We start from the raw sequence: 57,671 nt of genomic DNA on the forward strand, positions 1-57,671 counted from the left end.
GATATCCATATTATTCAGTTAGATAATGGAGCTTTTCATTTTAGCCAGCATCTTCAAATACCAGAAAATATCATTTTATTATTTCAACCTCCACACACACCCCAAGTTAATCCAATTGAGCGATTATGGGAGGAAATTAAAAGGCATTTAGCTTGGGAAAGCTTTGGAACTTTAGATGAGTTAAGACAATTTATCTGGAGGCGTTTGGAAAAATTAAACACATCAATCGTTGCTTCTATTACAGGTTGGGATTTTATTCTTGATGCTTTATTTGAATCAAATTTTTCGTGAATTGGTATGACCACTGACAACTGACCACTGACCACTGACAAAACTCCATCCCGCAAGTGGCGTGGAGTTTCCCTTAATATCTATTATCTTCTCCATCCCTTTGCCTTTCTGGACGACGGCGGCGACGGCGTGGTCTTTCTTCTCGGTCTTCACGTAATCGGCGACTCACTTCATTAAAAAAATCTCTTCGTAGACAAGGATAATCATTTACCCATAAGTCATGGCTGGGTATATATACATCGCTAAATTCTTCAATAGTGCTTAAATCTGAGCGATTTGACATCACTATCATTTCGGCAATTTGACCACGAGTAATAACTTTGTGATTTTGACGAAGTGGCGCTTCAAATTCCACGCTAAAACCGGTGTCATCGCCCACTTCTAAGTTAATCCGTTTTTCCCGATTTTCAACAATTACCAAATCACCTTTGCTGTTGACGGTTTCTTGTTTGCCCATCAATCGGTCTGTAATCCACCAATCCAAAATTCTACCACGGAAAAAGCCGCTGTATTTGTAACGGCGGGTTTTTGCATTGCGGACGCTGGCCTGAAACACTGGATACCACAGCCAAAAAAAAGCACCAAAAACCCCCACCAAAAAGATGATTCCACCAAATTCCAGTTTGAAGAAAACTCTAATCAGGAAAATTACAGCTATGGTAACTACAGAAATTAATAGTCGTTGCAAAAAGTTGGCAAATTTCCCCCAGTAGTACTTATATTGCTGGCTAGTGGCTATTAATGGTACAAGTTGTTCAAATTTTTGGCGGGTCAGTGGGACTAACATAGGTGGGGAGTAGGAATTGGGGAATTTGCAGCTTAGAGGATCTTTTCTAATCCATATACTAACGACTTTAGCTGAGAGACTTTACGAATCGCCAGTAAAACTCCTGGCATATAGCAAGAGCGATCGCTTGTGTCATGTCGTAAAGTATAAATTTGACCCGGTGCGCCAAAAATTACTTCTTGATGGGCAATCAGTCCTGGTAAACGCACGCTGTGAATCCGAACACCTTCTTCTGCTACACTGCCTCTAGCTCCAGGTAATTTTTCGGTTTCTTCTACAAGAGCTTGGTTAAAAGGTTTACCTAGTTCGGCTAACAATTGCGCGGTCTGAATCGCCGTACCACTAGGGGCATCAGCTTTTTGATTGTGGTGCAGTTCAATAATTTCTACATGATCAAAATATTGGGAAGCTGCGATCGCTGCTTGTTGCAACAGCACCATTCCTATGGAAAAATTAGGAATTATTAAACAACCAGTACTAGCCTTTTCGGCGAAGTCTGCCAAATTTTGAATTTGTTCTGAACTTAAACCCGTTGTGCCGACTACAGGACGAATCCCGTAGGCGATCGCACTACGAACATTATCATAAACTGAATCAGGATGGGTAAAGTCTACAATCACCCCTGGAGGAAGTTGTCTTTCGCCAGCTACATAGCCCAGCATTGGTTCTAACTGATTAGTAATAGGAACTTCCAGAGGTTCGCTTAAACCCGCTAGTTCTCCAGCGTCTTGACCTTGATGTTCCGGGCTAGTGTCAATTGCACCCATGAGGGTTAAATCCGGCGCTTGCGTCACCGCTTTAATCACTTCGCGACCCATTTTGCCAGCAGCACCATTGATAATAACTGGGATCGGTGTTTGATTAGTCATAAATCAAGAAATGCCTTTTGAGTCAATATAAAGAACTTATAAAATTAAACAACAAAAGTGATAGTGTGTGTATAAATTAATAAACCTGTTGGAGATTAATCCCAACAAAACAAGTTAAAAATTAATATGTTTGCTCAATTTCGTCGCTCATTGAGTCAATTCTTTAATAAATCAAAGACAATCAACAACGAACCTCTAAATAAAGTTAGTCTGGTTGTCATTATTCTGATTGATATTTTCATTCTCATCAATGTTTTTACAGGCTTAGATGATATTAGCAGATGGTATCTTAGTCCTTTGCAGACTTATCCATGTTATTCCGAGTGGCAAAATTATCAGACACAAAATACTCAGGATAAAGACTATAAAATTATCCAGCTTTCATTAAGCTATAACAATACTCAACCTAGCCAACAACAAATTTATCAACAAACAGAAACAGATCATTTAGGCAAAGTCTCTACAACTTGTCTAAAGTATGCAGAATATCAAGAGAAAATTAATAATTCTAAAAATCAGCAAAATATCAATCTTATCAATCAAAAACAAACAAAAATTAATACGCTTAAACAAGCTAATAGCAGTATTCGTCAGCAATATGACTCTACACTTCTAGAAAAGATTGCAGGTCAACCTCGTGAGCAATCAATTAATCAAGTCAGTGCTGAAAAAGCAAAAATTGAATTAGAACAAAATAACCGAAATATTTCTACACTGGAAAAGGAAATCACTAATCTTAAAAATGAACTACTATCTCAACCAGAAACTTCTAGTTTCATAGCCTTTCTTAAAGATAAAGAGCAATTTGCCACACTTAAAAAAGGTTATCAACAAGCATCATTTTGGTATCCCAGTATTCAACTTGCTTTTCAATCTATTTTTCTGTTGCCGCTGATTTTTGTAGCTTTATTAGTTCATAGTTTAGCTCAACGAAAAGGATATGGACTGATCACATTGATAAGCTGGCATTTGCTTATCATCTTTTTTATCCCGCTAATTCTAAAAGTTTTTGAATTTCTGCAAATCGGCGTATTATTTGAGTTTATTATTGATATAATTAGCGTCCTTTTTGGTAGGTTACTTTTCCTCGTTAGTTATATTTATATCTTGTTAGTGCCACTGATAGGTTTTGGGATTATCAAGTTTTTTCAGAAAGTTGTTTTTAACCCTCAAGTCCAGGCAATTAGCAGAGTTCAAAAATCATCCTGTATTCAGTGTGCTAAAAAAATTCGACAGAATGATATTTATTGTCCTTACTGTGGTTATGAACAATATGTCGAATGCCAAAACTGCCATGAACTGACTTACAGAAAATTATCGCACTGTAAACATTGTGGTTATCTACAAGATTCTAATAATTTGTAATTTTTAAGTTCATATAAGTTAATTTTTTTTGTAAATCTCCATCACTTTCGGATTTTTTCCCAAACTATAAGAGGTTGTTTTAAAAATAGTTAGCTGTCAATTTAGGTATTTATTAATCCCTTAAAAAAGGGGGGAAACTTTTGAAAGTTCCCCTTTGGAAGGAGGATATAAAACGTATTGTTACCAATGATAGGACTTTTCAAACATCCTCTAATATTCAAAATCAAGAGAGATATATACAATTTCATTACCCATTCTTAAATATCTGCCTCTATTCTGAGTTGTGTCGATCATCTTAGGTGATGAAAAATGGCATTAAGAAGAATTTTTCTTGTCGGTATTGGAATTATCATGGCGATAGTATTTGGCAGTTTGACACAGATAAAGGGAATTGCCCAATCTTTCACGGATTTAGATTTAGCCGTCTATCATGCTCCAATTCACTATCAAGACACAGATAGCACTAAATACATTGGGGACTACATCACGCGGTTTGACTATGATGGAAATTGGCAAGGAACAAATAATTGGGACAACCTGCAACAATTTGCTCTTAATGCTTATGCCTACTATTCTGTAGTCGAGACTTGTACTCACTGGTTCATCACATATTCTTTTTTCCATCCTCAAGATTGGACTGATATTCCGTTCGACCAGGAACACGAAAATGATTTAGAGGGGAAGCTGGCTATAGTTCGTAAAGACGGTTCAACTTTTGGGAAACTGGAAGGTATTGTAACTGTATTTCATAAAGATTTTTACTCATACACTCCATCTGCTAGTCCTTTAGTAAATGGTGCAGAAAACATTGATGGAACGCTGACCATGAATACCTATAATGGTTCTCTGCACCCGTTGACAACTCAGGAAGCTAAAGGTCATGGTTTAAAAGCCTGGCCTTATACCAGCAATTTTAAAGGAGCCAGCAACGAGGATGGAATTATCTACTATCCTTCTAAAACTACTGCCGAACTTCCCGCTTCAGGCAACGATCGCAATGTACAATATCTCTTACTTGATGTCTTTGCTTCTAATGGAATGTGGCAGCGCCAATTAAATGAAGCCTCTTTATCAAGTTCTTCAGCATTAACTTTTGCCAGTTGGGGAACGTTTAAAGGAGACACTAGTGGCGGGTGTGGTGCTGGTACGCCAACTTGCAGCACAAATTCTGCTAATGCACCTTGGGGTTGGGATGATTCTAATGATGGCTCAGTATACAAGGGTGAAATGGCTTTAGACCCGGCTCACCTAACTGATGTTTACTTTGATGGTCTTGGAAATTTTGATACAACATATATCCGCAACCAATTTATTCAAGATTTAAAAGATAGAGGATACAACTCAGCAAATCTTCCTCAAGGCTGGCCTACCCAAATCAACCTTAATTCTCTAATTGGTAAGCTCAAAAACCAATGCTTTTAGGTAGTTGAATTTTTGTCAAAACTCAAGCTATCTAATTTCAGTTTGGGCTAGTAAAAAGTTTGAAAGGCCTCCAGTAACACCTAAAAATTTAAACAAGATTTTTAGGTGTTACGTCCTTGAGAAAGTCTTTGAATTTCTGCTTGAAGATTGGCTCTTGCAGATTGTTCTGCAACCTCAAACATTAGAGGCGTAAAATATATATACTGTCTTTGTAAAAATTTTTCTAAAACTTGCTTGCGACCCATAACATAGTCGGTTTCTGGTACCCAAGCGTATTCTTGACGAATAGCATTAGCGTACTCTTGATAATCAACTGAATCAGCAGCCAAAATCGCCAAATCTGCATCTAATAAAATGTGGCTATCAATATCATCTGCTGTAGCTTTGTGATATTTAGTGTTCAGAATAAGACGATTAACAGTAGTTATATAACTAATAGGAATTTCCAGATTATTCATTAACTTACAAGCATATTCGGCACTTTTTTCTTCATTATCTAAAGCTCTAGTGTCATAAATAGCATCGTGAAACCAAGCTGCAAGTTGTACAGCAGGCAAATTTGGGGTATTAGCTTGCAAAGTCTGAATTTTATTCAGGACGTAATGTATATGTTGCAGTGTATGGTAATAACGACCCGTGGTAGAATATGCCTCAACTAATTGGGCAAAGGTTGATTCAACTTTTAATTGGTCAACCTCAAAGTATTGGAGTGTTTGCTGCCACTGATTAAATAAAATATTTGTGAGTTTAGCTGCGGGCATATCAGTTAACCGCACCGCAATGAATGCCAATACCTCCAGCCCTGCACAATACTTTTACTGGGCAAACTGAGCAGCGATCGCATCGGTCTTGGCTGCCATAATAAAATCATTGCGATGCAATCCTTGAATCGCGTGTGTCCACCAAGTAACTGTTACTTTGCCCCATTCGGTTAATAAAGCGGGGTGATGTCCTTGTTTTTCAGCTTCTTCACCCACTTTTTGAGTGAAAGTCAGTGCTTGTTTAAAATCGGGAAACTTATAAATGCGTTGTAAACGTTTCTCCCCATTCTCCTCAATCATCTTCCAATCGGGTATCTGGGGCTGAAGTTCAGCAATTTCTGCTTCAGTTATCGGCGGTGAACCACCACTACAAGGAACACAAGTCTGTGGTAATAAGGTTTCCATTATTCCTACTCCTTTAAAAACAGTAACATTTTCCCGACGCTGACCCTTTCAGGTACAGCGCGGGACTTATAGCTTAGTCAATCGAAATTGATTGAGGGCCAGTACCCTTGCCATTATGCACTTCAGTACTGAGGCTAGGATAACTGTTAGGGCGAGTCTGTTGATCTAGCCAACTTTTAACAGGATCATCTGCCAGATTGAGTCTAAGCACACCAGAAACAAACCCGCCCAAAAATGAGACTGGGTGTTGGGTAAATTGTTTAAATATTGGTGACAATTCATCAATAAACATTTTATGAGTCTCCTGGTATTGCCGTAAAAAATTATCACTTCTTAATTGATCGTAACCTGGAAAGTGATATTGGGCATTGGACATCGGGCATTAGGAAAAGTTCTATTCCTCTACTCCCTAGCCCTTAGCCCCTAGCCCCTTATGACATTGGTTGCTGAGCTGGAAACATACATTTATCAGAGTCACAACCACTAGGGCCAGCCTCAGCCAACTCACCTAAATCATAGCGACTGAGAACTGCACAGAAATCATCTGTTTTCCGCCGTGCTTTGACATCTTGATTCAAAAGCTCGTAGGCTGTTTTATCTATTGGCTCAAATGGTAAACGTGGAAATGATTGCAAATCGTCAAAACGGGCTAAAAGAGCTGCTGAGATATATCCCTCATCATTCTTGATTGCTTCGTAGATACGTTGTCCTAAAGATTCGACTTCCTCAGATCGCAGTTCCAGTGTTGCTGATGTATTATGTGTTACATAATGTTGTTGAACTTGGAGAACAAAATCAAATTGAGCTGAGACGGAAAACTTAGAAACATCAATTTTATCTGCTCCTGGTAAATCAGCCCAAGATACAGCAACCGGAATTTCTACTAGCCATTCACTAACACGAGAATCAAAAGGATCATTTAACAAATTTCCTTGTTCATCTTTATCAGATTGGGAAGGAATGACATTGTAACCGTAGTCAATACAAGCTAAAGCTACCGGGTCATTTTTGCCAAAAGTGATCCGCCGAATAAATCTTTGTGCCTTGGGGGGATGCCATCCGGAACTAGCACCAGTTAGTAAAGCTTTAGTGCCACTAGGCTGGACTGTAGTGCAGCGATTGGGACGTTTTAGATCATGGCGATCGCAATATTCCCACACAACTCGATGTACAGCATCTCTCCAGAAACTGAGATATTTTTTTTCCTGGTGCTTAAATTCTAATCCTTGAGTAGTTGCGGGTCTTCCTTCCTCCCACCAACGCAACCAATCAACACCAAAAGCATGAACAAAGAAATCGAATAAGCCTGTGAAAGAAACACCCACAATTGGGTCTAATTCACGGCTATATTGATAGCGTGGTTCTAAAAATTTATGATTCAAAAGTGCTGCTACAGATAAAGCCCCAGCGGTGAAAGCTTCCTCTTGTTCTTTATAGTTATGTGGGTCAATTTGATTGAGGTGAACCTCAGACAAGTTACAGTGGAAGTTACTGCCGATAATTTCCATTTTTGTTACCCTAGAGGCTTTTTATCCTCTAGTTCTATGAGTTCTGAATTCCTCATAGATCCGACTATATTTTCTACTAACGAAAAATAGCATTAGTAGCCGGGGACTCGTGGAGCCGTTGTGAACAACGGAGGTAAAACCCAGATTATATTCTTTTTAAACTCCAAATTTTATTGATAATTTAAAAAGGTTCACTCTCTAGTCTGTACGGTGTCAAAGATATTTTAATTCCTTTGATTACCTCGGTATTCCCATCGCAGGGTTCACCGATTTTCCCCGGTGTTTAACGTGAGGCAAAATCACTTACCACACGGATTTAAACCGTAACGAGCTAAACGATGTTCTAGTTCTTTGGCATCCAAATCAGGGTAGCGTGCTTGTAACCACTGTTTTGCTGTTCCTTGTTCGTAAGATTTCAAGAAATCAACTTTTAAAGCTTGTGTTGGTAGCAAATCACAGTTGGAGCGAGCTACAGCTTCACCAGCCCATTGAATCGCACCTTCGCCACTGTAATACTGTTTGCGGACAGCATCAACACATTCTTCTAATGTGGGCTTACGGTGAAACACTCTGGTATGGTTTGCCATCCGTAATGCATCACGCTCAGGATCAATGCGCCAGTTGCCATTTTCATCCTGTTGCCATAGGTTATCTTTAGCAGTGGCTCCTAATTGATCGTCAGCTTTAAATTGACGCATTCCCGCGCTTCTTCTAATATTACCTGCAACAATTGTTACAGCAGCCTGATCAATTAACAAACAGCATTCAACTGAATTTAATTGTCTTCCTATGGCTTTATTGAGGATGGATACACAACACTGATAAAGTCCTGGCAACTTCACAGGATTAGCAACCCCTCCAAAGCCGTTCAGAGTTTCTCCGGCTTGACGAACATCACTTAGATCAACGACTACTTCCACTTGTGTGGAGAATCGTTCATCTGTGGAGAGTTCTAACAAGCTTTTATAGGATTCCACCCAACCTTCACGGCTATCTCCCACATGGATAGTAACATTGTTACCTTCTATACTAGTTTGGGTGTATTCACGACGTAATTCTTGGGGCGTGCTACCAATTTCTCCATTTACCGTCACATTTAAGTAATTACGGATGGCAGGTAATTGATTAATATATTGCGGTTCTATAACGGCTCCAGTACCACAACCCATCATAGCCAAATCCATCATCAACCCGAAGGCACTCCAGTCTTGCAGGTTGGTGGAGGTGCAATTATAAGCCCCAGAAAAGTTTTTGGGTTTGGTAATCCAGTCTGTACCTCCTACCCATAACCAGCGGCCGCTGGGTAAGGCTTTGAGGTTTCGTTGCATGTTCTCTAGGATGGCAATTTCTGCTGGGTTGAGTTTACCCAGTTCGATGATGCCTTGGATGGTGCGATCGCATACCTCATCCCATGTTTCTCTTAGCCCTGCCTTTGTGCGGCGGCTGTAAGTTCTAAAAAATACTGGATTAGCCGCTGGCGCAGTTTCCGGAAACTGCGTACTCTGACGTTTTCTTTCAAGCTCTCGAACCATAAATTAGGTATCTTGCGTTCTTGTTGGGTGCGGACAGATTATGACTATACGCCAAGTGGAATTAGGATTAAAGATTGCAAAATTTTCCACTTTACGCTACTCCTCCACCCGTAAGAATTGCAACAAAATTGATCATGTATAATATGTCTTTGCTATAGCTCGAAATCCCTACTGAGTTGCAATTATCAACAGTATTTTGGTGGTGGATATAGAAAATTTCATAGCCTAATTTTAGCTAAATAGGCAAGAAGTCACACACTTTAAACCAAGATGAGAGTCTATAAAAGGTGATCGGTTAATCCTGTCTCATCGGCATTTCATCCCACAGCCAGAAGTGAAAGTTTTTACGCTTATCTACTATAAAAAGGGAAATATACCTCACATAGCTCATCAGATATAACCGTCGTTGTTGAAGAGGAAAAATGAGGTCATAGCCTAGCTAGAGTTCTGGAAGTCGTCATGTATGAACTAGTTCAATCAGTCTTCAATAGTGATGAAAAAGCTGATCTGCATCAGTTAATCGATGTTTTAAGAGCTTCAGGTAAGTTTTACTTCCTCAGAAACGAAATTTTACAAGTTTTTGCCGACTATTGTCAGCAAGCTCAAAAGCCTGCCTACTTTTACTACTCTTCTGCGATTGGTAAACTAATTAACTACACCCATGAAATAATTCTAGAAGCAGAAAGTAGTTGGTTTGTCGTCCGACCGAGGATTGCTAGTCAACAGATGTGGCAATTAAGACCTGATTTTACTGGGTTTGATATAATGACACCCCAGGCATTTTTAGATGTGAGCGATCGCTTAGTCAACCGTTACCAACCTCACATCCTCGAAATCGATCTCCATCCCTTTTATCAGGGTTCACCCACAATCGACGACCCCAGAAATATTGGTCAAGGTCTAGCTTTTCTCAACCATTACTTGTGCAATCAATTATTGACTGACCCTGAGTATTGGTTAGAGGCGTTGTTTAAGGCGCTACATCAACTACATTACAATAGTATTCCTTTACTGATTAGCGATCGCATTTCTTCAGGTACTCAGTTAGCCAAACGAATTAAGCAAGGTCTTAACTTCCTCAGTCAACAACCCCCTAACGAATCCTACGAGAAGTTTCGTGTTGACCTCCAAGAACTTGGCTTTGAAGCGGGTTGGGGTAATACTGCTGCGCGAGTCAGCGAAACCTTAGAACTTTTAGAACGACTAATTAATAACCCCCAACCTGCTATCCTTGAAGCATTTGTGTCCCGTGTTCCGGCTGTTTTTCAGGTTGTTCTCATTTCTATACACGGCTGGGTTGGTCAACAAGATGTTTTAGGACGAGATGAAACACTTGGTCAGGTAATCTATGTTCTCGAACAAGCTCGTAGCTTAGAAAATAAATTGCGTGAAGAAATCAAACTTGCTGGTCTTGACCTGCTGGGTATTAAACCCCATGTGATTATTCTCACTCGGCTAATTCCTAACTGCGAAGGAACAGAATGTAACCTGCGTTTAGAAAAAGTCCAAAATACTGAAAATGCCTGGATATTACGCATTCCTTTTAGAGAATTTAATCCCGAAGTTACCAACAACTGGATTTCTAAATTTGATATTTGGCCATATTTAGAAACATTTGCTCAAGATGCAAAAACAGAACTACTAGCTCAATTTAAGGGTCGTCCTAATTTGATTATTGGTAACTATAGCGACGGCAATTTAGTAGCCTCCCTATTATCCCGCAGCCTCAAAGTTACTCAGTGCAACATTGCCCACTCCCTAGAAAAACCGAAATATTTATTTAGTAATTTATATTGGCAAGACTTAGAAGATCAATATCATTTTTCAGCTCAATATACCGCTGATTTAATCAGCATGAACGCAGCCGATTTTATTATCACCTCATCCTACCAAGAAATTGTGGGGACACCAGACTCGATAGGCCAGTACGAGTCTTATAAATGTTTTACAATGCCCCAGCTGTATCATGTAATCGATGGAATTGATTTGTTTAGTCCTAAATTCAACATGGTAACGCCGGGAGTAGATGAAAAAAACTTCTTCCCCTATACTCAAAAAGAAGATAGAGATCCTAGCCTCAGCACCGAAGTCGAAGACTTAATTTTTAATCGTGAAGACCCCGATATTTTGGGGACTTTGGATAACCCCAACAAGCGACCAATATTTGCTGTTCTACCGATTACTTCTATTAAAAATCTTACTGGATTAGCTGAATGTTTTGGCAAAAGTCAGGCTTTGCAAGAGCGTTGCAACCTAATTATTTTAACTAGTAAATTGCATCCAGATGCAGCGACAAACCTAGAAGATGCCCGCGAAATTCAAAGGCTTCATGACATTATTAATCAGTATCATCTTTACGGCAGTATTCGCTGGTTAGGAATGCGCCTCCCTATCAGTAACATTGGTGAAGCATACCGAATAATAGGCGATCGCCAAGGAATTTACATTCATTTTGCTCTTTTTGAAGCCTTCGGTCGCAGCATTTTAGAAGCCATGATCTCTGGATTACCAACTTTTGCTTCTAAATTTGGTGGTGCTTTAGAAATTATCGCTGATCGAGACAATGGATTTCATTTAAATCCTACAGACTTAGAAGGAACAGCGAAGAAAATTTTGGATTTTCTTGATCAATGCGATACTCACCCCGAACACTGGTATGAAGTTTCCGAGTGGATGAGTCAGCGAATACGTAATAGTTATAATTGGCAACTACACACCAGTCAACTGTTATCGCTAGCTAAAATGTTTAGTTTCTGGAACTTTATCGCCCCAGAAAATAACGAATCTAGAGATCGCTACATGGAAACCTTATTTCATCTTATTTATAAACCCAGAGCAGAAAAGATTTTAGAAAAACATCTTGAACGATAATCAACATAATTCTTAACATTTTCTCTGCTTTTAGCCAGATGAAAAATTATCAAGATTGAATAAAATTTTTCGGAAATTGGATCTTAGCAAAGATATTTAAAATGGATACAAAAAGTCCGGCTCGTCATTTTATCTATACAGATTGGATATTAATTGAAACCCAGTTTGATCCTGAGCAGCTGCACTCCAGGGAAACCCTGTTTACAATTGGCAATGGATTCTTAGGAACACGGGGAAGTTTTGAGGAAGGCTATATTCGTGCCTTGCCAGCCACTTTCATCCACGGGGTTTACAATGATGTTCCTGTAGTGTACACAGAACTTGCCAACTGCCCTGACTGGTTACCATTAGTGGTAATAATTAATGACGAACGCTTCCGTCTGAACCAGGGCGAAATCTTGCGGTATGATCGCCAGCTTGACCTGCGTCAGGGCCTTGTCAGTCGTTCTTTGCGTTGGCGTAGTCCCAGCGGAAATACCGTAGACATCCATTTTGAACGTTTTGCTAGTCTAGCGGATCAGCATGTGTTAGGGCAGCGCTGCCAAATAACACCCCTAAATTTTGATGGATTAATTGAAGTTCAAGCTAGCATCAATGGTTATCCCGAAAATCAGGGTTTTAATCACTGGGAAGATTTAGACCAAGGTAAGACAGACCAAGGAATCTGGTTCCACAGCCGCACTCGAAAATCTCGGATTGATATTGGCATGGCAGCTAAGATGACAATATCTGGGGTTGAAGCGTCGTTACAAGTTAACACTGCACCAGGCTATCCGACCTTGAGCGCCTCCTTTTTGGCTACATCAGAGCAGACTGTTACCATAGAAAAGCTAGTTACAGTTTTTACATCGCAAGAGATAGATGCACCAGTTTTAGCAGCTCAAGAAAAACTCGCCCATTTGCCAGATTACGCAATGCTGCTCAATGCCAACCAACAAGCATGGGATGAGGTTTGGCAAGATAGCGACATCGTGATTGAGGGAGATAGCACAGCTGCTTTTGCTGTCCGCTACAATCTTTTTCAGCTGCTAATTGCTGCCCCACGCCATGATGACAAAGTAAGTATTCCCGCTAAAACTCTTTCGGGGTTTGGCTATCGCGGCCATGTATTTTGGGATACAGAAATTTTTATTCTCCCCTTCTTTACTTTTACCCAACCAGACTTAGCCCGCAACTTACTCAGTTACCGTTATCACACCTTAGATGGAGCGCGACGCAAGGCAATTCATTCTGGGTATCAGGGGGCGATGTTTGCTTGGGAAAGTGCTGATACCGGAGATGAAGTTACACCACGGTGGTCACTTCCCAATGATTTTTATGGTGAAGATGTGCGGATTTGGTGTCGCGATCGCGAAATTCATATTAGTGCAGATATTCCCTACGCCATTTGGTATTATTGGCAAGTCACTGGTGATGATCAGTGGATGCGAGACTGTGGTGCAGAGATTGTTTTGGATACCGCCGTCTTTTGGGGTAGTCGGGTTGAGTTCAATTCTCAAAATGAACGCTATGAAATTCGGAGCGTAATTGGGGCGGATGAATATCACGAGTTAGTTCACAACAACACTTTTACTAACCGGCTGGTGCAATGGCATTTAGAAAAAGCCCTCATAGTTTATGATTGGCTGCATAATAATTTCCCCGAACGAGCTGCTGAATTAGAAAAAAAATTGCAACTCACCTTAGAGATGCGATCGCACTGGCAAGATATCATTAGCAAAATCTGGATTCCCTACGACTCCTCAACGGGACTGATTGAGCAGTATGAAGGATTTTTTCAATTAGAAGACATCAATTTAGAAGAATACGAACCTCGCGAGCGTTCAATTCAAGCCATTTTAGGCATTGAAGCAACCAACAAGCGCCAAGTACTGAAGCAACCAGATGTATTGATGCTTTTATATTTAATGCGGGAATCTGCGGATTATCCCTACAACCAAAAAGCCTTGCAGGCAAACTGGGATTACTACGCACCTCGCACTGATATTACTTATGGTTCATCTCTGGGCCCAGCAATTCATGCCATCTTAGCCTCAGATTTAGGTAAATCAAGGGAAGCTTACGAACGGTTCATGCAAGCGGTAATGGTAGATCTCGAAGATAGCCGGGGTAACACCGCTGACGGGATTCATGGGGCTAGTGCTGGTGGTATTTGGCAGGCTGTAGTTTTTGGATTTGGTGGTATCCAATTTAAAGACAGTAAACCCGTAGCAAATCCCCACCTACCTCCTGGCTGGACACGCTTGAAGTTTAAGTTGCATTGGCGCGGTCAATGGCATGAATTTGATTTGCGTTCTCAACAAATCACTCAAGAGGAAAACAATAGAGGATTTATCTTGTTTGCTCCACAGGCCAACTCTTCATCTGCCTTATCTTCTCCATCTCTACACAACCCTGACATCCGGGGAGTGATTTTCGACCTCGATGGTGTATTGACTGATACAGCAGAATACCATTATTTAGCCTGGCAGCAGCTAGCAGATGAAGAAGGTATTCCTTTTAATCGCCAAGCTAACGAACCGTTACGGGGGGTGTCCCGTCGTGCTTCACTGATGCTGATTCTTGGAGACAGGCAATATTCAGAACCAGAAATCCAAGAAATGATGGAGCGTAAAAACCACTACTACGTAGAACTAATTCAAACCATCTCGCCCAAGGATTTATTACCAGGAGCGATCGCTTTGTTGGACGAACTACGGCAAGCTGGAATTAAGATAGCCATTGGTTCAGCGAGTAAAAATGCCCGTATGGTTGTGGAAGGATTGGGTATTGCTGATAAAGTAGATGCGATCGCAGATGGTTATAGTGTAGAACGACCCAAACCAGCACCTGATCTATTTTTGTACGCCGCCAACCAACTAGGATTAGAACCGCAGCAATGTGTAGTTTTTGAAGATGCAGCAGCGGGGATTGAGGCCGCACTAGCGGCTGGGATGTGGACGGTAGGACTCGGTCCACCTGAGCGTGTCGGAGCATCTCATATTGTCCTCCCCAACCTAGCAGGTGTTAAGTGGGCAGAGTTACAAGCCAAATTGAGCGATGTTAGTAAACAAAAACGATTGAGTTAATGTTTACTTAAGAATTTTGAATTGGGTAATAAATTTTGATGTTATTCAGTTATTAGTTGTGAATTTTAGTATAAATCTTAAAATTCACAACTGATTCTGCGAGGAGTTATGCTGCTAACTGAACGTCGCGCTGATCGGGTAGTTCTTTACAACATCAGTTGGCAACAATTTGAAAACTTATTATTAGATTTAGGTGAAAGTCGTGCAGCTAGGGTGGCTTATGATGATGGCACGTTAGAGATTATGACACCATTACCAGAACATGAATATTTTAAATAAATAATTGGTGACATCATCAAAGATACGGCTGAAGTTTTAGAACTAGATTATGAGTGTTACGGCTCAACAACCTGGAAACGAGAATTAAAAAAGGCAGGGATAGAACCCGATAATTGTTTTTATTTCCAAAATGAAGCTTTAATACGAGGTAAGTTAAAGTTTGATTTAAATCAAGATCCACCACCCGATTTAGCTTTAGAAATTGATATTACTAATAAATCACCAGATTATTTGCATATTTACGGAATGAATTTTAGAATCACAAGTAACCAAAGGTAAACTCAAATAAAAAGCTGTTGCTGCAATGATACGATCTGCCATTTCTGGTACAATATTTCGGGGAATTTGCATAATTGACTGAGCAATTTCTATGGTTAATGGCATTACTAACCAACTAGTGTGACTGTCGGCTAATGCTTGGTTTAGTCGTTGCAGTGCTACCTCCGGTATTTTCCCTTTTTCTTGCAAGTAAATAATTTCTATAACAGAAATAGCAGCGAGATAAACCGAGTCAGCGTTATCAATTGCTGTTAATGCAGGAGCAGATAATTTTTTGGATTGCAAAAAATACCAAACAATAGCATGGGTATCTACCACTATTGCGTTCATAGAGGAATATCCTTCGGAAAATTCCCCCACATTTCTTGACGGGCTTCAGCAATATCTGTCTCTGTAATTTCAATACCTAAATCACTCCACAACCCGTACAAACTACGGCGAGGTTTTTTTGGCTGTGATTTGTGCTTGAGTAACTGAATGAAATCTAGAACTTCTTGCTGTTTATCTGGTGGTAGTTCGCGTAATTTTTTTATAACTGTTTGTTCAATGGTCATATTTTCACCTTTAAGAATAATTTTATTGTAGAAAATTCATTTTTTCATTTCATACAGTCTCATCAATGGCTTTGAGCAGCTTTTTGTATTATGCGATACTTTTTTCTCAACTTCTGTAAGGCTGTAAAAATTAACTTTTGCCAAAACTCTAGGTACAATACATAAGCCTCATCCTTTTTCTTCAATATTATGGGTAGCACTTTTGGGCATCTATTTAGCATCAGCACTTTTGGCGAGTCCCACGGCGGAGGTGTGGGGGTTGTAATTGATGGTTGTCCTCCGCGACTGGAAATTACGGCTGAAGAAATTCAATTAGAGTTAGACAGAAGACGGCCTGGACAAAGTAAAATAACTACCCCGCGTAAAGAAGCCGATTCCTGTGAGATTTTGTCTGGGGTGTTTGAAGGCAAAACCCTAGGGACACCCATAGCAATTTTGGTGCGGAATAAAGATACACGTTCCCAAGATTACGACGAGATGGAACAGAAGTATCGCCCTTCCCATGCAGATGCAACTTATGATGCTAAATATGGCATTCGCAATTGGCAAGGTGGTGGTAGGTCATCAGCGCGTGAGACAATAGGAAGAGTAGCCGCAGGTGCGATCGCTAAAAAAATTCTCCATCAAGTTGCGAATGTGGAAATTATTGGTTACGTCAAGCGCATCAAAGACTTAGAAGGCGCAGTTGACCCGAATACAGTCACCTTAGAACAAGTAGAAAGCAACATCGTTCGCTGTCCCGATGCTGAATGCGCGAATCGCATGATTGAATTAATTGAGCAAACAGGTAGACAAGGTGATTCTATCGGTGGCGTAGTCGAATGTGTGGCGCGCAATGTCCCAAAAGGCTTGGGCGAACCAGTATTTGATAAATTAGAAGCTGATATCGCTAAAGGTGTGATGTCTCTCCCTGCAAGTAAAGGCCTTGAAATTGGTTCCGGTTTTGCTGGGACACTATTAACTGGAATTGAACATAACGACGAATTTTATATAGATGAAAATGGTGAAATTCGCACCGTAACCAATCGTTCTGGTGGCATTCAAGGGGGAATTTCCAACGGGGAAAATATCATTTTACGAGTTGCATTTAAACCCACAGCCACTATTAGAAAAGAGCAAAAAACAGTCACCAATGAAGGGGAAGAAACTTTATTAGCCGCCAAAGGTAGACATGATCCTTGTGTATTACCCCGTGCAGTCCCAATGGTTGAGGCGATGGTAGCTTTAGTGCTGTGCGACCATTTATTACGCCATCATGGACAATGTAAGACGTTGTAAGTAACACGCAACTTTTAAAGCAAATTTCATGATTTTGGGGTGGTAATTGTGCCATCCCTATTTTTTACTCAGCATTGTTATAGTAGCAGCTAACACAAATTAATCACTGCGATCGCATCTACTTGGTCATTAAGGACAGGATCGCTCATACTAAATGGTAAATCCCGTTGAATCTGAAAACAGTCTATGTTGCCACAAGAACTAAAAGCTCAAATCTTCAAGTTGCCGCCCAGCGATCGCCTCGCACTGATCTCTGCTATTTGAGCAAGCGCGGCAAGCAGTCTTAGAAATACTGACTGCTATGATGATTTGTCCGGTTGATCGAGTTGTTCTGGAATCGGCTTTTAACTCTGGCTTAGCTGATTTTGAAGACGCTGTTCAAATTTTCAGTGCTGTCACTCAAGGATTAGACGCAATTGTGACCCGTGATGCTCAAGGTTTTTTGAGTTCACCTATACCCGCTTTATCTATTCAAGAGTTGTTGCAGCAAGTCAGGCAGCAAAATGGTGGTTAGGTTTAGTTGGAAGGCATAGGGTGAGTATTGGTTTCAAGAAGCAATCAAACGTGGGGTTAATCCTAAAGATATGGATTTTAAAATCAAGCTAGTAGTGAAAAACACCAAGGATGAAAACCAGCGTAAAAAAGTTATATAGTATTTACTAAAAAAAGATTCACAGCGGTATGCTTGGGCAAAGTCATATATCAAAAAGCAGAACAATCAAGACTGAATTAAAAATTAAAATATTATCAAAAAGCCTAGATAAACTAAAAATGATTATATCTAATTCGAGCATCACTATAGCGTTACACTTCAAATTAATTTATATAATTGCATAGCATGGATTTTATCACGCTGTTAGGATTAGCTGCTGCTATACTAACCACGATCGCCTTCTTGCCACAGATGTTTAAAACTTGGCAAACCAAATCAGCAAAAGACGTTTCTTTAGTAATGCTGATAACATTTATGAGTGGTCTTTTTTTATGGTTAATATATGGAATTTATTTACAAGCTTTGCCGATTATTCTTGCTAACAGCATGACGTTATTTTTTAACTTCATAATTCTATGGCTTAAAATTAAATATAGATAACCTGCCTAGATTAAATACCTGTGACATCATCTGTTTTTGACTCTGAACGCCTCTTATTCACTCCTGCTACCCCCGATACCAACGCTATACCGCTGATTTTTGCTTTTCCTAATGAATACAGTGTGGGTATCACCAGCCTTGGCTATCAGGTAGTATGGGCAACTTTGGCAATGCGTGATGATGTGCAGGTGAGTCGCCTGTTTACCGATATTCACGAACAACTTCCCCGAAAGCCAGAGATTATTGGATTTTCTATTTCTTGGGAACTAGATTATGTCAATATTTTAAATCTGCTGGAATTTTTAGAAATTCCCATTCGAGCAAGTTTGCGTGATGAGAATCATCCCCTAATTTTTGGTGGCGGCCCTGTCTTGACTGCTAACCCAGAACCATTCGCAGATTTTTTTGATGTCATCTTGCTAGGAGATGGCGAAAATCTGTTGGGAAATTTTATTGAAGCGTATAAAGAAGTTAGAAACGCCTCAAGAGAAACTCAATTAAAAACATTAGCACAAATACCAGGAATTTACGTTCCTAGTTTGTATGAGGTGGAATATCAAGCAATAGATGGTGCAGTTAAATCAATTAACCCAATTTCTCCAGAAATTCCCACAATAGTCCAAAAACAGACTTATCGAGGTAATACTTTATCGGCATCCACTGTTGTTACAGAAAAGGCGGCATGGGAAAGTATTTATATGGTAGAGGTAGTAAGAAGTTGTCCGGAAATGTGCCGCTTTTGTCTAGCCAGTTATCTCACATTACCTTTTAGAACAGCGAGTTTAGAAAGTTCATTAATTCCAGCTATTGAAAGAGGTTTACAAGTTACCAATCGGCTCGGATTATTAGGAGCTTCTGTTACTCAACATCCAGAGTTTGAAGCTTTATTAGATTATATTAGTCAGCCCAAATATGATGATGTCCGTCTCAGTATCGCTTCAGTCAGAACCAATACAGTCACAGTACAGCTAGTAAAAACTTTAGCGCAACGAGACACGCGATCGCTTACCATTGCTGTAGAAAGTGGTTCGGAAAAAATCCGGCAAATCATCAATAAAAAGCTGCACAATGATGAAATTATCCAAGCGGCTATAAATGCCAAAGCTGGAGGATTAAAAAGTTTGAAACTCTACGGGATGGCAGGAATTCCCGGTGAAGAACCAGAAGATTTAGAGCAAACAGTAGCCATGATGCGTAGCATCAAAAAAGCTGCACCAGGATTGCGCTTAACATTTGGATGCAGCACCTTTGTACCGAAAGCACACACACCATTTCAATGGTTTGGGGTGAATCGCCAAGCCGAAAAGCGGTTACAGTTTTTGCAAAAACAGTTAAAACCACAGGGCATAGAATTTCGCCCAGAAAGCTATAATTGGTCAATCATACAGTGTTTATTGTCGAGGGGCGATCGCAGAATCTCCCACCTTCTCGAACTTACCCGCAACTTTGGCGATTCCTTGGGTAGCTACAAACGTGCTTTCAAGCAACTCAAAGGACAAATCCCCGACTTAGATTTTTATGTTCATGCCAATTGGTCAACAGAGCAAGTATTACCCTGGAGTCACTTGCAAGGGCCTCTACCACAGACTACACTACTAAAGCATTTGGCTGAAGCTACTAGCTATAGCAAAGTGGAAATCAACCACCCGTTTGAAATGTCTAAAACCCTTGCAAAAAAGTAATTACGAATTACGAATTACGAATTACGCACAGCGGTACTAGCTATTTCAATTATTCCCCCAAAGAACTACAGCCATTGAATTCGTAGTTGGAAATTTGATGCAAACAACAGCTGAGTATTACTGCGCCTATTGTGGCGAGACAAACCTAAGCTTTATTGATTTGAGTGCTGGCTCCCAACAATCTTACGTAGAAGATTGTCAAGTTTGCTGTAACCCCAATATTCTCTATGTCCGGGTTGACGAAGACACCTTAGATATCGAGATTGATACCGAATACGAAGAGTAAATTTTAGGTTTTTCTTTCCATGCTGCACTTTACCCATTCCTCAGTGATTAATGCGCCACCAGAAGTAGTTTGGAATTTTCACGAAAGACCAGATATTTTGCAACTTTTGACTCCACCTTGGCAACCAATGCAAGTAGTCCGCCGCGAGGGAGGACTTGATGTCGGTGCCATCACAGAATTTCGCCTATTTGTAGGGCTACTACCTTTAACTTGGTTAGCGCGTCACACTGAATATGAAAAATATCGCTTGTTTACCGACGAACAAATATCTGGCCCTTTTGAATCTTGGGTACATCGACATCAATTTGCACCAGAAGCCGGTAAAACTAGGCTAACTGATGCTATTACCTTCTCTATACCAGGGGGAGGAACAGTTGAATTTATCAGTGGTTGGTTAGTGCAAGCACAATTAGAAGCAATGTTTCGTTACCGTCATTATGTAACTAAACGCGAGTGCGAATCTCGATCATAATGCCCAATCTGTAATCCCTTGTAATTAACCATGCTACTTTTTGTTCAGGTTATTGTATGTTTCATCTTGGTAATTGCTGTAGGGACATGGCTGTCAAAAAGTGCTGATATTTTGGCCGAGAAAACGGGATTAGGGCGTACCTGGATTGGGACACTGTTACTCGCAGGTGTCACATCTTTACCAGAGTTAGCAACAGGTGTAAGTGCAATTGTTGTGTTCAATGCCCCAGACTTAGCAGTAGGCGGCATTTTAGGCAGCTGTCTTTTCAATCTGCTCATTCTGGCGTTGCTTGATATTCTCAGTGGCCCTGAACCCTTACTCAAACGAGCGCAAATTAGTCATGGATTGGCAGCTAGCCTAGGTTGTGCAATGTTGGGCGTGACTGCTGCTGGAATTATCTTAGCTCGTACAGGTACTTATCTGACTGTGGGATGGTTTGGTTTGCCGAGTTTGGTACTACTTTTGTTTTACATGGCGAGCGCCCGTACAATTGCCCAATTTGAGACTAGACGACGTGCTGAAATTTTAGAAGAAGAAGCTGAGGTTTTTCAATACCAACATGTCAGACGTAAGCAGGCTTATGTAATATTTATCTTACTTTCAGTAGCAACTGTAGTTTTAGGTGTGTGGCTGGCTTCTCTGGGCGACCAAGTTGCAAGGGCGACTGGATTGGGGCAGAGTTTTGTTGGCGCACTTTTGCTAGCTGCGGCCACCTCACTACCAGAAGTAGTAGTCTCTCTAGCAGCAATCAGACTCAATGCTGTAGATATGGCAGTATCTAACATTTTTGGCTCAAATCTCTATAACTTGGCAATTCTTGGGGTATTATGATTTGGTGTACTTCCAGGATAATCTTTGGTTGCATGTCAGCCAAGTACACATTTTTACTGCTATTGTAGCGATGATCATGACTTCAGTTGCGATCGCTGGGCTAATCTATCATGCTGTCAGTCGTTCAAAAATGTACATCACTTGGGATGGATTGACTTTGATTATCCTTTATTTAGGCGGTATGTATATGATTTACTACAGCTAAGCTGTTGTTATTGTTATTGAGAATTTAGTAAGACATAATGTGAATTTGAGGTGCTCCCGCTACATTAGTTGCAATTAGCGGTGAGAGTTGTCACTTAAAGATTGATTGTCAATATTCATGGACTGCAACATTTTTTCTCGCTTTTTGCGTGCAATCTGTTGTAAATCCACGGTTCTATCAGTCTCATCTACAATTTCACCAGTTATTACCTCAAGCACGTCTTCCAAAGTAATTACACCAGCAACATTTCCATATTCATCTACCACTACTGCAAGATGTTCACGCGCTTCTATAAAGTGTTTAAGTAGTTTATCTGCTCGAATACTCTCAGGAACAAAGTAAGCTTTTCGAGCCAGAGTAGTAACTTTTTGATCACTACTTCCCTCAACCATTGCTGTTAATAAACTCTGTTTTAAAGCATATCCGATAACTTGATCAATAGAGTCATCAGTTACAAGAATTCTGGTATGTTGGGAGGTGATAATATCGGTTTTACCTTCCGCAAGTGTTAAATCACCTTTTATAGATGTGAGCATAATTCGCGGTGTCATTAGGTCAGATGATGTCACATCATTTAATCTAAATACCCGCTGAATCATTTCTGCCTCATCACTTTCAATAATTCCTTCTTGTTTACCAATATCTGCCAACAATTTGATTTCTGCCTCATTCGTTGTTGGTCGTTTCTTACCTTTAGAAAAAGGTGCAGTAACATTTTCTAAAATCCAAACCAAGGGTGTGAAAGCAATAGATAGCCCTGTAACAGGTAGAGCTACTAGTATGGCAATTTTTTCCGAATAACGCTCTCCAATCGTTTTTGGAATAATTTCACCAAAGATGATAATTAAAAAGGTCAATAACCCTGAAAATACACCAAGCCACTGATAACCTAGTACTTGAGTAGCAACACTACCTGTGAGAATACTACCAATGATATTGAAGGTATTATTGAGTATTACAATAGTAGCAATAGGCCGATTCATGTTTTCACGAATTGCCAAAAGTGCAACTGCTGAAGGATGATTTGATTGCGCTAATTGTCGGACTCTCAATGTAGAAACAGAGAATAGGGCTGTTTCTGCACCAGAACAAATAGCAGAACCTAAAAGAACAAAAGTTACGATGGTTATAAGCTGTAGCATATTATTTTACTCTAAATAGAATAAAAATTTAATACTAGCTGATAATCATCTAAATTAATACTTGAGTCACTAATAATAAGACTCTTTCTGAAGAGAGGTAAGTTACAATTTCCAAAAAATTTAAATTTCGTCAGTAGTTGCATGTATTATTCGTTACGTAAATTAATAGAGTACAAAGAAGGGAATAAAGTTTATATAATAAGCTTTTGCAACTTTTTATCCTGGATAGTTATTTCTGCCAAACTATACTAGTGAATGTAAAACCCTCATAGGGGTAATGTAGTTTTATAAAGTTTAATCGTCTAATAAACTCATCAATGCTTGCAATTCATGGTCTTGCGGCTCTGAAAGTTGACACCGTAATTCTAGCAGTTGAATCTCTAAAGCTTCTGCTACATAAACCATATTAGACTTTTGTGCGATTTTTAGCTGATTTTCTTTAATTTCGATTTGTCGAAGCAAGTGATCTTCAACATGAATTGAATCGTAATCTTGAGAAATCATAGCTTTACATCTAATTAGAATTTATGGAATTAACTAAATTTCTTGTTTATATATTATCTTGAAATTGTCTCAAATTTTAAGTAGGTAGTATCAAATTTTAGATGGATAAATAGTAAAATAGCCTCGTAGTAAGCAGATCAAGTCTTTAGGAGATGTAGCAGAGGGCTGAGAGCTACTTACGGCAAACACAAACCTTTAATTATTTATGTTACACCGATTTACTTCAATCCGTGCGCGATCGCATAAGCAGGCTTTGTTTATATATCAATATAACCGCTTTAGCAAAGCACATTAATCATCTATTAATAAACTGTAAAAATATATCTAGAGTTATATTGGAAGTTTGTAATTAAAATCAGTCCCTTAGAGGCTTTATTTTTTACTGTAAAACAGTACTTTTAAAATAAATAATTATCTACATTTAAATAATTCAATATTGGAGGTAGCTTTGTGCGTTTTGGGCAATGGATTGGCTTATTAGCTATTTTGTTATATCCATTTATATTATTTGGCAAATGAGACAAATATTTTTGGTAGTTTTTTAGGTGTACCATTAGTAATTGTTTGCCAAATTTGGATACAAGAAGTTTTGGTCAAAGATATACTTAACTACTGGCATACTTAAAATAAATCTTAAATCTTGATGTAAATTCAATAAGCAAAAATGGCAAATGGAGGGCAATTTCCTCCACGCCATTATAAAGAGCGATCGCAGGCTATATTGTAGTCAATAACTGCTTCTATGAACGGTGCTTTTAGTGTGTCATCTTTAACTACAAATGCCAACTTTTATTAAATCAATGACTGAGTGACTTAGCGGACGCGATCCCGTTTGTCAATAATTTCCACAGTATTTCCATCAGTGGTATTTCTATCGACATATCTTTCGGTATCTGCATGCATACCAGCACGACTAACATCAGAACTGGAACTAGGATTATCAGAGATATCGTATACTCTCCAACCAAGAATACCTCGATTGCTCAAAATAGAAGCAGCACGCTCAACTTCTTCTTCGTAACCTTCTATGGTCACTAAGTAGTGTCCTTGGGATACGCGATCACTATAACCTTTTGCTTCCTCTTCAGGAATGCCTAAACCAGTTAGAGCGCCTACTATACCACCTGCTGCTGCGCCAATACCAGCACCAGCCAAGGTAGTTGCTATGGTACCTGCTGCTAAAAAAGGCCCTGCACCTGGAATCAGCAAGGCTTCTAGTCCTACCAGTAAGCCACCGATACCTCCCAAGACAGTACCTGTCGTAGCCCCAATACCAGCTCCTTCCTGAGCCTCAGTGTCGCCGCGGTCTTTGACATCAGCCCCAGCAATTTGGTCATTGCGGTCTGTATCTTTAGCTAATACAGACACTTTATCCATCGAGAAACCTGAGTTTCTGAGTTCATGCAACGCTTCTTCCGCTTGCTGTCGGCTAGGAAATGTCCCAATCGCGCGTTTTTTTTGTAGAAATGCCATTTTTCCTCCTTGCATAATTACAAATGTGTTTATACATCAAGTAATTTTTGCAGTGATACTTAATATCAGTTTCTCTCTTGCAATCAAGGTATTCATCAATCTATAGGTTTAGCTTACAATCCATCAGAAGAGAGGGGTTTAATACAACTAAATTGCAACTGTCTTATTTTTCATGCGGTAGAAGCGATCGCATCATTATAAATAAAAATTCTCAACCCACTACTGGCATAGCGCTATTTGACGTTTTGTGGTGACTTTTCTGCCAAGTCTCAATCAATCTAATTAATCTTAGCGTAGACGCAAAGCAGCTTGTCGTAGACATCGCAACACATGGCCAGTTTCTCAAATTCATATCTGGCAAGTATTATTTGCATTTTTTTGATTTGTCAACCGTAATTACAATGTTATTTGTTCACTATTTATATTTAATTAATTTACATAAATGATTTAACTACACCTGCTATTAGCAGAAAATTTTGTAGCTGATAATTTGTTCGTAGGTTTTGCTTCGTCAGTAGTATGAACGAAGGATAAATACACTTTATATATATGAACGAAATTTATATTTGATTAAGTACTAGTACTTAATCAAATATAGATGAATTTCTGTAGATAGTTAATAATTTTAATGGCCAACTTTACTAATTCAAATGAAGACTGACAAGCCTTTAATAGATATAAACAGCCACAGTCAACTTGTTTAGAATCGATTTTGGACAACAACAAATACATACTTCATGTAATCAATTCTACTAAAAATTACCCGCCTTTTAAAAATGTATTTTATATTACTCAGTGTCTATTTAAGTGTATTAATTAAACTTTTATAATCACGGAGAATTACTGTTATCGTTTTTAATAAAAAAATACAACAATGATGGTACGGTTTGAGGCTTTGAACAATTAATTATACTTTGAAACAGACTAACAGTAAGGTAAGTAGAAAATGTGTACTGTATTCAATGTGATGTAATAGTAAGTTGTTGGCTTTACCACTTAAAGCTTCTTGACTATTTGGTAATTTGGTTGCTGCCTTAACCTGCATCTATTGACAAAATTTTAACCTTTGAAATAGGTTTATTAAATATGCAAGACATTTTTACAGTAATTGAAAATAAAAAGCAAGAATTTGCTCAATTACCATTGTTTCATTTCATGCAAGACAAAAGCATAGACCCCAGGCAAAGACTAGCTTGGGCACCATGTGCTGCTCCCTTTATTATGAATTTTGGAGAACTAAATAAGTATTTTTTGAGAGTCGAACCAACAAATGATCCCCTTCAAGCACTTATTAATAAGCATACTTATGAAGATGACCATCATTGGTTGTGGTTTTTGGAAGATTTGAAGAACTTGGAAATTGATAAATCAATGAAATTTAGTGATGCATTAAGATTTTTATGGAGTGCAGAAACTAAGAATGCCCGCTGGTTAAATTATCAACTTTATCAATATACATTACAAGCTACTTCTCTACAAAAACTAATAGTAATTGAAGTAACTGAAGCTACAGGCAATGTTATGTTTTCAACTGCTGCAAAAATTGGTAAAGAAATTAAAGAAATTACCCAGAAAGAATGCCGATATTTTGCGGATTTTCATCTAGATGTAGAAACTGGGCACATGACAAGTTCATTAGACATTGAGCAATTTGTTAAAGACATCACACTGCCAGAAGAAACTCAAAAAGAAGCTTTAAAATCTGTCGAGCAGCTCTTTAAAGTATTCACAAAATTTACCGATGAACTTTTGGTTTATGCCAAAAACCATAGAATTGATTATCCATTGATAATGGGATAATTCAATCATTTATTTAATTTGAAAAAATTTCTCATTCAATAATTAAGGAGTAACTTTTACTATGTCAAAGCACGTACAAAATGTTGTAATTGTTGGTGGTGGTTCTGCTGGTTGGATGACTGCTGCTTATCTCAGCAAAGCTTTAGATAAAAATGTTCAGATTACTTTGGTTGAATCATCTAACATCACAACAGTTGGAGTTGGCGAGGCAACTTTTAGTACCATCAAGGTATTCTTTGATTATCTTGGTCTACAAGAACATGAATGGATGCCAAAGTGTAATGCTACCTATAAGATGGGAATTAAGTTTGTTAATTGGAATGCTAAAAGACAACATTTTTATCATCCCTTCCAAAGATATGAAGTGATAGATGGCTTTGATATTTCTGAATGGTGGTTGAAAATCAAAAAAAATCAGGAAGCATTCGATTATGCTTGTTTTTTAATACCCTGGCTATGTGACAATCAGAAATCTCCCAGATATCTGGATGGACAAGTTTTTGATGATAAAGTTCAAAATGAATTTTCCTCGCAACAGATTGCTAAGAAAAACATTCTGAATAATTTAAAGATTCAGTACCCTTATGCCTATCATTTTGATGCTAATCTGCTGGCAAGATTCATGAAAGATTATGCAATGCGTAGGGGCGTGAAACAAATTGTTGATGATGTGATAGATGTAAAGTTAGCAGAAGACGGAAGCATAGATCACATCAATACTAAAGAGCATGATAGTATCAATGGCGACCTTTTTATAGACTGTACTGGTTTCCGTGGTTTGTTGATCAATAAAGCTCTCGGTGAGCCATTTATTTCTTATGCAGAGTCGTTACTTTGCGATAGTGCGATCGCCATGCAGCTACCGAGTGATATTCAGAAAGATGGCATTAACCCTTACACAACAGCAACTGCACTAAATAATGGTTGGGTCTGGAACATTCCATTGTATGGCAGAAGTGGCACAGGGTACGTTTACTCCAGTGCATTTGTTTCTCAAGAGGATGCTGAAAAAGAGTTTCGAGAGCATTTAGGAGAAGCTTCTGATAATTGCAAAGCATCTCATATCAAAATGAGAATTGGACGCAATCGCAACTCATGGGTGAAAAATTGTGTCGCAATTGGTCTTTCTAGTGGATTTGTGGAACCACTAGAGTCTACCGGGATATTCTTCATTCAACATGCCATCGAAGAATTAGTTAGTCATTTTCCCAATAAATCGTCCAATGAAGAACTGATTAACAGCTACAACAAAGTTATCGCCGATTGCATAGATGGTGTACGAGACTTCTTGACTCTCCATTATTGTGCCAGTGATAGAGCAGATACAGAATTTTGGAAGGCAACAAAGCATGACATCAAAGTTCCGGAAAACTTACGTGAAAAATTAAGATTATGGAAAAACAGACTCCCCAATAATAAGAGTATTAATCCGAAATTTCACGGTTTTGAATCTTACTCTTATTCAGTTATGTTGCTGGGTTTAAATTATATGCCAGAAAGCAGCTTACCTGTTCTAGAGCATATCGAAGATCAAAATGCCAGAGCCGCATTTATGGCAATTCAAGAAAAAGCTAATTATCTAAGTGCTACTTTGCCCTCACAGTATGAATATTTGACTCATGTGATAAAGTCTCAAGAACAGTCAGAGTATCTTCATGAAAATAACTTGGTTTCCTCGTATTCCAATGAAAATAACTTAACTGCCTCAAAAGAATCTCTGCCAACAGTAGTGTATTAAACCTTTACATATCGATATGAAAATTCAGCATATTTGTATCATTGGGGCTGGTATTAGTGGTTTAGTCGCAGCTAAGACCTTTACTGAAGAAGGTTACGAAGTAACTGTATTCGAGAAACAGAAAGGACTTGGTGGTGTATGGGAGAAGTCTCGAACTTACACAGGGCTGACCACTCAAAGCCCTCGTGATACTTATGCTTTTTCTGATTATCCCATGCCTGCGTCCTATCTGGAGTGGCCCACAGCGGAGCAGGTAAGAAATTACTTGGAGTCTTACGCGCAGAACTTTGGCATTTTAGAGAAGATTCAATTCCAAACAGAAGTCATTCAAGTTGAGAGGAAGACTGACATACAAGCAAAATGGGTAGTTAGCGTCAATTCCCAGGATGCCAATAGACCAAAGCAACACGAGTTTGATTTCGTCCTGGTATGCAACGGTCTATTTAATATCCCAAAAGTGCCAGTATTGCCCGGTAAGGAAGATTTTATCGCATCTGGAGGACAGGTACTACATTCCACCGAGTTGAACGACATTTCCCAATTCAAAGGTAAGCGGGTAATCGTTGTCGGCTTCGGCAGATCTGCAACTGATATAGCCACCTCTGCTGCTACTCTAGCCAAAGAATGTACTCTTGTCTTTCGTCACGCCTTATGGAAAGTTCCTAAGTTTTTCCTCGGTTTAGTCAATCTAAAGTACATTCTTTTGAGCCGCTTTGGAGAGGCTTGGTTGCCTTACCGTCAACTTCAAGGCATAGAATTAGTATTGCATACTATCGGGAAGCCCTTAGTGTGGGCTTTCTGGCAGATGAACCAAATTATATTACGCTTGCAGCTTGGTCTTGATGCTTGTGGGATGTTGCCTGATCAACCCATGTCCCAATCGGTGAATTGTTCTACAGCGATCGCACCCGATAATTTTTATCAGTACTTGAACACTGGCAAACTAAAATCTAAAAAGACAACAATTGCTCGGTTTTGCAATGACGGAGTGGAACTAGCAAGTGGTGAGCGATTGCAGGCAGATATAGTCATTTTTGGCACAGGATTTCGCCAAGACGTTCCCTTTCTTGAAGAAAAGTATCGTCAAATGCTAATCGATGATCAAGGTTACTTTCATCTCTACCGCAATCTTATTCACCCTGATATTCCTCAGCTAGGTTTTGTCGGTTATAACTCTAGTTTTTTTTCCCAGTTAACGTCTGAAGTTGGGGTCTGGTGGTTAGCGGAGTATGCTAAAGGCAATCTAGCTATACCTTCACGCTTTAAAATGATTGAGGATATGGAGACAGAATTTCACTGGTGGCAAACTCAGTGGTCTCAAGGTCGAGGTAATGGAGGATGCATATCTCCATTTAACTTTCATCACCTCGAACAGTTAATACAAGATATGAGGGTGAAAAGTCACACCAAAGGCTGGCAGAAACTTGTACAAGTTATGAAGCCAGTAAATCCATCTGCTTACAAAAATATTCGGCAACAATTGCAGGCAAAAAGGTCTTCATCTGTCAATGATTCTGAAATAGGTAGCATCTTAACAACAACTGTTGTTGATTAATACCTATTTCAAGGAATCCTTGCTTAAACACATCAGTAGCAGTCTGTCAAGCTAAAGTGGTTGTTGTATAAGATTTATAGCTTTCAAATTCTACCGCTAAATGTTATTGCCCTAGTCAAACGCAACTTATCTAAATCAATCTGATTTAGGAGTAACCAAGATTGGATGAGGTCTGGGCCATGAACATCTCCAGTTAAAGCGGCTCTGAGTGATCGCATAACTAAGCCCTTTTTAACTTTTTGCTCTTTTACCACTTGTTTAATTATGTCTTGAGCGATCGCTTCCGATAGTTGCGGCTGATTTTCTAAAGCTGTGAGAATTGCTTGCAGAGCAGCATTAGAACCTTCTTGTTTTAGTTGTTGGCTGGCTTCTTCGCTAAATTCCACTGTATCGATGAAAAACAGTTGACTCATAGCTACAGCATCTACCAAACGAGTCAAACTTTGGCTTATTAAAGTTACTAACTCCTCTAACCAAGGACGCTCTCGTCCTTTATCAAATTGATATCCAGCTGCTTCCCAATAAGGTATGAGTAAATCTGTCAGTTTATCCGTCGGCAGATTGTGGAGATACTGACTATTTAACCAATCCAGCTTTGCCCAGTCAAATTTTGCGCCTGCTTTATTGACACGCTCAAAGGTAAACTCTTTAGCTGCTGTTTCTAAAGTAAATATTTCTTGAGTAGAGTCTGGAGGCGACCAACCCAATAGAGTCATATAATTTACCAAACCTTCAGCAGTAAAGCCCATTTGCTGAAAGTCAGAAATGGAAGTGACTCCATCCCGCTTAGAAAGTTTGCGCCCTTCCATGTTCAAAATTAAGGGTGTGTGGGCAAATTCTGGTATTTTTGCCCCTAAAGCTTCATATAACAGAATTTGCTTGGCAGTATTGGCTATGTGATCTTCTCCCCGGATGACATGGGTGATTTGCATATCTATGTCATCCACCACAACCACAAAGTTGTATAGTGGTTGACCAATGCCATCTTCTGAGGCGCGAGCAATGACCATATCACCACCCAAATCACTGCCTCGCCAGCTCATACTACCCCGCACCAAATCATTCCAGACGATTTCTCGTTCATCTGCAATTTTGAAGCGAATCACGAAGCTACGTCCTGCGGCTTGATAAGCTGCTTCTTGTTCTGGGGTCAGGTCGCGGTGACGGTTATCATAACGGGGAGCTTCCCCTTTAGCTTTTTGGGTTTCTCGCAACGCTTCTAGTTCTTCAGAAGTGGTGTAGCAGCGATAGGCTAATCCTTGTTCTAGGAGTTTTTCAACTGCTGTTTTATATAAATCTAGGCGTTGAGATTGGAAAAATGGCCCTTCATCCCAGTTTAAACCTAGCCAGCGCAAACCTGTAAGGATATTTTCAGTATATTCAGGGCGCGATCGCTCTAGGTCTGTGTCTTCAATTCGCAGAATAAATGTTCCACCGTGGTGGCGGGCAAATAACCAGTTAAATACAGCAGTTCTGGCTGTACCAATATGTAAATTACCAGTTGGGCTGGGTGCAATACGGACTCTAACAGTCACAGTTGATTCTCTCTTTCGCAAAGCATGATAAATGTAGCTTATAACAAGCTTTAAATATCGAGTTAAAAAACTACGGACTCTAATAAACCTTTATTAAGTCATTAAAGTCTTAATGCTTAACTCTATTAAGACTTTGAACGGGACTGACGGGGCTCGAACCCGCAACTTCCGCCGTGACAGGGCGGTGCTCTAACCAATTGAACTACAGTCCCTTAGTTGGCAACTTTGTCATTATGCCTATTTTTTTCTTACTTGTCAAGTATTTTAAAAGTTTTTATTTTTTTCGCATACGCTAAAAAATGTAACATTTCAGGTTGAGCTTGATACTACAACGTGGGGTGTTGGTGCCAAGTACCGTAGTATCCGAGATTGCATTTGTTTATACTGCTGTTTTAATAAGTGTTTACCCAACTGGGGTTGAGAAGAAGGTGGTAGGTGTTTACTTTGTTCTAGCCAGACTTGCAACATTTGCCGCTGAGTTGGATCAACATAACTGCTGAGAACATTGGTACAAGAATGGGGTGCTTCTAGGGTAAAACAAATCAAGGGGTAGCGTTCATTTTCTGCCAATGAATGCACTAACTGATGATTTGAAGGATATTGCATATCTAAGTAACAAGGTAGCCATCTAGGGCCTAATTCTTGATTGTAGAGGACTGTTACCCACAACAGCATCGGGTGGGGGGATGTAATAAATATAAATTGGTTGTGACGCTTAGAAAGGATACGTTTTTGAATTTCTTGTTTAGGCAACATCAGCCATAGTGCTGCTACAGTTCCTTGCGGAGTGTCTATAAGCTGAGGAAAAACAATTTCTTGAATGGGTTTATTTTGAGGCCAAACAAATCGCCCACAATTTTTTTCGATTGCTAAAAGTAATCCAGAACCCAAGGGAATAGTAGGCGCAGTTCTGGAAGACAAATTTGTAGGTAAAATGGGACAATTAGACTTTTCTAAACTGTTTAATACTTGTAAGATTGCCGTCATATTTTGGGGGCGATCGCTGGGCACTTTTGCCAGACAACCCATAATTAAATCATTGATCTGTTGAGGGAGTCTGAGTTGAGAATTAACCTCTGCGATCGCTCTGGGTGCTTCAAAGTGATGTGCTTTATACCAAGCACCGAATAAATCTGTTTCTGGCTTCCAAGGTTTGACACCTGTGAGCATCTCAAACATCAGTACGCCTAAGCTGTAAATATCAGAACGACTATCTAATTCTCCCCCTTCTAATTGTTCAGGAGAAGAGTATGGTAAAGTTCCATTAAATCCTTTATTAGTACTATTTGTAGCTGCATGATTAAGAAATTTAGCAATTCCAAAATCGAGAATTTTGACTAATTGACCTAATATGGGATCGGGAACAACTAATATATTAGCTGGCTTAATATCTCGATGAACTAGAGGAAAAATTTTGCCATCAATATTAATACCTTGATGGGCACACTGCAAACCTAAACAAATCTGGCGCGCTAAAATTGAAAACCTGGACAAAGGTATAGGAATTAAATCTTTTAAACTCCTACCGTTGAGATATTCCATTACATAAAATGGTTTACCTTCTGCACTTACACCGTAGTCATACGCCCGCACAATATGTAAGCTTTTTTGACTCAAAGCTGCGCTAGTACGTGCTTCACGGGCAAAATCTTGTTGGATTTTGGGATTGACAAAAGTCTGGGAAAGAAATTTAACGGCAACTGGTGTACCCCCTAATAAAACATCCTCTGCTAAAAACACTTCACCCATGCCACCCCTCCCAATCAACTGCTTAAGTTGATAACGATTAGCCAGCAATTCCTTCCTGTGTGGTGACACAAATGCACTTTGATTCACTTTTACAACCTCTATTGTTGCCGCGTTAAAAATTAATAATTTTGAATAAATTAACTAATTAATTTTTACTTTAATTACGTGCTAAAATTTGTAAAAATTTCTCAAACAATTTAGATACCCACTGTTTAAAACCAGCTTTTGCTATGTGCGGATTGGCTGCCAAATTTTGTCTAATTTCTAGCTTCACTTTCTCATACTCTGCTTTCAGAATATTTTTGGCTTGATCGGGTGAAATTAATTCATTTGATTTTTGATTTGTAGCTAAATAATCTGCAAGTTGTTGGCGCTGGCTAGCTGTGAAAGTTAAAGTCATAACATGGGCACAACGAGTTGGTTCTTCTAAGGCAAAAAATAGTAAATGATAGTAGCCTGTATCTGCTAAAGCCCGAACTATTTTTTGTCCTCTATGGTCTTTGATATCTAAAAAATAAGATAACCAACGTGTGAGGGAAAATTGGGCATCATATAGCACTGTTACCCACAATAACATTGGGTAAATATTCATTTTGGCAATAAATTCCGTGCCATGAGTTTTATTTAAAAATTTGCTAATCTCTTCTTGGGGTAGCATTGCCCAAATAGTTGCTATTGTGCCTTGAGTGGTATGTAATAAATGGGGAAAACCAATAGGAGCAATTGGTTTATTTTTGGGCCAGGTTTTTTGCAAACACTCTTTTTCTGATACTGAAGTTAGAGGTACTAATTGCACCGGGGATGAAGTTTGCCAGTTGTGATCATTAAGCTGATGCTTAACCTGCTCTAATTTTTCTAAAATTTGGCTGATGTTTTGCGGGCGATCGCTGACTTCTTTCGCTAGACAATTCATCACTAACTTTTGCAATTCCTGCGGTACTTGGATTTGAGAATTAACTTCCTCAAATGTTGGTGGAGTTTGAAAACGATGAGCTTGATACCAAGTGCCAAAAGAGTTACTTTGTGTTTGAAATGGATGTTTCCCTGTAAGCATTTCAAACATCAGTACTCCCAAACTATAAATATCGGAACGTACATCCAGTAGTTTACGTCCTTCCATGTGTTCGGGAGAACAATAAGGTAAACTACCAATAAAAGAATCAGTCAGCGTCATGCCACTGCGTTCTGTTAAAAACTTGGCAATGCCAAAATCGAGAATTTTCACAATCTCGCCTTGTTTGGCATCTTCAATCATGAATATATTTTCCGGTTTAATATCCCGATGCACAATCGGATAAATCTCTCCTTTGAGACTAATCCCTTGATGGGCGCACTGTAAACCTAAACAAATTTGCTGACAAATATCCAAAAATTTTGATGTCGCTAATGGCTGAATTTTGAGAATTTGCTTTAAATTTTTTCCTTGGAGATACTCCATGACATAAAAGGGAGTTTTGTCATCTGTCACGCCGTAACTTAACACCCGAACAATATTTTTACTTTTACGTCCCAATTGAGCGCCAATAAAAATTTCTCTAGCAAAGCGTTGGGATATTTGCTGAGTTCCCAAACTCAGCAACAGAATTTTTATTGCAACTAATGTACCACCTTTAGCTGCATCTTCTGCTAGGTAAACCCTACCCATTCCTCCTTTGCCAATTAAATCTTTTATTAAATAGCGATTGTTTAAAAATTTTCCAATATAAACATCTAATTCTATTTTTGGCTTTAGCATATTTGAAAATTTTACGCTATCAAATATTTTATAAACATCTAGACAAAAGCTTGATAATTTTATGTAATTCTTTATTGGATACAATAAAAATTTAAAAAAACAAAGAAGATAAAAATTAATTCTGCATAAACTTAATTCAAAACATTCTGAAAAACTCCTTAAATATTTATGTAACATATTACTTAAGCAAAATGTATGAGAAAATTCACTGAATCCATAAATAGGCTGAATTTCCTTAATCAAATACAGCAGTAAATCCACGTACTAACTAGTAATAGCGGCAAGGCATGTCTGTGCATATTCTGAAACTGCTAATTTTGTATTAATCTATAAAGTTAAATTTTGCTTGTGTAGGAGTTAATTGGATTTGTCAAAAATTTTAAAAAGTTCAACAATAAATATGTCAATCTATCGCTAAAATTTAGGAATTAAACGGCGGAATAATCTAATAATTGGAGCTTCAATTTGAAGTTGAAAAGCCAAAATTTGGGTGCGTTGTAGGGAATTGAAATTATCATCGCTGATGAGGATTAATGAGCGCTGTCCATTAGGTAACTTAGAACCAAAGGTCAAACCTTCAATGTTATCTAGTGCAACGTCTAGGGTTCTGAGATCTAACAGTAATTTTTTCTTGACTGGTTTGATGTTCTGAAAATCAACTGCTAAAAGGCTATTGATATCTTGAATATCATCAGATCCTTCTAAGGAAACCTGAAACAAGGAAACAGCAAATCCTAAGCCAGTAAAAGATCGCTCAATACTAAGGAAGTGTCCTTGATTATCCAAAGCTAGTAAATCAGGTAATCCACTAGCGAACCTACCAGTTAGATTAAATAGTGGTGCAACTGGTTCGGTTTGGTACAGAAATTCTTTTTCAGACTGATTAGTAAGCAGGTTGTATTGCAAAATCCGGCAAGGACTACCAAGATTAGCTTTAGCTGCTGGGCCATCTTGAATGAGAGCATTTTCGGTAGCGGTAAATAGATGCTTATTATCTGGCGTAATAGTCAGGCTTTCAAACGCTAAATTATTGCGAATGCCCTGCTGACTATTTTGATCTGGCAAAAATTTGTTTGGGACGGGTAGTGTTGTCATTACTCTACCAGCAGCAAGAGAGAACTCTTTAATAAAAGGATTAATTAATTGTCCAACATTACCTTCAGAAGAAATAAAAACAGTATCCTTATTAGTTAAAGCAATACCTTCTGTATCACTGCTACCAGGAGCAAAAATTTGACCATTATCGTTTAGAAGTGTAGTGACACCTACTGGCACAACGCCACCATTTTTTAGAGAACCTTTGCTCAAGTCGATTTTCAGAGTATAGAAACGGATATTAGCTTTTTGCCCACGCTCATCGGAAATAGCATAATAAAGATCATTTTTTGCATCGTAGGTAATTCCAGATAAGCCCCCAACTTCTGTTTTCTGGAAAGATAATCCTTTTGGCAAAGTGGCTTGTCCGATAAAGTCTATCCCACTAATCTCAACGGCGCTTGTAGATAAATTAACCAGAAAAAGACTAATAATTACAATTACAAAAATAATAAAATAAATAATTTTAGGAAATTTCAAAATCTTTTTAATTAACTTCATTAATTATATTTCGCTATTTAAAAGAATAATCAATTATCAGATGCGTTATACCAATTTAATGTGAAGCTGCACTAAATGAGTAACTCTCTATTCTTGGCGTACTTGGCGGTTCGTTTAATATTCTATGCATCTTCATAGAGAATTGGTATTAGAGCAATGCACCTGATAAATATTGATTTACCTGAAACTAGTATGAGTGGGTAAACGATGCTGCCGTCGACGTTTTTTCCAAAATTTGTTGATGAAAAAGTTGTTTATACCTTGTTCATGAGTTGTTTGAGAGTTTGTAGAGGTTTGTCTCTTGTTGATCAAATGATCTATTGAGTAGATATTGAAGCTGTTCGCAGCGAGTAAAATAAACAGTACAATGCCATAACTCAGCATAGAAGTAGCTGCACCCCAGTTTTGTACTGATGTCACACCCATCTTTAAGATGATCATCAGGATAAATGTAGCAACAAGGGCACTGCGAGTTGCCAACCCTACTGTAATCGATACACCCACAATTAATTCAACAGGGGGAACCAAATAGGAATTAATTCTAACGAGAAACTCTGGGAAATAAGAATTTTCCAGTTGTTTAACCGTATCTTCTACAAATCCTGGGATGTTGAAAATGCGAGTGAATCCATGATTAAAGTAATTTACACCAATGAGAATTCGTAGTAACAAATAAGCGATCGCAATATCTTTCTGTTTAAGACCAATGTAGGTTTTATTTTCGGTCATTGCTATAACTCCAAATATGTGATTGATTGTAATTGCTGGAATTGAAATTCACACGGCTATGGGAGAAAATTTGGTATTAGCACAATTAACGAGGCAGAATCAAGCGGACAGCGCGATCGCCTAATAAATAGGTATAAAGCCAAGTGAGTAATACTAGCAAGCGACTACGCCAACCAGGAAGATAAACTAAATGAACTCCTAGCCACATCAACCAAGCTAAAAAGCCTGTAAACGCAAATACGCCAATTTTACCGACACCAGAGTAGCAGCCAATAATCGCTAATCTGCCTTTATTGAAATAATTAAAGGGCTGGGGTGCTTTTCCTCGAATTTGCCGTTTAATATTGCTTGCTACAGCCACACCCTGCTGTAATGCTTCTGGCGCAACTCCATTTAATGGTTTACCGTTGTTTTCAACGTAGGCGAGATCCCCAATGACATAAACATTGTGTTGTTCTAATAATTGCAGAGTGGGCTGAACGAGTAATTTTCCTTTTTTAGCGCTGGATAAATCCTCAGATATTTCGGGAGAGTTGGCTTCTAATCCTGCTGTCCAAATGACGGTTGCACTGGGAACCACCTGATTATTTTGAAAATGTACAGATTCTGGAGTGACTTGGCTGACTTTGGTTTGCAGGTAAATTTGTACTCCCAATTGACGTAATCGCTTATGGGTGTAGATTCCCAATTTCTTTGGTAAATCAGTCAATAAGCGATCGCCTGATTGCACTAAAATCAGTCTTACTTGCCTCAAATCTAATGTGGGATAATCCCAACGCAATTTTCCTCGCAGCATTTCAACCAAAGCACCCGCCATTTCCACACCTGTTGGGCCACCACCGACAATTGTAAATGTCAGCAGTTGTTGACGTTGTAATGGATCAGATGCCTGGACAGCTTGTTCCAAACAAGCAATAATTTGGTTTCGTAATGTTACTGCCTCTTCTAAGGTTCTCATAGGAAAGGCATAAGTTGCTGCTCCAGGAACCTCCAAAAATTGCGTTTGGCTTCCAGTCGCCAGCACTAAAAAGTCATAGGCGATCGCACAATTATCGCTCTCAACGACCTGTGCTGAAAAATCAATTCGTTCCACCTCAGCCATCAAAAACCGCAGTTTAGGCTTTTGGTTAGGCCGTTTCCAGGAGAATCGCCGTAAAATTTTACGAATAGGGTAAGCAATATGCTCAGGTTCCAATTGAGCTGTAGCAACTTGATATAGCAGTGGTACAAAAGTGTGATAATTATTGCGATCAATTAATAATACATCTGCTCCCGAATTAGCTAAAGATTGGGCAGCTTGCAATCCACCAAATCCAGCGCCGACAATCACAACGCGGGGACTTTTCATTTGTCCTCTCCTGGGTTATCTAGCTGGGTAATATTTCTTAATTAAATTTTTATACTAATTGCCTAATTTTTGCCACTATCTTGGTTGTGAAATTACTTAAGCCAGTCGCCAATTATATTCATCTTGAATAAAGTTGACAAGCCAATCTTTGACATTGTAAGTGGCGCGGCAATCGTCTTCGTTGTAGCGTTGGATGAGTTCTAATAAGGTGCGATCGCCTGTTGTTAACCATTGGTCATACCAATAAATACACTTAGCACCATTCGCTTCTTGATCGCGCCACTCAAACCCTAACCAACGAGCGATCGCTTTGAGGGCATAGCTTTCTACAGGTAATGCTACACTCTGAGTTAATTGTTCATATACATCGACAAATCGATTCAGTACAGGGCGCACTGAAGAATATGGGGTATGATAAAGTTTCGCTAGTCGTTTGACTGTATCAAATTCGTAGACACAGAAATGGTAAATTGGCGCTTCGGGATATTGCCAAACCAAATCTAGAAATTGCTGCCAGACTAATTCTTCTTCTGCTAAATTTTCAGCTAAAAAAGAATAAAACTGTTCAGTATTAGTTTGTCTATCAACAACCAACACTCCTAAAAGATAATTTAAATCTAAGTCTGGCTGTGCCTCAATATCAAAATAAAGCTCCACAGGAGCCGTAAATGTAATATTCTCTGTTGGTAGTGGACTGGGTAAGATCAAAGGTCGTCTTTGCAATGCAGATTGAGCTTGTACTACCAACTTGGGCGCTACTTGGGCATCGAAACCAGGGAGATTTTCTAGAATAATGGGATTAGTATTAGCTAGAGATTCTAGTGTATTAATGGCAATAGTTTGAAGTTGAGTGTAGCGGACAGGTGTCACTCCTGGTAACAACGAGAGATGCTTTTGTGATTGAGCGATCGCATAACATTCATTGTACCAATGACAAAGATTACATTTTTGGCGAGAGATAAACACCTCTGGTGGATCTGGTGATTCTACAACTTGAATAAACTCCTCCAAAATATGTTGCATCTGTGGTATCCATTTCGTTAAATCCACAGCATAATCAGTGTTTTTATTACGCAATAACAACCAAGCTGTCTGGGGTGTAACTCCCTGCACTGTCGCCAAAACTTGGGCGTGAAATGCGATGACAACTTGATATTCCTGCTTGGGACGCTTACCCAGTTCGATATTCGCTGGAACGTACATCCAATCTCCAAAGCAGGACTGTCCTGGCTGTTTTACAAGTAAATCTGGGCGGCTAAGGAGAGTATAGCCTTCATAACTGACCTCATCTACTAATTCGTTGTTATTGACTAACAGCACTCCTTGATGGATGTACTCCACTCCCTGGTGCATCAATTCTAAAGTGGCTGCTTGCCCTGCTTCCCAGTTACCCCGTGGGTAATCTGGTTTTTGACAGGTTAGAGTTGCCAAAATTCCCAAACGATGGGCCTTTTTGTCTTGTTGCAGTTTGAGCAATAATTCGTTGGGTGCATTACGCTGACTTTTTTCACCGTGAATATCTAAAAAAGGTCGGCGTTTACAGCGTTGATATTGCAGTAGGTGTTCGGCATTTATTAACATTCCTTTAAGCTAGCAAGAATTAGCACTCTCTGGGAGTAGTCCAGCAAATAAAGATCACAAAATAAGAGGTATCTAACCCACATTAGCTTTAATCTGCTAGGGGAGCCAGCGGCGTGGTGTTAGCGTAGCGTTGAACATTAGTTCTGACGCATCGCAAATCTGGCAGAATTTGAGGTGATTAGCTCATTTGTGCATACATGGTAGCCTTGATGCGACAAGGGTGAATAATTCAAAACCTTTGATACCAGCCATGAATCCGTGTAGCGCAGTGGTTCCTCCTTGAATGAACTGAAAACTTTTGATAGTTGGTAATATTAGGGATGCTACTTCGTTTTAGATACAAAAAACTATGAGTTTAAAGCAGATCAAGAAAAAAGTTTTGAGTGTGATCAAATTGATCTCTACAATTCTAATAATCAGTGCCCTTGGATGGGAATTAGGGAATATTTACGCTGCTTTAAATAACCAAAATATGCCGAGCAATCTTAATTTTATTTTCTGGATAGGACGTTTTGCTCTTGTGGCTCATTTAATTGAGGGAATTATTGCAACTGTGTATGCATCTTCCAAAAATAAGGCTCCAATTCAATATGGTATTTATACTTTTTTCGTTGGTACAGTAGGTTTGTGGGAATTATTTATAGAATCGAATGAAGATTTAATTCCCAAAGCTCAATAATCACAGGAATCTTATCAGACGCGATTTATCGCGTCTCTACATGAGGCTTTTAGCTTAATTAAACTGTATTACACTAATACCTCACACCAAAAAATTGTCTCAGTTCCAATTAAATAATTAAGGCTGGCCAGCTACTTTCCCTTGATTGAGGTAGCCATATACGATTCGGGAGACTTGACTCACAAAATCTCTGGCTTTTGAGTCGCCGAAAGGTCTTCTCACCAAAATTCCTGCTAAGTAACGTTTACCAGATGGCATTTCAATAATACCTGCGTCTCCTAGAATAACTCCTAGTGTTCCGGTTTTATGGGCAATTACTGCACCTTTACCAAGACCAGAAGGCAATAAACTTCTATTTTCAACACGACGCATGAGATTTAATACTTGGGTACGGCTAGAATTAGTCAGCGCTTGATTATTCACAACTAAAGCTGACAACCTTACCAAGTCTTTAGCACTAGTTGTGTTAGTACCTTTGAAGTCGCCCAGTAGGTTACGAATCACAGTATTTTGTAATCCTAAGCTCCGGAAACGCTGATTTAACTTAGCCTTACCACCTAAACGATGAATAATCATGTTGGTGGCGGTATTGTCGCTGATGGTAATCATTTTGGTAGCAGTTTCCAAAAGACTAAACTTAGTTCCAGCCTTTTTATACTGCATTACTCCTGAACCTCCAGTCATTAAATCGCGCCGCATTACCAAAGTTTCATTCAGCTTGATTCTCCCTGCATCTACTTCTTGAAACAGAGCAACTAAAACGGGAAACTTAATTGTGCTAGCAGCAGGGAATGCTTTTTCTCCATTAAAATCTAAATAGTTACCTGTATCTAAATCTAAGAAAAACATTCCTGGATCTAAGGAACTATAGCGATTCATCAATGCTTTAACTTGAGAGCTAATTTGTGATATTTCTGTGCCTAAAGGAACAACTCCTGCAAAGGGCGAAACATCACCTATTTGAACGGGAATTTTTTCTTCGCTAGAAAGCGAAACCTTATTGTCATTGCGCTCAAATGATGTGAAATTCACTATCCAGTGAGAAGAAGAGTCACCTTTAATGAGTAATTTTTCGGGAGAAACTGTATACCCTGGTGCTAATTCAACCACTAATCTAGTTGTGTCAGAGTCAACTTTGCCAATGCGAATTTCTCGAACTGCTGAGCCAAAACTTTGACGAACTGTATTTCCGGCGAGTTCGGTTTTTGGCAGGTCAATCACAAGTCGTGTCGGGTTATTAATTAAAAATGCTTTTGGTTTAACTCCCGATTCTGTAGTGATATTGAGTTGGTTTTGGGCGGTGTCAAAATACCAAGATTCTAAGCGCGATGCTTTGGCTGGGGAAGCAAGCAGCACAATGCTGATGACGCTGAGCAGAAAAAAGCGTAATCTCATCCGTATTATTTCTATGTGAGAGCAGAATTTACTGGCATAAATTTCTCAGGGTTTACCGTTTGATCCGGAAAAAACTTCATGATAATTTTTGCTAATCTTTACTCAAGACACTAAGACTACAGAATAGTTCCGCGCTTTGGCTGAAAAAGTCTTATCAGACGCGATTTATCGCGTCTCTACATGAGGTTTTTTGGCTTAACTGAAAGGTATTCTTGTATTAAAGACTATCTACGAGTCCGTGGAGTCAACGCAAATCTACATATTGACCTAAGTCCTTATCTCTAAGAATTTGCCCCATTTTCTGATATTCCCGACGCATTGCTCGGATTAAATGTACCATCTCAATTACTGCATGATCATCAGCTGCTAAAAAAGCTGCTGTGAGAACGATATTGCGAATATTAGCCCCTGTAAGCTCAAAATTATTTGCCAGAAACTCTAAATCCAGGCCGGGCTACAAGGTGCATTTTTGGGAAAAATTCTTTGCCAAATGAGGTAACGATTTTTTGTATCCGGTAACGGAAACTCGATAATAAATCGGAGTCTTCGCTCAAAAGCTTCGTCCATATTGTTACGGAGATTTGTAGTTAAAATTGCAATACCTTCATACTCCTCCATTTTTTGCAACAGATAACCTACTTCAATATTGGCATAGCGATCGCGCGCATCTTGCACTTCAGAACGTTTACCAAATAAGGCATCTGCTTCATCAAAAAAAAGGATGGCATTAGCATTAGTTGCAGCTGTGAAAATTCGATTCAGGTTTTTCTCTGTCTCACCGATGTATTTACTAACTATTTGGGACAAATCTATTTTATAAAGGTCTAGTTGTAAGTGACGAGCAATTACCTCCGCAGCCATCGTTTTATCTGTACCGGAAGAACCAGAAAATAGAACATTTAGACCTTTTCCTAAAGATAATTTCTCTGCAAAACCCCATTTTTGATGTACTAAATTTCGGTATTCTGCTTCTTTACAAATTTCTTGTAGTTGCATTAATTGATTGGGGTGCAGTATGATATCGTCCCAGGTATATTTCGGGACAATTTTCTGGGCGAGAGTCGCTAAATCGTGGCCAGATTGAGCGCGGGCTGCACTACATAAGTGCAAAAATCAGGGTAGTGTTTTTTCTGTTTTGGCTGATTGCCAACGGGCGGTATTATAGGCAGTAGCGACAGAATCGGCAATTTGATCTGGGGTCAAAACAAAGCGATCACTTAATACATCTAACTCTGCATTCTCAATGTTTATTTGGGCTGCTTGCAAGTGGATTCGCCAACAATCTCTGCGTTGGTTAGATTCAAGAATCCCAAAGGGTACTGTAATTAAACCCTTTACACCTGTAGCTGTAGGTATCCAAGTTTGTACCCCTGCAAGGATTGTAATACCGCTCTCAAGGGTAGGTATTTTGTATTTGGTCATTTTTTGGCTAATTCAGCCGATACTTAAATCCTGAAACGACCAAACCACGTTAAACAATTGAGAGTTTTCTCAACTATTTTTGAGATTCTGAAAACCCTACCCTTGAAAGGGAATCTAACCCCGGTTGATGCAATAGTAATCTCACCACTTGGGGGTCGAGGATGAGATGATGAGAAATAAGTGTAGATTGCTGCTAATGAGGTTCTGGGCAGAGATGAAGCAGACGGTGGTTAATTAAGGGTGAGTTAGTAGTAAAATGCTTACGTCGTGATAATTTTTCAGGAACGGTAGAACAGAGTAAATTTAAGACCATATCTACTGTAGATCTTTTGTTGTTCATATCATCTTGGAGATAAGCATATCAGGGCAAAAAGTAATGGCAGATTTAGAGACGAAACAAGCAAATTTGCGTGATACCTTACTGCGAATTAGTGGAGCCATTCAAATTTTGGAAGAAGAAATAGGCAAAGTCAATACAGAACAAGAAAATACTCAAAACTCAACGTTTGCGTAATCGAGTGAATTTGCTGTTTCTTGCTTAATTTCAGTTTAATAGCGAATCAGTTTTTTAATTCGATCGCGCGGTAAGCCCAACTCTTGACTAAGGCTGGCTTCAATTTGGCTCGGTTCTGTTACAGGAAACTCAAAGGCGATCTTTTTGAGAACTGAGTTATTCGTTTTCACATTCACTATTGAAACTCCATCTTCTTGGCGAATTTCTACTTTAATCGCCACGATTCTTTTCATCATTTGACGCGCTGCTTGGGTATCTGCTTGGAGATATTTTTTGTTGTAGTAAGAGTGACTCAAAATCCGATCTTGCACAAAACCACTCCCCAACCAGAAAATTAGCCCAATTAAGGGCAAAGACAACCAAAACACAAAGCCCAACGATCGCAACACTCGAAAAAACTGAAATTGGCGCATGGAATGCAACATCTAGGCTCGTTACCTTATCATTTCTGTGTCACTCTTTTAGATTAATCTGAAAACTAGAAAGTAAAAATTACAGCAAGCTGAGTAAATGGGATGTTGATCTTACTAGTAGAAGATGACCCATCGCAGTTAGAGCCACTGCGAACAGCATTGTTGAAAGTGGGACATACAGTGGATGCGATTGAAGATGGGGAAACAGCACAATGGTTTGCCTTTCACAAAGACTATGATCTGTTGATTCTAGATTGGATGTTACCTAAAGTAAGTGGTGTAGAACTCTGCCAAGTGTATCGGCGAGCCGGAAAGTTGGCTCCTGTGCTAATGCTGACTGCCAAAGACACAGTTTTAGATAAGGTAACAGGTTTAGATGCCGGAGCAGATGATTATTTAGTAAAGCCAGTGGATGTGCTGGAGTTGTTAGCACGGGTGCGGGCATTGGGAAGGCGATCGCCTATGTGGCAAGGAGATATACTCAGCTTGGATGATCTGCAACTTCATTTATCCAATTTAACAATTGAACGCGGTTCAGTTACAACTCAACTTTCTTGCCGAGAATTTCAATTAATGGAATATCTGATGCGTCATCCCCGTCAAGTTTTATCTCATGACCAGATTGAACAAGCTCTGTGGAGTTGGGGAGATGAACCCGAAAGTAATGCAGTTACAACCTTGGTTCGTCGCCTACGCCAACGTCTACAAACCATTGATGCCAAAGATTGGCTCGAAACAGTCCATCGCATAGGTTATCGGTTAAATCCACCAAATTCTTAAACCACGAAAAGGCAAATAAGCACAAGAGAATTAAAACCTCGTTCCCCTCCCTAGCCCCTAGCCCCTATACAAAATGTTTGATCGCAGCCGCCGTAATCTTGCTCACTGGTTCGCCCTGTCGATGGGGGGAATTTTGTTTGCTTTTGCAGGCGTGGGCTACTGTCTCAATGTAGAAGAACAATTGCGGTTTTTTGACGACGAACTCTTTTCCCAAAGTAAAGCCTTTGCTGCAAAAACCCAGTACTCGCTTTATCAAAGTCAATGGCAAAATCAGCGTAGCCAGACTCCTATAGAAAATGGTGCGTCTTTAAATGGTGGACTAGTGTATGCCCGGTGGTATGACGCGAACAAGCAACTTGTGCAGTTTATCGGTTCGTCGGATGCGAAACAATTAACCGTAAAACCGGGATTTAAAACAATACGAGTGTTATCTAGCTCAAATCAATCTTCTTCTAAAACAACCTGGGTTCGCCAAATTACTCTTCCTGTTTTGCAAGGTAAGGTGCTGATTGGTTACTTCCAAACCGCAGCGCCAATGGATTCTCTACGCGGTAGCTTAAATCAAGCTCGATTGTTTTTAACTTTGGGTGTCCCCGTTACCTTTGGCGTAATTGGCATTACGGGTTGGTTTTTGGGCGAATTAGCCATGCGACCAAGCCTGCGTGCTTATCAGCAATTGCAGCGATTTACAGCCGACGCTTCCCATGAACTACGCACACCTGTAGCCACGGTTTTGAGCAATGCCCAAGTTGCTTTAATGCCGCCCGAAGACCCTTCAGAACAACGATTCAGGCTGCAAAAGATCGCAGAAACTGCCAAGTCCATGAGTACGCTAATTAACAATTTGCTCTTTCTTTCGCGCCATGATGGATCACTTACAGAAACTATATCAAAACCCGTTAACTTAAACGAACTTTTGCGATCACTTGTTCAGGAGTGGACTGTTCAAGCCCTTGCTCAAAGCCTAAATTTTAGCGTCCAACTTCCAGAGCAACCCGTTATGCTACAAGTCGATGTTAACTTGCTCAAACAAGCTGTAATTAATCTTTTGAGCAATGCCTTCAAATATACACCAACAGGTGGGAAGGTAGAGTTGCGTCTTTTTACCCAATCTTACCGGGCTGTAATTCAGATCAAAGACAATGGCATTGGCATTCCTCCTACTGATTTACCCCATATCTTTGATCGTTTCTATCGCGTAGATACCGTTCGATCTCGCCAAACAGGTGGCTTTGGACTTGGACTTGCGATCGCTCAACAAATTGTACAAGGATACGGAGGACAAATCACGGTAGAAAGTATACTTGGTCAAGGTTCAACCTTTCAAATTAACCTTCCCGCGTTTAAACATCTCAACTGGGAATCATCATGATTGATCAAGATATTAGTGCCAGATTTCCCAAAGGGCGCACAGCCTTTTTGCTGATTCACGGTGTCGGCCAGCAGAATCCTTTGGAAACTATGGACTATTTTGCCCGGAACTTGCTTAAGCAATTTAACAAGCAGAAATTACCTTTCAAACTAGAACACTTAATTACCAAGCGCAGACTATCAACTGGTTCTTATTGGACAGAAAGCTTTGTCAGATTGAGTTCAACAGATGCCGAGCCAGAATGGCTAATTGATGTTCATGAATACTATTGGGCCCCTAATACAGAAAGTAAAATCAGTGTACCTGAGATATTACAATGGGCAGAAAGAACATTAGAGGGAACAATCAATTTTTATAATCGCAAAGATAACAAAGACTTATTAGACCAGCTTTTAGCTCACAAAAATAGAGCCAGCCTGTTTAAATTTCGTCTGCGTTTACTCACCATCTTCCTCCGCATATTTAATTTTGTCTATCCAGCTTTAAGAACGGGAATTTGGCTAATTCTATTGTTAATAGGGCCATTTTTGCGGGGTTATTTTCTCCAATCCGCCTGGAAGCTAAGTAAAGAAGTTGCCACACCACCTTTAGTTAATTTTGTCGGCGATGTTGCTATTTACAGCATTACCGATCCCAAATCACCTTACCGAAAAATTCGCCAGCAAATACTTACAGAATCCTTAACGCTGCTGAAAGCAATTCTCAAAGACAAACAAGCAAATTATGACCAAGTAATCCTGGCTGGACATTCTCTGGGTAGCTGTATTGCCTACGATACATTAAATCTTCTGTGCATTGAATCTAGTCTGTCTCAAAACGAAAATAAAAGTCTGTTGCTGAATAAAATCACAGGGCTAGTGACCTTTGGTTCGCCACTAGACAAAATGGCCTTTTTCTTTCGGGACATGGCAGAAGAAGGACAATACATCCGAAGACAGATTTTAGAACAACTCAACTCCTTCCGCGCGAAACCAGAATTTGCCCAGCAAAGTTCATATCTCACCCAAAATCCAGTTATCTGCAAGCTCGATCAAGTACATTGGGTCAATTATTACTACCTGAAAGATCCTATTAGTGGTCATTTAGATTACTATGAGAACCTAGATAATGTAGAAATGCAATATCAAGCATCCTGGGGAGTAGAAGGACACCTAGGTTACTGGACTGATCCAAGTTTCTACGAAAACCTCGCCAATCGCTTTCTGTATATCCCACGTTAAAGATAAGGCAAGTCAGAAGTTTTTGTAGCCAGTCCGTTTCAGTAAAGCTTATTTGGCACTATAGAAATACCTTGAAAAGTATTGAGTTAGCCAAAGGTTAACAAATCTCTTACAGAAGAGGTTCGCTGCATTGCTAAACTGACCTTTGTCACTTTCAATCTATTATTACTAGAAAGCCATTTTTGGAGGTAACAATCATGACCAAGTATGACGATATTTTTAACTCATCAGAGATATCCGAAGAATCCCTAAGTCCAGAAGAAGCGGTAGCAGCAATAGCAGTTGTCACCGCCATTGCAGATTCTGCTGTTGAAGAGGTAGACCCAGAAACTTTAGGAAGTATCCTTTGGGAATTCGAGGTCTTTGAAGAATATTCAGAAGATGAAATTACAGAAATAGTTGATAGACTTATAGGCATTGCAGAAGATGATGGGCTAGGGGCTTTATATAATGCTGCAAGCGAAGCCATTTCAGATGATTTGGTGCTGGATGCTTTTGCCGCAGGGGTAATCGTATTAATAGAGGACGAAGAAGAGTTAGTTATCCCCCAACAGAAACAGCCTTACCTAAAAAAACTCCAAGAAGCCTTAGACCTTGAAGACGAAGAAGCGCAAGAAATAGTGCAGGAAGTCATTGCTGCTTTTCAAGAAGCAGAAAATGAAGAATACCTTGAAGAAGGAGAAGACTATAGCGAAGATGTGTATGAATCACCTTTAGGCAATTTTACTGTGCCGATTCCAGTTGACTCTCAGCAAGGGGGTAAAGTTCAAACTCAAGAAGGAGTAGTGGGATTTTCAGATGACTTTGGCACTTTACTCAGAATTGACTATTATTCTATACCACCAGAACAAATAAAGGAAATGGGATCTATAGGACAGGAAGAATACTTGCAGTCGATTTTAGTAGATAAGTATCTGCCGCAGGCGATTTTAGCCAATGTGCCTAATGCTCAGTTAGAATACAGCGAATATTTGTCAGACACGATGGCTGGAGCTTACTTTGCATTAATTAATATGCCGCAAGGTTCAACAATTTCTAAGCAAGAAAATAATGGTACAGCTACCCGATTGGATGCATATCGAGGGCTTCTTAGCTTTATTAATGCTGAATTTTTGTATATAGTTAGTAGCCAGCGTAGCTTTTTGAAAGACGAAATTCGTGGCTCTGCTGAAGAAGAAGCTGAATATATCAAAGAAAGTATTTTAGAGTTTGTTGAAACTATAGATTTCGCTTAGTCGAAATATCTCAATGTAGCTTCATCAGCAAAAAATTGACTAGAAATTAAAGAGCGATCGCAAAGACGAGATATTTTACTAGCACGCAGATGAGTGCTGGTTTTTTATTGTCTATATGTACTAAGGATTTGGCAAAGGCAAGCAGATAGTGAAACAAGTTCTGCCTAGCTGCGACTCAAATGAGAGCGTACCATGATGACGATTTTCTACAATCCGGCGAACGGTTTCCAAACCAAGTCCTGAACCACGTCCCACTGATTTAGTGGTGAAGAAAGGTTCAAAAATGCGCGTTTGAATTTCAGGTGGAATTCCACTGCCAGAATCGATGATGTCAATATGAGCAAAGCGATCACAATGCCAAGTTGTAATTTCCAGCAATCCCTTACCATCCATTGCATCAATGGCGTTGTCAATTAAGTTCGTCCACACCTGATTCAGTTCACTACCATAGGCAATAATTTTCGGAAGATGTTGATCGTAATTGCGTTGCACTTGGATACCATACTTGAATTTATGAGCAAACAATCGCAAGGTATCTTCCAAGCCTTGATGTATATTTACTTCTTGCTGAATGCCTTGATCGAGGTAAGAGTATGACTTCATCGCTTGCACAAGTTCGGAAATTCTCTCGGCTCCTCGCAAACCATGTTTAATCATCGACATGACTTCAAATGAGAGCGATAGCCAATGCAATCCCATTTCTCGTAATTCAGTGTTGTCGTTGCGCCAACGTTCCATCATCTGATCTAGGGCTTCGACCTCAATACCGCCTTCCGCTAAAGGCTCTGCTAATTTCCAGGCTTGCTTTACACCATAATCTTCTAACCAGTCCAGCAAGACGGCTTCGCGATCGCTTAGTGTCACCGGATCTAGACGATTATTCAAAATCACATCATAGCCCTGATCGCGCAGTCTCAACCAGTCTTGAGTATGGGCTTCCTCAACATTGCGTTGCCCATAAACTAAGTTCATTCGTTGTAGCTCCAGGATGGCGGCTGGCATTTCCCCTAAAGTCCGAACGAGGGCTGAGGCTGGGTTGTTGAGTTCATGAGCTAGACCGGCGGCAAGTGTCCCTAAAGCTGCCATCTTTTCCCGCCCACGAATAAAAGACTCTAGCCCCCGAAGCCGACGTTCCATAATGCGGAAGACCATCCGTTCAAAATCACGACATTCATGCAACAGTTTGCGGAAATCCTCTGCCTTAATTTCATAGAGGTTGCAATCTGTCAATGCCCGCATTGTCACAGGTACAGGTTCATCTGTGAGGACGGGAATTTCTCCAAAAAAGGATGGGGCTTCGTGTTGCCCTATGGGAATTTCAACTCCTTCAGTGCGGCGAGTAAGCTTAATTTTACCTTTGACTAAAATAAATAAGCCGCGTCCAGGGTCTCCCTCATGGAGCAATACTTCTCCAGCAGGGAGTTCAACTGTTTGAGCGCGATCGCAAACCCACTCCAAGCGGTCTTGAGGAAGCCGTTGAAATGGGTCTAAGTTGATCAATTCTTCAATACACAACATTAATGAACCCCCTATACTAATTTTTAATTCGTAATGACGCTCCTGCGTCATTACGAATTAGCTAAACATTGCTCAGGTAGCGGTGAACGAATTGAATGGCGATCGAGCCTTCACCCACACCGGATGCTACCCGCTTAATTGACCCGGATCGTGCATCTCCAGCGGCAAAGATGCCAGGAACGCTGGTTTCTAGTAAGAAAGGAGAGCGTTCTAAATGCCAACCTTGAGGAGATTTGCCATTATGCATTAAGTCTGGCCCTGTGAGGATGAACCCTTGAGCATCGCGTTGAATAACACCATCAAGCCAATCAGTTTTGGGGCTAGCACCGATGAAGATAAAAAGCGATCGCGCTGGCACGGTTTCAGTTTGTCCAGTTTTGGCATGGGCAATCACAATTTCTTCTAAATATTCATTTCCCTTCACTTCCACGACGCTGCAACCTGTGCAAACTTGGATATTTGCAGTCGCGGCAATCTGGTCAATCAAGTATTGCGACATACTCGATGAAAGCGATTCTCCCCGCACCAACATGATTACTTTGCTGGCATACTTAGAAAAATGCATTGCTGCCTGTCCGGCAGAATTTGCACCGCCTACCAAGTAAACTTCTTCATTGGTACAGGCGATCGCTTCAGTCATCGCAGCACCGTAATAAATTCCTGCCCCTGTCAGCTTCTCGGCTCCTGGGACATTTAGCCAGCGGTAGGAAACGCCGGTTGCTACTAAAAGTGCATGGCAACTAATCTCACTGCCATCCGCCAATTGCAGAACCCGATAAGGATCTTGCAGCTTAACTTTGGTTACTACTTGAGGAGTGAGAATTTCTACCCCAAATCGCCGCGCTTGGGTAACTCCCCGCCTAGCTAAATCGCTACCACTCAAGCCAACAGGAAACCCTAAATAGTTTTCAATGCGTGAACTCGTGCCTGCTTGCCCGCCCGGAGCCTCACGCTCAATTAAAACTGTACTCAACCCCTCAGAAGCGCCATAGACGGCGGCTGCCAGTCCAGCAGGGCCACCACCCACGATCGCCAAGTCATAAAATGGACGCTCTGCCTGAGTTTGCAGTCCAATTTTGGCAGCAATCTCTAAATTAGATGGTTGAATTAATCGGGAACCATCGGGAAACAGCACCAGAGGTAATTGCTGTGTACCATCAACTTCTGCGTATTCTACTAATTTTGCCGCATCCGGCTCTAGTTCAATATCTAACCACTTGTATGGAATCTGGTTACGCGCCAGGAAGTCTTTCACCTGATGGGAAAAAGGCGACCAGCGATTACCAATTACTCTAATCCCTTCAAAAGGTGGGCGGAATCCAGCTAACCAGTCATCTAGCAAATCATCCAAAACCGGATATAGCCGTTCTTCTGGGGGATTCCAAGGCTTGAGTAAGTAATAATCAAGTCTGGCACTATTTATTGATTTAATGGCAGCATCCGTATCTGCATACGCCGTCAGCAAAGCACGTTTTGCATCAGGAAAGATGACTTTTGCCTGTTCTAGGAACTCCACACCTCCCATTTGAGGCATTCTTTGATCCACTAAGAATAAAGCAACTGCTTCATTGCGTAATTTGAGTTGCTGCACTGCGTCTAGAGCAGTAATACCGGAATCTGCCCGGACAATACGGAAGCGATCGCCATACTGATGTCGCAAGTCTCGTGATACCGCTTGCAACACTTCTGGATCATCATCAACGGTTAAAATTGCTGGTTTTGCCATAACTACTGTTACTTAACAATTGCAGTGCTTAGCTGTTGGATTCAAAATCTGTCATCAAAAAATCTACTGTTTAACCAGTAAACTATTCTTCGATATACATGAACTCTACTTTTAAAGGTGATTCGACATGTTTCAAAATTCTCTTAAGAGTATTTTAGTAGTAAGTAAGTCGGTGGGAAAAAACATAATTAACTTAAAAACGATAAACAAAGCTAAAACCCTCTTCCCTCCTGTTTTCTGCTTCATCCCAACTACAAATATTTATTTCGCTTCGCGTGTCAGTTGTCAATTGTCAGTTGTTTTAGCCAGTGGTTTAATACCCCATCCCTTTATGGGTGGTTTTTACAAATATTCTTGAAAAGTTGCTCCTCTTGGGTAGAACCCAAGACCGCACTTTTCGCTTTGCAACTGACCACTAACTACTGACAAAACTCCATCCCTTCATGGGTGGAGTTTTTATCAAAGCGTTATGGCGGTTTTAAATTACATAAAATACATTTAACTTTTAATATTAAATTCAAAAAATGTGATAATCTGAATTTTTTGAGAATTGCCTAAAAATAACACCATCAAATTTTTAGCAGATTCTCAGCCTAAATTAATTTTGTTTATGATATAAAGTTTTAAATTGTCTTTAGAGACGAATTAAGGGCATTAAAGCCATGAGATTAAAGCATTTAGCTATTCTGGCGATCGCTACTGTTTTTACTATAAGTTTGATAAAAGATGTAAGTTCCAATCAGCCAGCAACTCCAACGCCTGTAGCTAGTCTCTCAGCAACATCACTGGCTGAGTCTGGAACATTTCAGCTTGGAGAACACCCGGCTCAGGGAACAGTACCTGATAATCTGAAGTTGGCAGAATTTAAATTTGTGGTGATATAGTGTCGTCTATTTAATGCTAATTTTGGCTTTGCCCCTTTGAAAGGATAAAAAATAAGATTTTAACCTTAAGTTAAATCATTATTTAGTGAGAGTTTTTATATGGAAATAGTAGATTTTTTGGGACTTATACATCCAGCGATCGCGGTTATTTTTGTTTTTCCACTTATTGGTATTGTAGTTAATTTTGCTTGGCAAACACGCCAACGTCGTTTACAAACTTTAGCTGGAGGTAAAAGTAAAATTCCTCCAGTAGTTGGCAAAGAACACAAGCAATTAGGTGAATGGCTCACAGGTGCAATTGTCGGATTAGTTTTACTTGGATTAGCTTACCCAATTGGCAAAAATATTCTACATAATCAATTGTGGAATAAAAGTGCTTTTCAAGTTGTGTTTATTGTGCTAATGTTTGTTTTAACTATTACTGCTTTAGTATTACTTTATCAAGCCAAACAGCGATTATGGCGAGCAATCTTTGCCACTTTAACTGGCGCTGGTTTAATAATTATTGGCTGTCAAGATGGAGTATTCCGTCGTACAAATGAGTGGTACTGGTCACATTATTATATCGGAATCGCCGCAGCTCTGCTGATGATTTTTTCTTTAGCAATTGTACAAGATATTTATCAGGATAGATCCAATCGTTGGCGGACTGTGCATACAATTTTAAATTGCATTGCTCTATTATTATTTATTGGGCAAGGAATGACAGGAACGCGAGACTTACTAGAAATTCCGCTGAGTTGGCAAGAACCATACATTTATCAATGTGATGTTGTGAATAAAACTTGTCTGACACCCAATCCCCAAGTACCAAAGTGAATCAAATCATCAACATTTGGCTTAAAATTGATCCTTCTTCGTTACGGGTACGCCTAACGCTTGGAGTTGCTGGGGTTTCAGCTTTTGGGTTAGGTAGCTTAGCTATTTGGACAAGCTGGAAAATGCAGCAAATTTTAATTAATGGTCATAAGCATAATGTTGAACAAATTGCCGAACGTTTACCCCGCGATGTACAACTTTATGGTGAAATAATGCCATCGTCAGCTGGATTACAAAAAGCAATTAATAACTTAACAACTACCAATACATTTTTATGGATAAAAAGTTCTGAGCATAAAATTCTGGCAAAATCTCTCAACTGGAATCAGTTATCTTATACGACAGCTGCTGAGTTAATGTCTCTAACTGAGATGTCAGTTAAACCCCAAGTAGCAAAAGTTAGCCAACGTTATTTTGTGTTGTGTAGCAGTGCATTACCAATACAAGATAAAACATTAGGAAAATTGTTTGTAGTACAAGACGTTACTAGTGAACAAACAATATTTTTAGTAATAGTGCGAAATTTGGGGATTGGCAGTATTGTGGCAATTATGACAATTTCTGTAGCGATCGCATTTTATATTCAGCATTCTCTGCAACCCCTACGCCAGTTAAGTCAAATGACACAAATCATTTCTCTAGCCGATTTAGGACAAGCACAACTTTATCTAGATAATGCACCTAGCGAAGTTAAAGAACTGGCTAAAACTTTTGATATGATGTTATCTCGTCTATCCCAATCTTGGGAACAAGAGCGACAATTTGTCAGTAATGTTTCCCACGAATTACGCACACCATTGACCATAGTACATGGTTATTTGCAAAGTGTATTGCGTCGGCAGAATAACTTAACCCCTACTCAACAAGAAGCTTTAGAAACTGCGGCTTTAGAAGCGGAACGCACCATCCGTCTTTTACAGCATTTACTAGATTTAGCAAGAGCTGATAGTGGTTATTTACATCTGCATAAAGAACCTTGCGTGTTGAATGACTTGGTTGCAGAAGTTGTTAGCATGGCAAAAAAATATAGCGGCCGCACAATTAAAATTGAGTCTACAACTCAATCAATTGAGGTAAAAATAGACTACAATCGTCTTAAACAAGTATTATTAAATTTAATTGATAACGCTGTTAAATATTCAGAAGCTGATACACCCATAATTTTAAAATTAAATCAACAAGGACAAGAGGCAATAATTCAAGTTTGCGATCAAGGTTGTGGCATACCTTTACAAGAACAATCACGGATTTTTGAACGATTTTACCGCGTAGATGAAGCTCGCGATCGCTCCACCGGAGGTTATGGATTGGGATTGTCAATTGTCAAAACATTTGTAGAGGGTATGGGTGGTACTGTGACGGTGCGTAGCCGTATGGATCAAGGAAGCGTATTTACAATTACTTTGCCAGCCTGTTCATTATTAGAATGATTAAACAAAGTGTAATGGCAATGTCACTGTCACCGTTGTACCAACATTTTGCTGGCTTTCTATTTGAATCTCACCTCCATGTAAATCCACACATCTTTTGACAATCGCTAGTCCTAAACCTGTGCCTTGAATTCGACCAACATTACTAGCGCGATAGAAAGTTTGAAATAGATTAGATTGGTCTTTTAGGGGAATACCCACTCCCTGATCTTGAACCTGGAAAGTTGCAGTACCATTTTTGCAATTCAAATCAAATTTAATATTACTTTGTTGGGGAGAATACTTAATGGCATTAGAAAGTAAATTAGTTAAAATGCAAGTTAGTAAGTCTTCATCCATTTGAACACGGTTACATTCACCTTGAGCAGTAAAGCTAATGGTGTGCTGAGTACCTATCCTCATTTGAAAAATGTCTGCAATTTCGCTACAAAAGTTTTCTAAATGCACAGGTATAGGGTTATATTCTAGTTTTGCAGCTTCAGTTTTACTCAAAAATAATATCTCATCTAAAAGCTGAAGCATTTGCTTAATAGCATTTTGAACCCGTTCAAAGTATTTAGTTCGCTGTTCTTCAGTTAGTGCTGCATTGTTATGTTCAATAATTTCTAAAGCCGTGCGAATCGTAGTCATAGGGTTGCGAAATTCATGAGAAACCATAGCCACAAAATTTGACTTGAGTTCGTTGAGTTCCTGTTCCTTCGCTAGTGCCTGACGGCTACGTTCCTCAGTCTCTCGTAACTTGTTGAGAATATCTCCCCGTTCAATAGCATAGCGTGCAGTCCGCACTAACAATTGCATGGTAATTTGATCTTTAACAAGATAGTCTTGTGCGCCTTCTGCCAATGCTTGCAATGCCAACTGTTCATCATCAAGCCCTGTCAATACTACAACTGGGATATCTGGTATTTCCGCCTGATATTCTTTCAATGTGTCCAGTCCTGTAGAGTCTGGGAGGCTAAGGTCTAACAAGACTACATCAAATCTGCGTTGTTTGACACTTTCAGCCTGGGAATCATCAGGTAGGATTGTGGAACTTTGTAAGCTGATACTAATCGCCTCAGATAGTCGCTCAACATGTGTCATTTGCCATTCTTCTTTATCTGCACGCACAAAGATTTGACGTAGCAGTCTGGCATCAGTGGGGCTATCTTCTACCAGTAGAATGTGAATCATTATCTTTTATTTCAGATACGGTTATATAAGTTTGCTCAACTCTGACTTGATTTGTATCCATCAAAAAGTGCCTACAGTTTCTCAGTTGTAAGCAAAATTAGAAATTATTAAACCTATGAATCTGGTGGGAGGGCTACTGCTGCTAGCCAAAAATCTTTAATTAAATGCACCACTTGAATAAACTGATAGACATCAAGGGGTTTTGTGACGTAGCAATTAGCACTGAGATTATAAGAACGGAGGATGTCATGCTCATCAGTTGATGTGGTAAGTACGACAACAGGAATGCATTTGAGATTTGGATCTGATTTAATTTCTGTTAAAACTTCGCGCCCATCCATGCCTGGCAGATTCAAATCGAGCAAGATTAAATCTGGACGTGGAGCATCAGCAAACTCTCCTTGCCGTTGCAGGTAATTTATCGCAGTTTCACCATCTTCAACCCAGCGCAAATTGTTGGCTATTTTGGCATTCAAGAAGCCTTTAATGGTAAGGTTAGCGTCGCTAGGAGAGTCTTCAATTAGCAAAATTTCAATATGTCGGAATGCCTGATTGTTAACCATGCAGTTACTAAGCGTGTATTAAACGTATGTTTGACTCATAATTTATAAGGTAACTTATTTTGCAGTCAAAGTTAAATAAAATATTGTCCCTACACCTAGCTGAGATTCAGCCCAGATTCGACCACCGTGACGCTCAACAATTTTTTTGCAAATAGCTAGACCAATACCTGTACCAGTAAATTCTCTACGAGTATGCAGCCGTCGG

At 39.6% G+C, this 57,671-nt stretch carries 54 protein-coding genes, 1 tRNA gene and 2 pseudogenes (1 of these 57 running past the window's edge); 27 read left to right on the plus strand and 30 right to left on the minus strand.

Annotated features, from left to right (window positions below; genetic code table 11):
* On the plus strand, nt 1–291 hold a 291-nt coding region (locus tag I8751_RS27295), incomplete at its 5' end, for a transposase (RefSeq protein ID WP_214440854.1).
* Between the two features lie 73 nt (nt 292–364).
* Here the strand turns inward: I8751_RS27295 and I8751_RS27300 are convergent.
* Both I8751_RS27300 and dapB read right to left on the minus strand, forming a co-directional pair.
* Nucleotides 365–1,078, minus strand: coding sequence for a phosphate ABC transporter permease (locus I8751_RS27300; RefSeq protein WP_214442224.1), 714 nt, complete (start codon nt 1,076–1,078; stop codon nt 365–367).
* Nucleotides 1,079–1,110: 32 nt separating this feature from the next.
* On the minus strand, nt 1,111–1,947 hold the full coding sequence (dapB, locus tag I8751_RS27305) for a 4-hydroxy-tetrahydrodipicolinate reductase (RefSeq protein WP_214442225.1): 837 nt from the start codon (nt 1,945–1,947) through the stop codon (nt 1,111–1,113).
* Nucleotides 1,948–2,073: 126 nt separating this feature from the next.
* Between dapB and I8751_RS27310 the strand changes: the two genes are divergently transcribed.
* Both I8751_RS27310 and I8751_RS27315 read left to right on the plus strand, forming a co-directional pair.
* Nucleotides 2,074–3,312, plus strand: a complete 1,239-nt coding sequence (locus I8751_RS27310; RefSeq protein ID WP_214442226.1) for a hypothetical protein — start codon at nt 2,074–2,076, stop codon at nt 3,310–3,312.
* A 309-nt stretch (nt 3,313–3,621) separates the two neighbouring features.
* A complete protein-coding gene (locus tag I8751_RS27315; protein WP_214442227.1) occupies nt 3,622–4,734 on the plus strand; it encodes a hypothetical protein in 1,113 nt (370 codons plus the stop codon).
* A gap of 101 nt (nt 4,735–4,835) precedes the next feature.
* On the opposite strand, the gene I8751_RS27320 is transcribed toward I8751_RS27315, so the two are convergent.
* From I8751_RS27320 to nrdJ (I8751_RS27340), 5 genes and pseudogenes are all read right to left on the minus strand, one after another.
* Nucleotides 4,836–5,495, minus strand: coding sequence for an HD domain-containing protein (locus I8751_RS27320; RefSeq protein ID WP_214442228.1), 660 nt, complete (start codon nt 5,493–5,495; stop codon nt 4,836–4,838).
* Between the two features lie 54 nt (nt 5,496–5,549).
* Nucleotides 5,550–5,900, minus strand: coding sequence for a 4a-hydroxytetrahydrobiopterin dehydratase (locus tag I8751_RS27325; RefSeq protein ID WP_214442229.1), 351 nt, complete (start codon nt 5,898–5,900; stop codon nt 5,550–5,552).
* 73 nt (nt 5,901–5,973) lie between these two features.
* Nucleotides 5,974–6,192: a hypothetical protein gene (locus I8751_RS27330; RefSeq protein ID WP_214442230.1), complete on the minus strand. Its 219-nt coding sequence runs from the start codon at nt 6,190–6,192 to the stop codon at nt 5,974–5,976.
* Nucleotides 6,193–6,331: 139 nt separating this feature from the next.
* Nucleotides 6,332–7,405, minus strand: a pseudogene (nrdJ, locus tag I8751_RS27335) (ribonucleoside-triphosphate reductase, adenosylcobalamin-dependent); the annotation flags it as partial.
* A 305-nt stretch (nt 7,406–7,710) separates the two neighbouring features.
* Nucleotides 7,711–8,940 (minus strand): annotated as a pseudogene (gene nrdJ / locus I8751_RS27340) (ribonucleoside-triphosphate reductase, adenosylcobalamin-dependent); the annotation flags it as partial.
* A 459-nt stretch (nt 8,941–9,399) separates the two neighbouring features.
* Here nrdJ (I8751_RS27340) and I8751_RS27345 point away from each other — a divergent pair.
* From I8751_RS27345 to I8751_RS30535, 4 genes are all read left to right on the plus strand, one after another.
* A complete protein-coding gene (locus tag I8751_RS27345) occupies nt 9,400–11,811 on the plus strand; it encodes a sucrose synthase (protein WP_214442231.1) in 2,412 nt (803 codons plus the stop codon).
* 101 nt (nt 11,812–11,912) lie between these two features.
* A complete protein-coding gene (pgmB, locus tag I8751_RS27350; RefSeq protein WP_214442232.1) occupies nt 11,913–14,879 on the plus strand; it encodes a beta-phosphoglucomutase in 2,967 nt (988 codons plus the stop codon).
* A 108-nt stretch (nt 14,880–14,987) separates the two neighbouring features.
* Complete coding sequence (locus I8751_RS29915; protein ID WP_225894453.1) at nt 14,988–15,158, plus strand: hypothetical protein; 171 nt, start codon at nt 14,988–14,990, stop codon at nt 15,156–15,158.
* 15 nt (nt 15,159–15,173) lie between these two features.
* Nucleotides 15,174–15,437 (plus strand): Uma2 family endonuclease, encoded by a 264-nt coding sequence (locus I8751_RS30535; protein ID WP_404800457.1) that lies wholly within the window; start codon nt 15,174–15,176, stop codon nt 15,435–15,437.
* Here I8751_RS30535 and I8751_RS27360 read toward each other — a convergent pair.
* Both I8751_RS27360 and I8751_RS27365 read right to left on the minus strand, forming a co-directional pair.
* Complete coding sequence (locus tag I8751_RS27360) at nt 15,378–15,767, minus strand: type II toxin-antitoxin system VapC family toxin (protein ID WP_214442233.1); 390 nt, start codon at nt 15,765–15,767, stop codon at nt 15,378–15,380. The two genes, I8751_RS30535 and I8751_RS27360, sit on opposite strands and share 60 nt — an antisense overlap.
* The gene (locus I8751_RS27365) at nt 15,764–15,991 is read right to left on the minus strand and encodes a DUF2281 domain-containing protein (RefSeq protein WP_214442234.1); all 228 of its coding nucleotides are present in this window, start codon (nt 15,989–15,991) and stop codon (nt 15,764–15,766) included. The genes I8751_RS27360 and I8751_RS27365 overlap by 4 nt, the downstream gene beginning before the upstream one ends.
* Nucleotides 15,992–16,180: 189 nt before the next feature.
* On the opposite strand from I8751_RS27365, the gene aroC reads away from it, so the two are divergent.
* The 8 genes from aroC to I8751_RS29925 all read left to right on the plus strand — a co-directional run bounded on the left by aroC (nt 16,181) and on the right by I8751_RS29925 (nt 21,838).
* Nucleotides 16,181–17,269, plus strand: coding sequence for a chorismate synthase (gene aroC / locus I8751_RS27370; RefSeq protein WP_214442235.1), 1,089 nt, complete (start codon nt 16,181–16,183; stop codon nt 17,267–17,269).
* Between the two features lie 253 nt (nt 17,270–17,522).
* A complete protein-coding gene (locus I8751_RS27375; RefSeq protein WP_404800458.1) occupies nt 17,523–17,783 on the plus strand; it encodes a PIN domain-containing protein in 261 nt (86 codons plus the stop codon).
* A gap of 324 nt (nt 17,784–18,107) precedes the next feature.
* Nucleotides 18,108–18,362, plus strand: coding sequence for a SemiSWEET transporter (locus I8751_RS27380; RefSeq protein ID WP_214442237.1), 255 nt, complete (start codon nt 18,108–18,110; stop codon nt 18,360–18,362).
* Nucleotides 18,363–18,382: 20 nt separating this feature from the next.
* The gene (locus I8751_RS27385) at nt 18,383–20,044 is read left to right on the plus strand and encodes a B12-binding domain-containing radical SAM protein (protein ID WP_214442238.1); all 1,662 of its coding nucleotides are present in this window, start codon (nt 18,383–18,385) and stop codon (nt 20,042–20,044) included.
* Between the two features lie 97 nt (nt 20,045–20,141).
* Entirely contained in the window at nt 20,142–20,330 is a 189-nt protein-coding gene (locus tag I8751_RS27390; RefSeq protein ID WP_214442239.1) for a CPXCG motif-containing cysteine-rich protein, read from the plus strand.
* A gap of 19 nt (nt 20,331–20,349) precedes the next feature.
* Complete coding sequence (locus I8751_RS27395; protein WP_214442240.1) at nt 20,350–20,802, plus strand: SRPBCC family protein; 453 nt, start codon at nt 20,350–20,352, stop codon at nt 20,800–20,802.
* A 30-nt stretch (nt 20,803–20,832) separates the two neighbouring features.
* Entirely contained in the window at nt 20,833–21,633 is an 801-nt protein-coding gene (locus I8751_RS27400) for a sodium:calcium antiporter (RefSeq protein WP_225894454.1), read from the plus strand.
* A 1-nt stretch (nt 21,634) separates the two neighbouring features.
* Nucleotides 21,635–21,838 (plus strand): hypothetical protein, encoded by a 204-nt coding sequence (locus I8751_RS29925; RefSeq protein WP_225894455.1) that lies wholly within the window; start codon nt 21,635–21,637, stop codon nt 21,836–21,838.
* A gap of 74 nt (nt 21,839–21,912) precedes the next feature.
* Here the strand turns inward: I8751_RS29925 and I8751_RS27405 are convergent, their stop codons facing one another.
* The 3 genes from I8751_RS27405 to I8751_RS27415 form a co-directional block, all read right to left on the minus strand.
* Entirely contained in the window at nt 21,913–22,980 is a 1,068-nt protein-coding gene (locus I8751_RS27405) for a hemolysin family protein (protein WP_214442241.1), read from the minus strand.
* A 294-nt stretch (nt 22,981–23,274) separates the two neighbouring features.
* On the minus strand, nt 23,275–23,484 hold the full coding sequence (locus I8751_RS27410) for a hypothetical protein (protein ID WP_214442242.1): 210 nt from the start codon (nt 23,482–23,484) through the stop codon (nt 23,275–23,277).
* A gap of 813 nt (nt 23,485–24,297) precedes the next feature.
* Nucleotides 24,298–24,957, minus strand: a complete 660-nt coding sequence (locus tag I8751_RS27415) for a general stress protein (RefSeq protein ID WP_214442243.1) — start codon at nt 24,955–24,957, stop codon at nt 24,298–24,300.
* Between the two features lie 1,086 nt (nt 24,958–26,043).
* On the opposite strand from I8751_RS27415, the gene I8751_RS27420 reads away from it, so the two are divergent.
* From I8751_RS27420 to I8751_RS27430, 3 genes are all read left to right on the plus strand, one after another.
* The gene (locus I8751_RS27420) at nt 26,044–26,757 is read left to right on the plus strand and encodes a hypothetical protein (protein WP_214442244.1); all 714 of its coding nucleotides are present in this window, start codon (nt 26,044–26,046) and stop codon (nt 26,755–26,757) included.
* 61 nt (nt 26,758–26,818) lie between these two features.
* A complete protein-coding gene (locus I8751_RS27425) occupies nt 26,819–28,495 on the plus strand; it encodes a tryptophan halogenase family protein (protein WP_214442245.1) in 1,677 nt (558 codons plus the stop codon).
* Between the two features lie 16 nt (nt 28,496–28,511).
* Nucleotides 28,512–30,050: a flavin-containing monooxygenase gene (locus I8751_RS27430; protein ID WP_214442246.1), complete on the plus strand. Its 1,539-nt coding sequence runs from the start codon at nt 28,512–28,514 to the stop codon at nt 30,048–30,050.
* Nucleotides 30,051–30,133: 83 nt separating this feature from the next.
* Here I8751_RS27430 and gltX read toward each other — a convergent pair whose 3' ends face one another.
* The 8 genes from gltX to I8751_RS27470 all read right to left on the minus strand — a co-directional run bounded on the left by gltX (nt 30,134) and on the right by I8751_RS27470 (nt 40,323).
* A complete protein-coding gene (gltX, locus tag I8751_RS27435; protein ID WP_214442247.1) occupies nt 30,134–31,585 on the minus strand; it encodes a glutamate--tRNA ligase in 1,452 nt (483 codons plus the stop codon).
* A 138-nt stretch (nt 31,586–31,723) separates the two neighbouring features.
* Nucleotides 31,724–31,797 (minus strand) — tRNA-Asp (locus tag I8751_RS27440).
* Nucleotides 31,798–31,894: 97 nt separating this feature from the next.
* Nucleotides 31,895–33,421, minus strand: a complete 1,527-nt coding sequence (locus I8751_RS27445; RefSeq protein ID WP_214442248.1) for a serine/threonine protein kinase — start codon at nt 33,419–33,421, stop codon at nt 31,895–31,897.
* A gap of 70 nt (nt 33,422–33,491) precedes the next feature.
* The gene (locus tag I8751_RS27450; RefSeq protein ID WP_214442249.1) at nt 33,492–35,069 is read right to left on the minus strand and encodes a serine/threonine protein kinase; all 1,578 of its coding nucleotides are present in this window, start codon (nt 35,067–35,069) and stop codon (nt 33,492–33,494) included.
* Between the two features lie 414 nt (nt 35,070–35,483).
* The gene (locus I8751_RS27455) at nt 35,484–36,665 is read right to left on the minus strand and encodes an esterase-like activity of phytase family protein (RefSeq protein ID WP_214442250.1); all 1,182 of its coding nucleotides are present in this window, start codon (nt 36,663–36,665) and stop codon (nt 35,484–35,486) included.
* 177 nt (nt 36,666–36,842) lie between these two features.
* Complete coding sequence (locus tag I8751_RS27460; RefSeq protein WP_214442251.1) at nt 36,843–37,394, minus strand: DoxX family protein; 552 nt, start codon at nt 37,392–37,394, stop codon at nt 36,843–36,845.
* An 85-nt stretch (nt 37,395–37,479) separates the two neighbouring features.
* Nucleotides 37,480–38,742, minus strand: a complete 1,263-nt coding sequence (locus I8751_RS27465) for an NAD(P)/FAD-dependent oxidoreductase (protein ID WP_214442252.1) — start codon at nt 38,740–38,742, stop codon at nt 37,480–37,482.
* A 96-nt stretch (nt 38,743–38,838) separates the two neighbouring features.
* Complete coding sequence (locus tag I8751_RS27470) at nt 38,839–40,323, minus strand: TM0106 family RecB-like putative nuclease (protein ID WP_214442253.1); 1,485 nt, start codon at nt 40,321–40,323, stop codon at nt 38,839–38,841.
* 349 nt (nt 40,324–40,672) lie between these two features.
* On the opposite strand from I8751_RS27470, the gene I8751_RS27475 reads away from it, so the two are divergent.
* Nucleotides 40,673–41,002, plus strand: coding sequence for a hypothetical protein (locus I8751_RS27475; RefSeq protein WP_214442254.1), 330 nt, complete (start codon nt 40,673–40,675; stop codon nt 41,000–41,002).
* Nucleotides 41,003–41,119: 117 nt separating this feature from the next.
* Here I8751_RS27475 and I8751_RS27480 read toward each other — a convergent pair whose 3' ends face one another.
* The 4 genes from I8751_RS27480 to I8751_RS30540 form a co-directional block, all read right to left on the minus strand.
* A complete protein-coding gene (locus I8751_RS27480) occupies nt 41,120–42,397 on the minus strand; it encodes a serine hydrolase (protein WP_214442255.1) in 1,278 nt (425 codons plus the stop codon).
* Between the two features lie 438 nt (nt 42,398–42,835).
* Nucleotides 42,836–43,507 (minus strand): ATP-binding protein, encoded by a 672-nt coding sequence (locus I8751_RS29930; protein WP_225894457.1) that lies wholly within the window; start codon nt 43,505–43,507, stop codon nt 42,836–42,838.
* Nucleotides 43,508–43,510: 3 nt separating this feature from the next.
* Nucleotides 43,511–43,819: a hypothetical protein gene (locus I8751_RS29935; RefSeq protein ID WP_225894458.1), complete on the minus strand. Its 309-nt coding sequence runs from the start codon at nt 43,817–43,819 to the stop codon at nt 43,511–43,513.
* A gap of 193 nt (nt 43,820–44,012) precedes the next feature.
* Nucleotides 44,013–44,159 (minus strand): hypothetical protein, encoded by a 147-nt coding sequence (locus tag I8751_RS30540; protein WP_404800456.1) that lies wholly within the window; start codon nt 44,157–44,159, stop codon nt 44,013–44,015.
* Nucleotides 44,160–44,195: 36 nt separating this feature from the next.
* Here I8751_RS30540 and I8751_RS27490 point away from each other — a divergent pair, with 36 nt between their 5' ends.
* Nucleotides 44,196–44,333: a hypothetical protein gene (locus I8751_RS27490; protein WP_225894459.1), complete on the plus strand. Its 138-nt coding sequence runs from the start codon at nt 44,196–44,198 to the stop codon at nt 44,331–44,333.
* Nucleotides 44,334–44,368: 35 nt separating this feature from the next.
* Here I8751_RS27490 and I8751_RS27495 read toward each other — a convergent pair whose 3' ends face one another.
* On the minus strand, nt 44,369–44,758 hold the full coding sequence (locus I8751_RS27495; protein WP_225894460.1) for a hypothetical protein: 390 nt from the start codon (nt 44,756–44,758) through the stop codon (nt 44,369–44,371).
* A 90-nt stretch (nt 44,759–44,848) separates the two neighbouring features.
* On the opposite strand from I8751_RS27495, the gene I8751_RS27500 reads away from it, so the two are divergent.
* The 4 genes from I8751_RS27500 (at nt 44,849) to I8751_RS27515 (ending at nt 49,353) form a co-directional block, all read left to right on the plus strand.
* Nucleotides 44,849–45,526 (plus strand): response regulator transcription factor, encoded by a 678-nt coding sequence (locus tag I8751_RS27500; protein WP_214442256.1) that lies wholly within the window; start codon nt 44,849–44,851, stop codon nt 45,524–45,526.
* A gap of 73 nt (nt 45,527–45,599) precedes the next feature.
* Entirely contained in the window at nt 45,600–46,898 is a 1,299-nt protein-coding gene (locus tag I8751_RS27505) for a sensor histidine kinase (RefSeq protein ID WP_214442257.1), read from the plus strand.
* On the plus strand, nt 46,895–48,118 hold the full coding sequence (locus tag I8751_RS27510; protein WP_214442258.1) for a hypothetical protein: 1,224 nt from the start codon (nt 46,895–46,897) through the stop codon (nt 48,116–48,118). Before I8751_RS27505 ends, I8751_RS27510 begins: the two co-directional genes overlap by 4 nt.
* A gap of 197 nt (nt 48,119–48,315) precedes the next feature.
* The gene (locus tag I8751_RS27515; protein WP_214442259.1) at nt 48,316–49,353 is read left to right on the plus strand and encodes a tellurite resistance TerB family protein; all 1,038 of its coding nucleotides are present in this window, start codon (nt 48,316–48,318) and stop codon (nt 49,351–49,353) included.
* Between the two features lie 120 nt (nt 49,354–49,473).
* On the opposite strand, the gene I8751_RS27520 is transcribed toward I8751_RS27515, so the two are convergent.
* Both I8751_RS27520 and I8751_RS27525 read right to left on the minus strand, forming a co-directional pair.
* The gene (locus tag I8751_RS27520; protein WP_225894461.1) at nt 49,474–50,922 is read right to left on the minus strand and encodes a sensor histidine kinase; all 1,449 of its coding nucleotides are present in this window, start codon (nt 50,920–50,922) and stop codon (nt 49,474–49,476) included.
* A 10-nt stretch (nt 50,923–50,932) separates the two neighbouring features.
* A complete protein-coding gene (locus I8751_RS27525; protein WP_214442260.1) occupies nt 50,933–52,597 on the minus strand; it encodes an FAD-dependent oxidoreductase in 1,665 nt (554 codons plus the stop codon).
* Between the two features lie 662 nt (nt 52,598–53,259).
* Between I8751_RS27525 and I8751_RS27530 the strand changes: the two genes are divergently transcribed.
* From I8751_RS27530 to I8751_RS27540, 3 genes are all read left to right on the plus strand, one after another.
* Nucleotides 53,260–53,481, plus strand: a complete 222-nt coding sequence (locus I8751_RS27530) for a hypothetical protein (protein ID WP_214442261.1) — start codon at nt 53,260–53,262, stop codon at nt 53,479–53,481.
* Nucleotides 53,482–53,580: 99 nt separating this feature from the next.
* On the plus strand, nt 53,581–54,300 hold the full coding sequence (locus I8751_RS27535; protein WP_214442262.1) for a DUF4079 domain-containing protein: 720 nt from the start codon (nt 53,581–53,583) through the stop codon (nt 54,298–54,300).
* Nucleotides 54,297–55,730, plus strand: a complete 1,434-nt coding sequence (locus I8751_RS27540; protein ID WP_214442263.1) for a sensor histidine kinase — start codon at nt 54,297–54,299, stop codon at nt 55,728–55,730. The genes I8751_RS27535 and I8751_RS27540 overlap by 4 nt, the downstream gene beginning before the upstream one ends.
* Here the strand turns inward: I8751_RS27540 and I8751_RS27545 are convergent, their stop codons facing one another.
* The 3 genes from I8751_RS27545 to I8751_RS27555 form a co-directional block, all read right to left on the minus strand.
* Nucleotides 55,731–56,903, minus strand: a complete 1,173-nt coding sequence (locus I8751_RS27545; RefSeq protein ID WP_214442264.1) for a hybrid sensor histidine kinase/response regulator — start codon at nt 56,901–56,903, stop codon at nt 55,731–55,733.
* 113 nt (nt 56,904–57,016) lie between these two features.
* On the minus strand, nt 57,017–57,466 hold the full coding sequence (locus tag I8751_RS27550; RefSeq protein ID WP_214442265.1) for a response regulator: 450 nt from the start codon (nt 57,464–57,466) through the stop codon (nt 57,017–57,019).
* A 54-nt stretch (nt 57,467–57,520) separates the two neighbouring features.
* Nucleotides 57,521–57,671 carry the end of a PAS domain S-box protein gene (locus tag I8751_RS27555; protein WP_214442266.1) on the minus strand. The gene runs 2,039 nt beyond the window's last position, so the window shows 151 of its 2,190 coding nt (coding positions 2,040–2,190); its start codon lies off the right edge, out of view; it ends in the stop codon at nt 57,521–57,523.

The organism is Atlanticothrix silvestris CENA357 (assembly GCF_016056295.1).
GTDB classification, from domain to species: Bacteria; Cyanobacteriota; Cyanobacteriia; order Cyanobacteriales; family Nostocaceae; genus Atlanticothrix; species Atlanticothrix silvestris.

What these genes read in the sequence shown, in the direction of transcription:
- I8751_RS27475 (WP_214442254.1), top strand. Translation starts at nt 40,673, where the DNA reads ATGAGTTTAAAGCAGATCAAGAAAAAAGTTTTGAGTGTGATCAAATTG.
- I8751_RS27530 (WP_214442261.1), top strand. Translation starts at nt 53,260, where the DNA reads ATGAGATTAAAGCATTTAGCTATTCTGGCGATCGCTACTGTTTTTACT.
- I8751_RS27450 (WP_214442249.1), bottom strand. Translation starts at nt 35,069, where the DNA reads ATGCTAAAGCCAAAAATAGAATTAGATGTTTATATTGGAAAATTTTTA.
- I8751_RS27455 (WP_214442250.1), bottom strand. Translation starts at nt 36,665, where the DNA reads ATGAAGTTAATTAAAAAGATTTTGAAATTTCCTAAAATTATTTATTTT.
- I8751_RS27495 (WP_225894460.1), bottom strand. Translation starts at nt 44,758, where the DNA reads ATGTTGCATTCCATGCGCCAATTTCAGTTTTTTCGAGTGTTGCGATCG.
- I8751_RS27465 (WP_214442252.1), bottom strand. Translation starts at nt 38,742, where the DNA reads ATGAAAAGTCCCCGCGTTGTGATTGTCGGCGCTGGATTTGGTGGATTG.
- I8751_RS27330 (WP_214442230.1), bottom strand. Translation starts at nt 6,192, where the DNA reads ATGTTTATTGATGAATTGTCACCAATATTTAAACAATTTACCCAACAC.
- aroC (WP_214442235.1), top strand. Translation starts at nt 16,181, where the DNA reads ATGGGTAGCACTTTTGGGCATCTATTTAGCATCAGCACTTTTGGCGAG.
- I8751_RS27410 (WP_214442242.1), bottom strand. Translation starts at nt 23,484, where the DNA reads ATGATTTCTCAAGATTACGATTCAATTCATGTTGAAGATCACTTGCTT.
- I8751_RS27360 (WP_214442233.1), bottom strand. Translation starts at nt 15,767, where the DNA reads ATGAACGCAATAGTGGTAGATACCCATGCTATTGTTTGGTATTTTTTG.
- I8751_RS27320 (WP_214442228.1), bottom strand. Translation starts at nt 5,495, where the DNA reads ATGCCCGCAGCTAAACTCACAAATATTTTATTTAATCAGTGGCAGCAA.
- dapB (WP_214442225.1), bottom strand. Translation starts at nt 1,947, where the DNA reads ATGACTAATCAAACACCGATCCCAGTTATTATCAATGGTGCTGCTGGC.
- I8751_RS27460 (WP_214442251.1), bottom strand. Translation starts at nt 37,394, where the DNA reads ATGACCGAAAATAAAACCTACATTGGTCTTAAACAGAAAGATATTGCG.
- I8751_RS27480 (WP_214442255.1), bottom strand. Translation starts at nt 42,397, where the DNA reads ATGAGATTACGCTTTTTTCTGCTCAGCGTCATCAGCATTGTGCTGCTT.
- I8751_RS27490 (WP_225894459.1), top strand. Translation starts at nt 44,196, where the DNA reads ATGGCAGATTTAGAGACGAAACAAGCAAATTTGCGTGATACCTTACTG.
- I8751_RS27545 (WP_214442264.1), bottom strand. Translation starts at nt 56,903, where the DNA reads ATGATTCACATTCTACTGGTAGAAGATAGCCCCACTGATGCCAGACTG.
- I8751_RS27415 (WP_214442243.1), bottom strand. Translation starts at nt 24,957, where the DNA reads ATGGCATTTCTACAAAAAAAACGCGCGATTGGGACATTTCCTAGCCGA.
- I8751_RS29915 (WP_225894453.1), top strand. Translation starts at nt 14,988, where the DNA reads ATGCTGCTAACTGAACGTCGCGCTGATCGGGTAGTTCTTTACAACATC.
- I8751_RS27315 (WP_214442227.1), top strand. Translation starts at nt 3,622, where the DNA reads ATGGCATTAAGAAGAATTTTTCTTGTCGGTATTGGAATTATCATGGCG.
- I8751_RS27390 (WP_214442239.1), top strand. Translation starts at nt 20,142, where the DNA reads ATGCAAACAACAGCTGAGTATTACTGCGCCTATTGTGGCGAGACAAAC.
- I8751_RS27345 (WP_214442231.1), top strand. Translation starts at nt 9,400, where the DNA reads ATGTATGAACTAGTTCAATCAGTCTTCAATAGTGATGAAAAAGCTGAT.
- I8751_RS27505 (WP_214442257.1), top strand. Translation starts at nt 45,600, where the DNA reads ATGTTTGATCGCAGCCGCCGTAATCTTGCTCACTGGTTCGCCCTGTCG.
- I8751_RS27300 (WP_214442224.1), bottom strand. Translation starts at nt 1,078, where the DNA reads ATGTTAGTCCCACTGACCCGCCAAAAATTTGAACAACTTGTACCATTA.
- I8751_RS29935 (WP_225894458.1), bottom strand. Translation starts at nt 43,819, where the DNA reads ATGACCAAATACAAAATACCTACCCTTGAGAGCGGTATTACAATCCTT.
- I8751_RS27520 (WP_225894461.1), bottom strand. Translation starts at nt 50,922, where the DNA reads ATGACGCAGGAGCGTCATTACGAATTAAAAATTAGTATAGGGGGTTCA.
- I8751_RS27535 (WP_214442262.1), top strand. Translation starts at nt 53,581, where the DNA reads ATGGAAATAGTAGATTTTTTGGGACTTATACATCCAGCGATCGCGGTT.
- I8751_RS27525 (WP_214442260.1), bottom strand. Translation starts at nt 52,597, where the DNA reads ATGGCAAAACCAGCAATTTTAACCGTTGATGATGATCCAGAAGTGTTG.
- I8751_RS27510 (WP_214442258.1), top strand. Translation starts at nt 46,895, where the DNA reads ATGATTGATCAAGATATTAGTGCCAGATTTCCCAAAGGGCGCACAGCC.
- I8751_RS27500 (WP_214442256.1), top strand. Translation starts at nt 44,849, where the DNA reads ATGTTGATCTTACTAGTAGAAGATGACCCATCGCAGTTAGAGCCACTG.
- I8751_RS27405 (WP_214442241.1), bottom strand. Translation starts at nt 22,980, where the DNA reads ATGCTACAGCTTATAACCATCGTAACTTTTGTTCTTTTAGGTTCTGCT.
- I8751_RS27550 (WP_214442265.1), bottom strand. Translation starts at nt 57,466, where the DNA reads ATGGTTAACAATCAGGCATTCCGACATATTGAAATTTTGCTAATTGAA.
- I8751_RS27365 (WP_214442234.1), bottom strand. Translation starts at nt 15,991, where the DNA reads ATGACCATTGAACAAACAGTTATAAAAAAATTACGCGAACTACCACCA.
- I8751_RS27425 (WP_214442245.1), top strand. Translation starts at nt 26,819, where the DNA reads ATGTCAAAGCACGTACAAAATGTTGTAATTGTTGGTGGTGGTTCTGCT.
- I8751_RS27470 (WP_214442253.1), bottom strand. Translation starts at nt 40,323, where the DNA reads ATGTTAATAAATGCCGAACACCTACTGCAATATCAACGCTGTAAACGC.
- pgmB (WP_214442232.1), top strand. Translation starts at nt 11,913, where the DNA reads ATGGATACAAAAAGTCCGGCTCGTCATTTTATCTATACAGATTGGATA.
- I8751_RS27395 (WP_214442240.1), top strand. Translation starts at nt 20,350, where the DNA reads ATGCTGCACTTTACCCATTCCTCAGTGATTAATGCGCCACCAGAAGTA.
- I8751_RS27380 (WP_214442237.1), top strand. Translation starts at nt 18,108, where the DNA reads ATGGATTTTATCACGCTGTTAGGATTAGCTGCTGCTATACTAACCACG.
- I8751_RS27430 (WP_214442246.1), top strand. Translation starts at nt 28,512, where the DNA reads ATGAAAATTCAGCATATTTGTATCATTGGGGCTGGTATTAGTGGTTTA.
- I8751_RS30540 (WP_404800456.1), bottom strand. Translation starts at nt 44,159, where the DNA reads ATGAACAACAAAAGATCTACAGTAGATATGGTCTTAAATTTACTCTGT.
- I8751_RS27310 (WP_214442226.1), top strand. Translation starts at nt 2,074, where the DNA reads ATGTTTGCTCAATTTCGTCGCTCATTGAGTCAATTCTTTAATAAATCA.
- I8751_RS27325 (WP_214442229.1), bottom strand. Translation starts at nt 5,900, where the DNA reads ATGGAAACCTTATTACCACAGACTTGTGTTCCTTGTAGTGGTGGTTCA.
- I8751_RS27420 (WP_214442244.1), top strand. Translation starts at nt 26,044, where the DNA reads ATGCAAGACATTTTTACAGTAATTGAAAATAAAAAGCAAGAATTTGCT.
- I8751_RS27400 (WP_225894454.1), top strand. Translation starts at nt 20,833, where the DNA reads ATGCTACTTTTTGTTCAGGTTATTGTATGTTTCATCTTGGTAATTGCT.
- I8751_RS27515 (WP_214442259.1), top strand. Translation starts at nt 48,316, where the DNA reads ATGACCAAGTATGACGATATTTTTAACTCATCAGAGATATCCGAAGAA.